The following is a 56,391-nucleotide window of genomic DNA, read 5'->3' as shown; positions in this document are numbered from 1 at the left end:
CGAAGTGGGAGGCGAGCCGGGGCCTGGACCCGTTCAGCTACGGCTACAACCGGGCCACCCCCGACGACAAGTACATGAGCACCGAAGAGGTCGTGCACACGCTGGTCGACATCGTCAGCAAGAACGGCAACTTCCTCCTCGACATTGGGCCGCGGGCCGACGGCACCATCCCCGAGATCATGCAGCGCCGGCTGCGCGAGACGGGGCAGTGGCTGAAGACCAACGGCGAGGCGGTCTACGGATCCACGTACTGGGCGCGGATGCCGCAGCTCGGCGCCGATCTGCGGTTCACCGTCCGGCCGGGGCGGGCCTTCTACATCCACTCGCTGGCCAGGCCGGGGGCCACGCTCACCGTCGAGGCGCCGGTGCCGGTCCGGGCCGGGGACCGGATCACGATGCTCGGCCACGGGCGGCCGCTCACCTGGCGCACCGGCGGCAGCGGCCTCGTCATCGACGTACCGCCCGCCGCGCGGGCCGCGGGCAGCCACGCCTGGGTGTTCAAGGTGGAGTGGCTTCGATGAGCGGTTGAGAGCCGGTGTGTCAACCCCGTCTGGACCCCGTCCGTTTGCGGGACGCGTGCGGCTGCGGCACACAATGAGGGAGCAACTCGGGGCGTACAGGTGGGAGATCCACGTGCCCTCGACCCTGCGCAGATTCGCTGCTGCCGCCGCCGTGCTGTCCGTCGGCGCCTTCGCCGCCGGATGCGGTGGCGGCGCCAGCGGCGCCGACAGTCAGCAGGACCTCAACCTCCAGCCGATCGCGGCAGCCGGACCGGACCCGTTCACCCAGTCCACGGCCGAGTCGACGGCGACCCCCACGCCGTCCGCGCCGCCGGGCGCGCCGAGCTCGGGCGTCCAGTCGACGCGTACAGTCTCCGGCGCCGCGCCGGGCCTTTACGGCGGTACGCAGTCGGTCGCCAGCTGCGACGTGGCGAAGCAGATCCGCTTCCTCGGCGGCGACCCGGCCAAGGGGCGCGCCTTCGCCGATGCCGCGGGGATCGACCCGGGCTCCATCCCGGGCTTCCTGCGCGGTCTGACCCCGGTCGTGCTGCGCGTCGACACCCGGGTCACCAACCACGGCTTCCGCGACGGCGCGGCCACCAGTTTCCAGTCGGTCCTGGAAGCGGGCACCGCCGTGCTGGTCGACGACCACGGTGCGCCGCGTGTGCGGTGCGCCTGCGGAAACCCGCTGAACGCGCCCAACGCCCACCAGGGCAGCTGGAACAACAAGGGCAGGCCGTGGCCCGGTTACCGGCCCGACCGGGTCGTGTTCATCCGGCCCACCACGGTGGTCATCAACAGCCTGGTGATCGTGAACATCACCAACAACACCTGGATCGAGCGGCAGACCGGCGACGACGGGCAGCGCGACCGACGGCGCCCCGACATCACCATCGACCCGAACAAGCCGCCGGTCACCGAGTCGCCGTCACCGAGCCCGAGCACCTCGCCGTCCGGCAGCACCTCGCCGTCCGGCAGTACCTCGCCGTCCAGCAGCACTTCGCCGCCGTCGCCGAGCCCCTCGTGCCCGACCCCGGCGCCGGCCGTCACGGTCGCCGAGACGCCTTCGGCACCGGTCCACTCCGGGCCGCCGGTGGCGCTGCCGAGTCCGGCTGCACCGCCCCCGAGCGGCTGCCCCTCGGCGACCAAAACGGTGACGGAGTCGCCGTCCGCGCCGGTGCCGGGCCCGTCGACGCCGTCACCCGCGACGTCCTCAGCCGCGACGTCCTCGCCCGCGACGCCGTCGACCCAGACCCCGTCGGTACCGTCCGACAACGGCGGGACCAGCGCGCAGCCCTCGCCGCCGACGGAGATCCCGACGACCCCGACGAACCTGCCGAGCGGGCCGGACTCCAGCGTCTTCGAGCCCTCACCGGATTCGGAGGACGTCTGAGGCCGGGAAGATCACCGAGAGCCCCACCGCACGGCGCGGTGGGGCTCTCGGTGATCTCCGGACGGCTGTCACCGCCCCCGCATGCGAGCACTCCGGGCTGCGCCTAGCGTGGCCCCATGAACGCGGGTGCAGGGGGCGCAGGGGCAGCACAGGCGTGCCGGTGCGGCGACCTCGACGCCGGTGCGGAATGCCGCTTCCTTCACTCGTACGGCCGAGACCTGCGGATGGGCAGTTTCGACTGGGACCTGGTAACCGGCCAGCTGCACATGGACGAGCCCGGGCTCGACGTGTTCGACCTGCGCCCCGACGAGTACGACAACAAGGCCGACACGCTGGCGGCCCGGGTGCCGCCCGCCGAGGCCGCCCGGCTCGACGCCCTCGTCTCGCTGGCCCTGAAGAACGGCAGCGTCAACTACGGCGTGTACTTCCGCATCCGCCGCCGCGACGGCAGCCTGCGCTGGACCCACACCCAGGGCTTCGTGCGCCGCGACGACACCGGCCGCCCGCTGCGCATCATCGGCATCGTCCGCGACGCCACCCAGGAGCTCGCCGAGTCCACCGCACGGGTCGGCCTGGATGACGAACGGCGCCGCACGACCAGCGTCGTGGAGGCCACCACCGCGGCCCTAGCGCACGCCAGGACCGTCAAGGACGTCATCGACGTCATGAAGGACTCGCGGGGCCCCGAGTACCTCGGCGCCACCAGCCTCGTGATGGGGCTCCTGGAGGCGGGCCGCATCCATCTGATCGCCGAGGGACCCGAGGGCAGTTTCGTGCCGGGCACCCGGTGGACCCGGGTGGACGAGCAGTACCCGATGAGCGAGGTGGTCCGGACCCTCGCGCCCCGCTTCATCGAATCGGCCCAGGACTTCGCCGAGTCCTATCCCGGCCTGTGGGCGAACATCAGCGGTCTCGGCATCACCTCCGCCGCCTACCTGCCGCTGATCGCCCAGGCCCGCCCCATCGGCGCGCTCGGCCTGCTCTACAGCGACAAGTCCGGATTCACCAGCGACGAGCGCAACCTCCTTGTGGCGCTGGGCAGTTCGATCGCCCAGTCCCTCCAGCGCGCCATGCTGTACGAACAGGAGCACGACCTCGCCGAGGGGCTCCAGCAGGCGATGCTGCCGCGCCGGATCCCGGAGGTGCCCGGCGCCCAGCTCGCGGTCCGCTACCGCTCGGCGCGGTTCGGCCGGGACATCGGCGGCGACTGGTACGACGTGATCCCGCTGCCCGGCGGCCGGGTCGGCGCGGCCATCGGTGACGTACAGGGACACGACACGCACGCCGCCGCCGTGATGGGGCAGCTGCGCATCGTGCTGCGCGCGTACGCCGCCGAGGGGCACTCGCCGGCCACCGTGATGGCGCGGGCCTCGGTCTTCCTGCACGAACTGGACACCGACCGGTTCGCCACGTGCACCTATGCGGAGGCCGACCTGAGCACCGGCGTGGTGCAGATGGTGCGGGCCGGGCACGTGGACCCGCTGGTGCGCTTCCAGGACGGCAGCTGCCACAGGCTGCCGGTGGAGGGCGGGCTTCCGCTCGGGCTCTCGGCCGAGTTCGGGCGGCTCGAATACCCCGTGTCGACCGTCGAACTCGACCCGGGTCAGACCCTGTTGCTCTACACCGACGGACTCGTGGAGCAGCCCGGGGCCGACCTCGACGACGGGATGCGGCTCCTCGCCTCGCTGGTCCGCTCGGGCCCCGAGGACCTGGAGCAGCTCGCCGACCGGCTCTGCGACGTGACGGACGAGCGGGGCGGCGACGACGACGTGGCACTGCTGCTCCTGCGCCGAGACGCGATGGAAGCACCGCGGAGCGGCGGCAGGCTCCGTCAGCACGTCGCGCAGAACGACCCGGAGGCGCTGAGCTCGTCGCGGCACATGATCCGCGCGGCGGTCCGCGCCTGGGGCGCCCGGGAGCGGTCCGACGAGATCGAGCTCGCCGCGGACGAGCTCATCACCAACGCCCTGATGCACACCGACGGTGGGGCGATCGTCACCGTACGGGTGCTCTCCGGGCCCGAACGCCGGCTGCGCGTCGAGGTGGAGGACCGCTCCAGTGCCCTGCCGCGCCGCCGCGACGCGGGCGAATCCGGGGTGTCCGGGCGCGGTCTGATGCTGGTGGACCGGCTCGCCGACGTCTGGGGCGTGGAGCCGCGCGGCGGCGGCAAGTGCGTGTGGTGCGAGTTCGTCGTGCCGGAGCGCGGCACCCGCTGACCACCTCAGTGCAGCCAGCCTTGCACTTGAACAGCGGTTGATCGAAAGTTGATCAATACCTGTCGGTAACTATACGTAACTCTGCATTACTTGACCGTAACCGTGCACCGGGGTTTGACTGCTCACTCTGTACGGGCGCCGCCGTCGCCGCCCGACCGGCACCGAGCGACATGAGGACCTCCTTGAGCAGTGAGCTGCTGGCACCTCTTGACCTGGCGTTCTGGCACCTGGAATCGGCGGAGCACCCCATGCATCTGGGTGCCCTGGCGCATTTCGACGCACGGCCCGGCAGCAGCGGCGAGCGGATCCTCGAACTCCTCGCGGAGCGCGCCGCGGCCATCGGGCGCCTGCGGATGTGCGTACGCGGCGTCTGGCTGCCCGTCGGCGGCGCGGCCTGGGTCGCCGACAAGGACTTCGACGTACGCCGCCACGTGCGCGGGGTCCGGCTGCCCGCCGGGGACTTTCATGCCGAAGTCGCCCGCGTCGCGGGGGAGTTGATGGAAGATCCGCTGGAGCGCGGACTGCCGCCCTGGCGGATGTACGTGCTGACCGGCGAGGACGACGGCGCCTTCGCCGTCCTGGTGAAGCTGCACCACGCGCTCGCCGACGGGATGCGTGCCGTCGCCATCGGCGCGGGCATCCTCGACCAGCTCGCCGAGCCGCGCGCCCGGCGCCGCCGCCCCGTGCCGCCGCGCTCCTGGCTGCCGGGCCCCCGCCAGGTCGCCGGATTCGCCCGCGACCGGGTCGGCGACCTCACCCGGGCCGTGGGCATCGGCGCCTCCGTGATGCGGGCCAGCCGCCTGGAACTCGGCGCGGGCTCCGCGCTCGCCGCCGACTCCAGCGGCACCCGCCGCCTCGCCACCGCCGTACTCGACCACGAAGACGTCCAGCGCGTGCGCCGGGCCGCGGGCGGCACCGCCAACGACGTGCTGCTCGCGGTCGTCGCGGGCGGGCTCCGCCGCTGGCTCCTGGAGCGCGGATCGGGCATCCCGGGCGCCGAACCGCGCGCCCTGGTCCCCGTCTCGCGCCGCCGCCCGGGCGCCCCGCCTGGCTCCGGCAACAAGCTCTCCGCCTACCTGCTCGGCCTCCCGGTCGCCGAGCCCGACCCGCTGGCCCGGCTCGCCCGCGTGCGCACCGCCATGGACCGCAACAAGGCCGCCGGACCCGGCCGGGGAGCGGGCGCCGTCGCCCTGCTCGCCGACCAACTCCCGCCGCTGGCCCACCGGTTCGGCGCACCGCTCGCCGGGAACGCGGCCCGCATCCTCTTCGATCTGCTCGTCACCAGTGTGCCGCTGCCCCGCTCCCAGCTCTCGCTCGGCGGCTGCCCGCTGCGCGAGATCTACCCGATGGCCCCGCTCGCCCGGGGCCAGTCCCTGGCGATCGCCCTGTCCCCGTACGGCGGCCGGGTCCACATAGGCCTGGTGGCCGACGGCAAGGCGGTGCCCGACGTGGACCGCCTCGCCGCCTGCTTCGGGCAGGAGCTCGCGGCACTCCGCGCGGCCACCGCGGCTCGCTGAGCCCGCGCGGCCGGGGCACCCTGGGAGGTATGCCGGAACTGCCCGAAGTCGAGGCCCTGCGGGACTTCCTGGCCGACCAGCTGGTCGGCCAGGAAATCGCGAGCGCCCAGCCCGTCGCGATCAGCGTCCTCAAGACGTACGACCCGCCGTACACCGCGCTGGCCGGGCGCACCGTCACCGGTGTGGCCCGGCACGGCAAGTTCCTCGACATCGACGCCGACGGGCTGCACCTGTGTGTCCACCTCGCCCGCGCGGGCTGGCTGCGCTGGCACGACACCCTGCCCACCGCCCCGCCGAAACCCGGCAAGGGCCCGCTCGCCCTGCGCATCGCGCTGACCGGCGGCGCGGGCTTCGACCTCACCGAGGCGGGCACCCGCAAGAGCCTCGCCGCCCACCTCGTCCACGATCCGTTGGAGGTCCCGGGCATCGCCCGGCTCGGCCCCGACCCGCTGGCCCCCGGCTTCGGCCGCGACGACCTCGCCGCGCTGCTCGCCGGAGAGCGCCGCCGGCTCAAGGGCGCGCTGCGCGACCAGTCCCTGATCGCCGGCATCGGCAACGCGTACAGCGACGAAATCCTGCACGCCGCCCGCATGTCACCGTTCAAACCGGTCGCCCATCTCACCGAAGAGGAGATCACCGTGCTGTACGAGGCGCTGCGCACCACCCTCACCGACGCGGTGGAGCGTTCCCGGGGCCTCGCCGCGGGCCGCCTCAAGGCCGAGAAGAAGAGCGGGCTGCGCGTGCACGGCAGGACCGGCCTGCCCTGTCCGGTCTGCGGCGACACGGTGCGCGAGGTGTCCTTCGCCGACAGCTCCCTCCAGTACTGCGCCACCTGCCAGACGGGCGGCAAGACCCTGGCGGACCGGCGCCTGTCGAAACTGCTCAAGTAGCCGCCGCTCACCCGGCCGGGCCGATCGTCGCGAGCCGGGCCCCGCCTGCCGTACGCACCTCGAACCGCGCGATGGCGTGCTGCGCCAGCGCCGCCGCGCCCCGCATCCGCACCGGCTGCCCGCCCCGGTCCGCCCAGGTCGCCACCGTTTGCTCCGTGCCGTCCCGGCCCACCGCGACCAGCGTGCACGAGGCCAACGGCGCGCCTGAGAGCCGGAGTTCCACATCGGTGCCCCACTCCTTCGGCGCCGTGACCAGGGACGCAGTCACCCCCGGCGCATGCGAGACCACCTGCCACGGCGGGGCCGCGGGCGCCAGGGCGACGCCGATCCCGCCGGCCATCAGCACCGCCGCCGCGGCCACCAGGGCGAGCCGCGCCGCGCGACCGCGCCGGCGCCGCCTCGCCACCGCCGCCAGCATCCGGTGCAGCAGCTCCGGCGACACCGGTCCGGGCTGCGCCACCCCGCCCGCCGTGTACGCGGCGAGCAGCGCCGTCACGCTGCCGAACTCGGCGAGCAGCCGTCTGCAGCGGGCGCACCCCGCCAGATGCTCCTCGAACCGGAAGGCGTCGGCGGCGCCGAGCACGCCGAGGGCGTAGGCCCCGACGTCCTGGTGGATCTGCGGCGAACTCATGCCGACAGGTACGGAGGAACCGGCCCGAACACTCAAGACACACCGGCACCGCCCCGCCTAAACTCCGGCCTCATGCTGCGCGTACTCGCGGTCGACGACGAAGCCCCCGCCCTGGAAGAACTCCTCTACCTCCTGCGCTCCGACCCCCGGATCCGCTCCGCCGAAGGCGCCACCGGCGCCACCGACGCGCTGCGGCTGATCGGCGCCGCCCTGGACGCGGGAGAAGATGGCGAGCAGGGCGTCGACGTGGTCTTCCTCGACATCCACATGGCCGGGCTCACCGGGCTCGACATCGCCCGGCTGCTCGCCGGGTTCGCCCGCCCGCCGCTGATCGTCTTCGTCACCGCCCACGAGGGCTTCGCCGTCCAGGCCTTCGACCTCAAAGCCGTCGACTACGTGCTCAAACCCGTACGCGGAGAGCGGCTGGCCGAAGCGGTGCGCCGCGTCGCCGAGTTGACCGGGGACCGCGCAGCGACCGTCCAGGAACCCGACCAGATACCCGTCGAACTGGGCGGTGTCACCCGCTTCCTGGCCGTCGGCGACATCGCGTACGCCGAGGCGCAGGGCGATTACGCCCGGCTGCACACCGCCCACGGCAGTCACCTCGTACGGGTCCCGCTGTCCACCCTGGAGGAGCGCTGGCGCAGCCGCGGCTTCGTCCGCATCCACCGCAGCCATCTCGTCGCGCTCGACCGCATCGACGAACTCCGCCTGGACGCGGGCAGCATGACCGTGCAGATCGGCGACGCCGAACTCCCGGTCAGCCGACGCCACGCCCGCACGGTCCGCGACCGGCTGCTGCGGCGCACCAGGCCCTGACCTGCCCTTCCCCGAGCCGTGCTGCGCTGCGTACACTCCGCGCCATGTCCGCAGAGCAGGCAGCGCGGCGCGAGCGGGTCACGGGGGAGCCGAGGAGGGTCCGCCCGCTGCCCCGTCCCCGTGCCCAGTCCGAGATCGACGAGCAGACCGCGCTCGGCGGCGCCTACGTACGCTCCCTGATGCGCGGTCAACTGCGCGCCGGGCTCACCGGGTTCGCCGTGCTCGCCCTCACCGTCGCCACCCTGCCGCTCGCCTTCCGCGCCCTGCACGACGACGCTGTCACCTGGTTCGTGCTCGGCTTCGCCGTCTATCCGCCGCTCGGCCTGATCGCCTGGTGGTACGTGCGCGCCGCCGAGCGCAACGAACGGGACTTCGCCCGCCTGGTCGCCGACCGCCCGGCGGAAGGCCGCCGGGACCGGTGAGCCAGACGTACGCCGTGGCGGCGGTGACCGCCGTCGTCCTCGCGACCGTCCTCGTCGGCGGGTTCGGCCTGCGCATATCCCGCACCACCTCCGACTTCTACGTCGCCTCGCGCACGGTGGGACCCGGCCTCAACGCGGCTGCCATCAGCGGCGAATACCTCTCCGCCGCCTCCTTCCTCGGCATCGCGGGCCTCGTCCTGGTCCAGGGCCCGGACATGCTCTGGTACCCCGTCGGCTACACCGCCGGGTACCTCGTGCTGCTGCTCTTCGTCGCGGCCCCGCTGCGCCGCTCGGGCGCGTACACGCTGCCCGACTTCGCCGAGGGGCGGCTCGACTCAAGGGCCGTGCGCCGTCTGGTGAGCGTGTTCGTGATCGGCGCGGGCTGGCTGTACCTGGTGCCCCAACTCCAGGGCGCCGGGCTGACGTTGAAGATCCTGACCGGGGCGCCCGGCTGGCTCGGACCGGTGCTCGTCGCGGGCGTCGTGGTCCTGGCGGTCGCCGCGGGCGGCATGCGCTCCATCACCTTCGTCCAGGCCTTCCAGTACTGGCTGAAACTGACCGCGCTGCTCATCCCGGTGTTCTTCCTGGCGCTCGCCTGGCAGGGCGACGGCGGACCGCGCCCCGTCTACGACGAACCGGCCGCCCTGCGCCACCAGCAGACCGTGCGCTTCGCCGACGCGCTGAGCCTGCGCCTGGCACACCCCCTCGCCGTCCGTGCGAACGGCACCGTCGACGGCCGCCGCCACGACGGGGAACCGCTGACGCTCCCGGCGGGCGAGCACCGCATCGAGGCCGGCACCCGGCTGGACCTCACCGCCGGCACCCGCGTCCCCGGCAGCGCCGCCCGCACCGAGCACCCGCTGTACGCCACGTACGGGCTCATCGTGGCGACCTTCCTCGGCACCATGGGACTGCCCCACGTCGTCGTCCGCTTCTACACCAGCCCCGGCGGCCGCGAAGCCCGCCGCGCCACCGTCGTCGTCCTCGCCCTGATCGGCGCGTTCTATCTGCTGCCGCCCGTCTACGGCGCACTGGGACGCCTGTACGCCCCCGAACTCGCCCTCACCGGCGACGCCGACGCGGCCGTCCTGCTCCTGCCCGAGCGGATGATCGGCGGGCTCGGCGGCGATCTGCTCGGCGCGCTGGTCGCTGGCGGCGCCTTCGCCGCGTTCCTGTCCACCGCCTCCGGGCTCACCATGGCGGTCGCCGGAGTCCTCACCCAGGACGTGCTCCCGTCCCGCGGCGTACGCCACTTCCGCCTCGCGACCCCGCTCGCCATCTCCGTACCGCTGCTCGGCGCGCTGCTCGTCAGCGGGGTGCCGGTGGCCGACGCCGTCGGGATGGCGTTCGCGGTGTCCGCCTCCTCGTTCTGCCCGCTGCTCGTGCTCGGCATCTGGTGGCGGGGCCTGACCCCGCCGGGCGCGGCCGCCGGGCTGCTCCTCGGCGGCGGCTCGGCGCTGCTCGCCGTCGCCGCCACCGTGCTCGGCGCGGCCCCGCCCGGACTCCTGCACGCGCTGCTCGCCTGGCCCGCCGTCTGGTCGGTGCCCGTCGGCTTCCTCGCCATGATCGGGGTGTCGCTCGCCACCCCGGGCCGGATCCCGCCCGGCACCAACGCAGCCCTGACCCGCTTCCACCTGCCCGAGGCGCTGGCCCGCGCGGGAGAGGTCCGGCGATGACCCTGGCCGCGCTGCTCTTCCTCGGCCCGCTGCTCGCCGCCGCGGGATTCCTGCTCGGGCGGCACACCGCGCGCACCCGCCGTACCAGCGATGTCGGAACACCCGTCGAGCACGCCACGTTCGAGACCCTGCACACCGCATCGCTGGCCGCGCCCCCGCTGCGGGCCGGCCTCACCGGCGAGGCCGCCCGCAAATCGGCCCGCCGGCTCCGCTCGCTGCTCGGCACCGACGCGCTCTGCCTCACCGACCGCGAGACCATCCTGACCTGGGACGGGGCGGGGGAGCAGCACCACGGAGCGCAGGTGATGGAGCAGGTGCGGGCGCTGCTCGACACCGGACGCGCCAAGGCGTTCGCGCTGTCCTGCGAGGATCTGGACTGCCCGCTGCGCTGGGCGGTGGCCGTCCCGCTGACCGTGGACCACCGGGTGCTCGGCACCCTGGTCGCCTACGCGCCCCGCGAGTCGGCGGTGCTCGCGCGGGCGGCGGGCGAGGTCGGCCGCTGGGTCTCCGTACAGCTGGAGCTCGCCGAACTCGACCGCTCCCGCACCCGGTTGATCGAAGCCGAGATCAAGGCCCTGCGCGCCCAGATCTCCCCGCACTTCATCTTCAACTCGCTGGCCGCCATCGCCTCGTTCGTACGGACCGATCCGGAGCGGGCCCGCGAACTCCTCCTGGAATTCGCCGACTTCACCCGCTACTCGTTCCGCAGGCACGGCGACTTCACCACGCTCGCCGACGAACTCCACTCCATCGACCAGTACTTGGCACTCGTGCGGGCCCGCTTCGGCGACCGGCTCTCCGTCACCCTCCAAGTGGCGCCCGAAGTCCTCCCGGTCGCCCTGCCGTTCCTCTGCCTCCAGCCGCTCGTGGAGAACGCCGTCAAGCACGGCCTCGAAGGCGCGGTCGTCCTTCCCCAAGCTCTCAACTTCTCCCCCAGCCTTCGGCCGGGAGGGGCCCCCAGAGCAGGGGATACCCCACTCCGCATCACCATCAGCGCGCTGGACGCGGGCAACGAGGCCGAGGTCGTCATCGAGGACGACGGCGCCGGCATGGACCCGGAGCGGCTGCGCCGCATCCTGCGCGGCGACGGCGGACCCTCGGCCGGCATCGGCCTGCTCAACGTCGACGAGCGGCTGCGCCAGGTCTACGGCGACGCGTACGGCCTGGTCATCGAGACCGGTGTGGGCGCGGGCATGAAGGTGACGGCCCGCATACCCAAATATCGTGCGGGTGTGCACAGCTGACGTGACGTCAGAAGAGGTGGATCGCCAAGTGGCCCAGCGGCAGGCCCAGTTCCCAAGCCGGTGTCCACACCCGGGGCTCGTCCTCCTTGCCCTCGTGCGGATCGACCCCGCCCGGCACCACCGCGTCCAGATCCGCCGCGAGCAGCTCGGTCTCCTCCAGCCACCGCCAGGCGGCCCGCGCCATCGCCAGATCGGGCCCCGGCTCCTCGTCACGGACCAGCCGCCGCAGCCTTGAGCAGACCCAACGCCGCCACGGCCGCCCGGCCGCGGTGAGCGAACTCCACTCCTCCAGCCGGGCCACCACCCGGGCCCCGCCCACCGCCCCGTCGGACAGGAAGATCGTCAGGGCCAGCGCATTGCGCCCCGCCCGGAATTCCAGCGTCGTCGGCGGCATCAGATCGCCGGTACGCAATAACTCGTCGGCGATGTACTCCGCGTACATCCATGCCATCGGCACCACCAGCTCGCCACCACTGGTCCCGCTACTTCCCTCCGGACGCATCCTGTTTCGCCTCTTTCATCGACCGTCCCGGCGCTCCCGGGGAGCTCCAGGGAGCATTGAACCGGGGGCGCGTGCCCGCCGTGGCCAGAAGGGCAGGATCCGTCACAAGACACGAGGTGCTCATGCATGTGCGGCAGCTGCTCGGCGGGTACGTACTCGGTGCTCTCGCGCCCGGTGAGGACCGCACTGTCGCCGCGCATCTGCGCCGCTGCGCCGGCTGCCGGGCCGCCTACCTGGAGGTCGCGGACACGCCTTCGCTGCTCGCCCTGCTCACCGAGGCGGACCTGACGCCGCCCGAGCAGAGTCCTTCGGGGCCTGAGGAAGAATAGCCGGGCAGCACCCGGGCGAGTGCGCGCAGGGCGTAGTACGAACGGGACTTGACGGTCCCCGGCGCGATGCCGAGCGCCTCGGCAGCCTCGCTCACGCTCAGCCCGCGGAAGTACAACTGCACGAGAACCGCGCGGTGTTGGGGGCTGAGCGTCTTCACGGCCTCGCGGACATCGAGCGCCGCCGCGGAGCGCTCGGTGTGGTCGCCGGGCTCCGCCGTGGTGAGCAGCACCTCGTCGCCGACCTCGGCGGGCCGGGCGAGCCGGCCCCGGCGCGCGTCGATCGCGAGCCGCCGCGCGACCGTGAACAGCCAGGGCCGCATCGAACGGTACGGCGCCTCGAACGCCTCGGGATGCTGCCAGGCCCGCACCAGCGTCTCCTGCACGAGGTCCTCGGCCCGCTGCCGGTCCCCGTAGGTCAGCCCGAGCAGGAAGCGCAGCAGCGCGGGACCGTGCGCGCGCTGGAGTTCGGCCAGATCCCGCTCCGGGGCGTACCGCCGTGTGTCCGCGACTGCCGTGCTCACCGTGAACGCCCTTTCCCCAGATGCCGTCGACCGCAGTCCGTATCCGAGCGCATCCGGGCGGAGGAGGACAGATCGTGCGCCGCACGGTGCGACGAGCGGTCGAAGCGAGCGGCGAGTGGTGCGGCGAGCGGTCCGCGGACGGGGCCGCGCGCGTGACGGAGTACGTCCGTTCCAGCGGTCTTCGGGCATATGAACGGCTTGTCGGCTTGACCGGGCGGCACTCGGGGAGTGGATTTCGGACGGACGACCGTCCGCACCCGATCAACGGAGCCCGAGGCCGATGCAGCAGCCGACCCAGCGCGCGAAAGCCGGGGCGGTGGCCGTCGCGGCCCTGCTGCTCGCGGCCACAGCAGCATGCGGCGACGGGCACCGGCCCTCGGCCGGGCCCCCGCACCGCCAGGACCTCTTCCGGCGGCCCCCGTCCGCCGGGTCCGCCTCCGCCCGGCGCCCGTTCACCCTGGTCGCCACCGGCGACGTACTCCCGCACGACTCGACCATCGAGCACGCCAACTCCGATGCGGACGGCGGTGGTTACGACTTCGCGCCGATGCTCGCCGGAGTCAAGCCGATCATCTCCGGGGCCGATCTGGCGATCTGTCACATGGAGACCGTGTACGGACCGGACGAGGGCCCCTTCACCGGCTACCCGGACTTCACGTCCCCGCCGCAGGTGGCGGCCGCGCTGAAGGACGCCGGATACGCCTCCTGCTCGACGGCCTCCAACCACACCCTGGACGACGGCGCCGACGGCATCGCCCGCACCCTGAAGGCCTTCGACAAGGCGGGCCTCAAACACGCCGGGTCGGGGCGCACCGCCCAGGAGTCGGCGCGGCCCGCGCGGCTCGCGGCGGGGGGAGCGAGGGTCGCACAGCTCGCGTACACCTACGACACCAACGGCCATCCGATGCCGGACGGGCAGCCGTGGGCGGTCCACCTCATCGACCAGAAGAAGATCATCGCGGATGCGCGGGCGGTCCGGGCCGCGGGCGCCGACGTCGTGGTCGTCAGCCTCCACTGGGGCACGGAGTGGCAGACCGAGCCCGACGAGCAGCAGCTGGCCCTCGGCAAGGCGCTCACCGCGTCGAAGACGGGCGGCCGCCCCGACATCGACCTGATCCTGGGCACCCACGCGCACATCCCGCAGGCGTACGAGAAGGTCAACGGGACCTGGATCGTCTACGGGGAGGGCGACCAGATCGCGGGGGAGATGTTCAACGAGACGGGTGCGCGCGACGACCGCGGCAACATGAGCTCGATCGCCCGCTTCACCTTCGCGCCGCCGGTCCGGCGCGGCGCGCGGTGGGAGGTCACCAAGGCGGAGTTCATCCCGCAGTGGATCGACGTGGACCACGGCCGTGTGATGAGCCTGCCCGAGGCGCTCGCGAAGTCACCCGGCCGGGAGGACTACCGCGCGGCGCAGGAGCACATCCGCGAGGCGGTGCTGAGTCGCGGCGCGGCGAAGGACGGTCTGACGATGTCCCGCTGAGCGCTCCGCGGGAAGTGGCGTTCGTCGGCTGCGGGCTGGCCGTGGCTGGTCGCGCAGTTCCCCGCGCCCCTTCAGGGCGCGGTACTGCACCGGGCTTCCACAAGACCGCTTAGCGCCAGAGCCCGGCGCTAAGCCGCTACGGAACCACCGTGACTGGCCAGCGGCCCGCCTTCACCAGGCGGACGGCCACCGAGCCGATGATGCGGTGGCCGGCCGACTCCGAGGCGCCCACCACCACCGCGTCCGCCGTGAGTTCGTCCGCCGCGGTCACCAGTCCGGCGTAGGGGTCGCCCCGGAAGGTGTGGAACTCCCAGCGGACGTCCCAGATGCCCCGGACCCGCTCCGCCGCCGCCCTGATCTCGGCGACCAGGCCCTCGGCGATCTCCCCGGTGGTGTCGGCGACCGGCGCGCCGAACGTGGCCCCCGCCGACATCACGGGCTGCACGTACACGATGGCGAGCAGGGCGTTCTGCCGCCGGGCCAGACCACTGGCGTACGCCGCCGCCCGGAGCGAGGACTCCGAGCCGTCGACGCCGACGACGATCACCTTCGGACCGTCGGTACCGCGTTCGAAGCGCTGGGACTGGTGGTGGGGCTGGGGCTGCTGCTCTGTCACGCAGTGAGGCTAACCGGCAGGGTGCCCCATCCGACAGGCGCCCCGGCGCGGGTCTCCCTAGAGTGCTGAGCATGACTGTCAGCGAGGCGGTGCCGATACCGTCCCGGACCGGCTTTCTGGGGCGGGTGCCCGAAGCGTTCGCGATGTACTTCGGTGCGCTCGGGCTGTTCTGCGCAGTCATCGCGCTCATCCCGCCGCTGCGCCGGGTGCTCTACCCGATCGCCTGGTTCCTCGACCGGGTCACGGTGCCGGTCAGCGGCAACCTCGCGTACGCCGTCTTCCTGCTGCTGCTCGCCGCCGCGATCGGCGCCCGCAAGAAGGTCGCCTGGTGGCTGGTCGTCTGCTATCTGGGCCTGCTCTTCCTGCTCGACGCCCTGCTGATCGTCGTCGCCGAGTGGATGTGGATCCCCAACGGGGTGTTCTGCGGGGCCGCGCTGGTGGTGCTGATCCTGGCCCGCGGGCAGTTCTACGCGGAGACCCGGCGAGGAGCCTTCCGCCGGGCGGTGGGTGTTCTCTTCCTCGGGCTCGCGGCCGGCGTGCTCGTCGGCTGGGGACTCGTCGAGCTCTTCCCCGGCACCCTGCCGCGCGGCCAGCGCCTGCTGTGGGCCACCAACCGCGTCTTCGGCGGCCTGGTCTCCAGCGGCCAGTTCAACGGGAAGCCGCCCCGGCCCCTCTACTTCTTCCTCGGCCTGTTCGGCGCGATCGCCCTGCTGAACGCCGCCACCACCCTCTTCCGCTCGCAGCGGATGGAGGCCGCCCTGCACGGCGACGAGGAACCGCGCATCCGCGCGCTGCTCGGCGCGTACGGCCGCCAGGACTCGCTGGGCTACTTCGCCACCCGCCGCGACAAGGCGGTGGTGTTCTCGCCCAGCGGCAAGGCCGCCGTGACCTACCGGGTCGAGATGGGCGTGGCGCTCGCCAGCGGTGATCCGGTCGGCGACCCCGGGGGCTGGGGCCCGGCCATCGAAGCCTGGCTCGACGTCGCCCGGCAGTACGCCTGGGCGCCCGCCGTGATGGGCGCGTCCGAGGAGGCGGCCACCGTCTACGCCCGGCACGGCCTCGGCGCCATCCAGCTCGGCGACGAGGCGATCCTGCCCATCGCCAAGTTCGACCTGGACGGACGCGACATGCGCGTCACCCGGCAGGCCGTCCACCGGGTCGCGCGGACCGGCGCGACCACCCGCATCCGCCGCCACTCGGCGCTCACCGACGAGGAGATGCAGCAGATCATCGACCGCGCCGACGCCTGGCGCGACACCGAGACCGAACGCGGTTTCTCGATGGCCCTGGACCGGCTCGGCGACCCGGCCGACGGCAACTGCCTGCTCGTGGAGGCCTTCGACGCCGACGGCACACTGATCGCGCTGCTCTCCTTCGTGCCGTGGGGCCCGGACGGCATCTCGCTGGACCTGATGCGGCGCGACCGCACCGCGCCCAACGGCGTCATGGAGTTCATGGTCGCCGAACTCTGCACGCACGCACCGAAGTTGGGGGTGCACCGGATCTCGCTCAACTTCGCGGTGTTCCGCTCGGCCTTCGAGGAGGGCGCGCGGATCGGCGCGGGACCGGTGCTCCGGCTGTGGCGCAGACTGCTGCTGTTCTTCTCCCGGTGGTGGCAGCTCGAAGCGCTCTACCGCTCCAACGTCAAGTACCAGCCGCAGTGGTATCCCCGCTTCCTCTGCTACGGCGACGCCGGTTCGCTCGCCCGGGTCGGGCTTGCGTCCGGCATCGCCGAGGGCTTCGTCTCCGTGCCGAGCCTGCGCAAGCTCTGGGGCAAGGGCCGGCCGGGCGGCGTCAGCAAGCCCGTCACCACCGCGGGGCTGCCCTCCATCGAGGCCCTCGGGCTCGCGGGCCCCGGAGCCGCTCAGCTGACGGAACGTCAACTCCCGGAGCAGGTGCGGGTACGCCACCGCAAGCTGGACCGGCTGCGCGCGGACGGCACCGACCCCTACCCCGTCGTCGTCCCGGCCCGCACCCACACCCTCGCGCGGCTCAAGGCCGCCGGTGCGGGCGAGAGCGCCACCGTGGCCGGCCGCGTCATGGCCGTACGCGACTTCGGCGGCGTCGTCTTCGCGGTACTGCGCGACTGGTCCGGCGACCTGCAACTGGTCCTCACCCGCGACGGATCGGGCGCCGCCGTGCTCGACCGGTTCACCCACGACGTCGACCTCGGCGACCAGATCACCGCCACCGGCACGACCGGCACCAGCGACAAGGGCGAGCTCTCGCTGTTCGCCACCGGCTGGCAGCTCACCGCCAAGTGCCTGCGCCCGCTGCCCGACAAGCGGCGCGGCCTCGCCGACCCCGAGGCCCGGGTGCGCCGCCGCTACCTCGACCTGGTGGCGAGCCCGCAGGCCCGCGACGTCGTACGGGCCCGGTCGACGGCCGTCCAGGCGCTGCGCCAGGGCCTCCTGGACCGGGGCTATCTGGAGGTCGAGACGCCGATGCTCCAGCAGATCCACGGCGGCGCCAACGCCCGCCCCTTCACCACCCACATCAACGCCTACGACCTGGACCTGTATCTGCGCATCGCGCCCGAGCTGTACCTGAAGCGGCTGTGCGTCGGCGGCGTGGAGAAGGTTTTCGAGATGGGTCGCACCTTCCGCAACGAGGGCATCTCCTACAAGCACAACCCCGAGTTCACGATGCTGGAGGCCTACCAGGCGTACGCCGACTACGACGTGATGCTCGACCTCACCCGCGAACTGATCCAGGGCGCGGCCACCGCCGCCTTCGGCTCCCCCCTCGCCCGCAAGGCGGGACCCGACGGCAAGGTCGTCGAGTACGACATCTCCGGGCCCTGGCCGGTCAAGACGCTGTACGGGGCGGTGTCCGAGGTGCTCGGCGAGGAGATCGACGCCGACACCGACGAGCGGACGCTGCGCCGGCTCTGCGACCGGGCCGGGGTCCCGCACGCCCCGGACCACTCCCGCGGCGAGGTGGTGCTCGAAATGTACGAGCGGCTGGTCGAGGAGCAGACGCGGCTGCCCACCTTCTACAAGGACTTCCCCACCGAGGTGTCCCCGCTGACCCGGCAGCACCGCACCGACCCGCGACTCGCCGAACGCTGGGACCTGGTGGCCTTCGGCACCGAACTGGGCACCGCCTACTCGGAGTTGACCGATCCGGTCGAGCAGCGGCGCAGGCTCACCGCGCAGTCGCTGCTCGCGGCGGGCGGCGACCAGGAGGCGATGGAACTCGACGAGGACTTCCTCGACGCGCTCGAATACGCCATGCCGCCGACCGGCGGTCTCGGCCTCGGTGTGGACCGGCTCGTCATGTTCCTCACCGGTCTCACCATCCGCGAGACCCTGCCCTTCCCGCTGGTCCGCCGCACCTGAGAGCCGGTGTCCGAACCCCGCTCCGCCCGGTGACTCCATTCGTGCCGGTGTGGTGGCGGTGTTGACGTTTCGCGAACCCCGGAACGACCCGGGCGCCCTAATCTTCCGACATGACGAACAAAAGCCGCATGTCATGAAAAGGGATCAGATGGTCCCTGGTCGGCGGACGTTGCTGCGCCTCGCCGCCTGCGTCGGAGCCGCCGCCGCGGTACGGATGCTCACCGCCGAGGACACCGTCGCCCCCCAGGCCCCGCGGGCGGCCGCGCCGGCCGCCGGTCCCGCCGCCGGGCCCCGGGCCCCCGCGCCCCGGCTGCGGGCGAGCGCGTACCGCCTGGAACCCATGACCGCCTACACCCCGCCCCGCTACCACACCGCGCTGCCGCCCGTACGGGTCAGACCCTTTCTGAGCATGCCCCAGCTGGGCCACCGCTCGATGGTGCTCACCTTCGACGACGGGCCTGACCCGCGCTACACCCCGGGCATCCTGAAGACGCTGCGCGACCACGACGTGCGCGCGATGTTCTTCGTCTGCGGCGAGATGGCGACCGACAACCGGGACCTGCTGCGCGAGATGCAGGACGACGGACACGTCGTGGGCAACCACACCTGGACCCATCCGCAGCTCAACAAGACCGCCCCCGCACTGATCCGCTCCGAGATCGGCCGCACCAGCGAGGTCATCGAGCAGGTACTCGGCGAGCCGCCGCAGTGGTTCAGGGCGCCGTACGGGGCCTGGAACCGCAACGTGTTCGAGATCGAGGCCGAGATGGGCATGGAGCCGCTCGCCTGGACCGTCGACACCCTCGACTGGACCACGCCCGGCACCCCTACCATCATCCGCCGGGTCCTGGACGGCGCCGCCCCCGGCGTCGTGGTGCTCTCGCACGACGCGGGCGGCGACCGTTCGCAGAGCGTCACCGCCCTGCGCAGCTACCTTCCCCAACTCCTTTCCGAGGGCTACGAGTTGAAGGTGCCGCCGCGGCGCAGATGAGCGGGCCGGCGGCTACTTCACCGCGATCAGGCGGGCGAAGGTCACCACGTTCCCCTCGTACCCCCGCGTCCTGGAGAAGCCGCCGCCGCACGTGATCACCCGGAGCTCCGGGTGCCCGGTGTCGCCGTACACCCGGGCACCCGGGAAGGTGGCCTTCTCGAACACCTCGACGCCGTACACCTCGAAGACGGCGGTGCGGTTGTCGAAGCGGGCCACCTCGATGTGGTCGCCCTTCTGGAGCTGGCCGAGCCGGTAGAAGACCGCGGGGCCCGTCGCGTTGTCGACGTGGCCGACGATCACGGACGTGCCGCGCTGGCCGGGGGCGACGCCGTTCTGGTACCAGCCCGCGAGGTTCGGGTCCTGCGGCGGGGGAGCCTGGACCCAGCCCTGGGCGTCCGTGCCGACGTCCAGGACGGGCGCGTCCACCTTGATCGCGTCGATCCGGACGCGGGCGGCGGGCGCGTACGGCAGTGGCTCGACCGCGGCGATCGGCGACGTCGAGGACGCCGTGCTCGACCGGCTGTTCAGCGCCGCCGCGGAGGCGGGCTGCGGCGGGCCCATCGTGACATCCGCGCCGTTGCGCATCAGCGCGAGGCCGGTGAGCATCACCAGGGCCAGGACTCCCCACGGGGAGCGCCTTCGACGCTCCACGCCGCTCTCTTCCTGCGCCATGTCTCTCCGTATCTCCTTCGCCGTCCGCCCGCAGCGCCTGCGAGCACCGTAAGGGCGCGGCGCCGGGTCGGCGATCGGACAGCGGCGAACGGGTGGCGGTCCACCGGCCCTGACCCATCCGGGTAATGCGGTGGCAAAACCGATCTGACGGTCTGTGACCTGCGAGTCCGTCAGATTCCGCGGCCGTACGGGGGACGGACGGGTTCACCAGGGTGGATCAGTGCCGAAATGCGGCTTGTATGAGTGGCAGTGAGGGTTCGTCATGGGAGGCGTACTCGTCGATCATCCCGGAGCACGGCTTTGGGGCGTCCTCCCATGGAGGTTCAGCCATGCGTGTTTCACGCGCTCTCACGGTGGCGCTGGCCGCCGGCGCCGCGGTCGGGCTCGCCGCCCCCCTGGCCGCCGCGACCAACGGCCCGACCAATGTCGACGTCGACCCCTCGGAGGTCCACCAGGGCGCCACGCTGAGGATCAGTGCCAGGGGCTGCGGCCACGGCGGCAGAGTCACCTCGAACGCCTTCGAGGAGGTCCACCTCTCGGCGGGCGACAGCAACTTCGCGACCGCCAGGGTCCACGACCACACGACCCCGGGAAACTACAACCTGGCCGTCAAGTGCAACGACAACGACCGGGTGGCGACCCGCAGCTTCAGAGTCCTCGAAGGCCGGGGTGCCGAGGGCGGGCTCGGTGGCGCGGCCGGTCCGAGCGACACGGAAATGGTGGTCGGCGGCGCCCTCGTCGGTACGGCCGCGATCGGCGGCGCGGTGTTCGTGGCCCGCCGCCGGCGCGCAGACGTAGGGGTCTGACCGGACGAACCTCCCGGAGCGGCCCCAACGGCCCGTCGCCCCCGAGTCCTGGCCAGCACTTCGGGGGCGACGGGTGCGGGGTGCATCAGTGGCTGGCCTGTGCAGCATCCCGAACAACCTGGCACGCCCGGGCGACGAACGTCACCCCCCCCCGCGGAGCGCTCAGTACTGCCGCCGGGTCGAGCGGCGGCGACGCAGGTAGAGCAGCGCACCGCAGCCGGCCGCCGCGACCAGTGCGGCACCCACCGCGAAATCAACATCGTCCACGCTGCCCATGCTGCCGCCGAGGCCGCCGCGCACCCCGCGCGGAGCGGTGGTGGGGGTGAGGGGCCGCAGGGTGGAGCTGATGGTCGGCTGCGAGCCGCCGGTGATCGCCAGCTGCGCGGTGCCGCGCTCGCTGCCGCAGGTGAAAATCACGGTGTACGCGGCGCCTGGTCTGGCAGCGGAGTCGACCGTGGCGTTTCTCGAACTGTCCCGGGGGACGGTGACGGTGTTGAAGGCACCGGAGGACACGGTGGCGTCGCTCGCACAGCCCGTGACGTTCAGCGTGACCTGACCGCCGGGGGCGATCGTCGAGGGGGTCACGCTGAAGGCGAACGACGTGATGTTGCTTGCGTTGGCGCTGCCGTCGGCCGCCGTGGCGACGGGCGCGGCGAGCGAGAGGGCGGCAGCGCCGAGCAGGGCTGCGGATGCGATGGGTATCGCGCCCATGGTCAATCCTCCGGTCCCCGAGGGGCAGCTGCGGACCGATTCCACAGATACGGGTGAATGCACCTCGATGACCGAAACGCTAGGAGCGGGCGCGGCGTGTCGCGATCGGTGTCCGGCGAATGGGGCATCCGGGTCCCCCGCCCGGCCGAGCGGGCCCGCCCCGCCCGCACCGGCCGGGCGAGGCGTCAGCCGATGCCCGGGAACAGGTCGAGGAACGGTGCCGCCGTCGCCGAGATGCCCCGGCCGAAGGGGGCGTCGAAGTCCCAGATGAGGAAGAGCAGGAAGGCGATCAGGGCGCTGAAGAGCCCGGCGAGCAGCAACTCCCGCCAGGTGCGCCTGATCTGGAGGGTGAAGATCATCCCGACCGTGACGAGGGCCCCGACGATCAGCCCGAACCAGACGACCCCCGGCATGGTGGCCGCCGCGCCCTCCGCCCGCCCGGTGCGCGCGTCGTCCACGGCGCCCACCTGGTCGATCAGCGGCTGGTAGGCCTGGGTCTCGAAGTCGTTCTGCGGGTGATAGTCCGTCACATCGCGGCGGATCTTCTCCAGTTTCTGGCCGCTCTCGGCGGTGAGCTCGCCGTGCTCGGCCATGTGGCTCCACTCGGTGTGCACCACGTAGGAGGCGTACGCCTCGACGTCGGCCCGGGTCCGGTCGCGCACCTCCGCCGGGTACACCTGGACCCGCCGGTCGATCTCGTGCAGCGCCTGGGCCTCCTGCCGCACGTCCCCCTGGGCGGCGCCGCGGCCCTCCCAGACGCCCGCGATGGCGAGGCCAAGGACGATGGCGTACACCACGCCGACCATCATCGTCATGTACTCGATGACGTCCGGGGTGTCGGAGGGATCGTCGTCCGGGGCGAGCCTTCGGTTGCTGAACAGGGTGATGGTGAGCACGACCGCGCATGCGGCGGCCATGGCGATGGCCAGGACGAGCCAGTCGGACAAGGGGACCTCTCAGAGGAATCGGGCTCAGCGGGAGCGGGAGCCGGAGCGGGTGTGCAGCAGAGCCGCGCCGAGCACGGCGGGCGCGGTGAGGAGCAGCGTGAGGGTGACGGGGGACAGCCGCGGCGCGGCCTTCTTGCGCGGCGGCATCCGGTACTCGCGCAGCGCGACCCGGCGGGCGGGCGGCGGCGCGGGGTGCGCCGACGGCACGGGCGGCGCGGGTGGGGGCGGCGCCACAGGGGGCGCGGGTGGCACGGGTGGCGGCGCGGGCCGGTGCACCGCGGGCGGCGGTGCCGGACGCGGCGCCGGTCGGGGCGGCGGGGTGGGCCGGGGAGCGGGCTTCGATGGCGGCCCGGGCGGCGGTGCCGGCGGGCGCGGGGGCGTCGGGGTGGGCGGCGGTGGGGTGGGCTGCGGCGTCGGACACAGCGCGTGGCCCGCGCCCGCGACCGCCCAGTTCGAACCGCGCCCGTCGTCCTGCGAGACGGAGGCGTACGCGCAGGCGTCGGCCAGTGCGGCGGGTGCCGGGGCGGCCAGCAGCAGCGTGAAGGCCGAAGCGGCGAGCAGCCGTCCGGCGAGGTGTCGTCCTTGCACGGGGCGATCATCGTTCCGTCGGACCGTCACCACGGGGGGCGTCGAGCCGATTCGCCTGAAGGGGGGAGATACCCCCGCTCCGCGGTCGGCACGTTGACCAACTGTTCGGGGCGGTCCGGAAAATTCCTCCGCCCGCGTTGAACACACCATCGCCCGCCGCCCGTACTTAGGGCCATGAACCGGCGCTACCGGCGCCCCAACAGCCGTACCGACAACGGGAGTTGACATGAATACCTGGCGCAGCGCATCGCTCGCGGCAGCGGCGGCAGCAGTACTGGCACTGACCGCGACGGCCTGCGGCCAGGACAAGGCGAGCGGCTCCGGCACCGGTCAGTCGGTCGGCAACGCGAGCCCCGCCCAGCAGCCCGCCGGCAGCGGCTACGGGTCGAGCGGCGGCTACGGGCAGGCGGGCGGCGCCGAGTCCGCCGCCAAGCAGGCCGGGCAACTGGCCGTCACCGACAGCAAGGAGCTCGGCAAGGTCGTCACCGACAGCGCCGGGTTCACGCTCTACCGCTTCGACAAGGACACCGCGAGTCCGCCCCAGTCGAATTGCTCGGGCGACTGCGCGAAGGCCTGGCCGGCGGTGCCCGCCGACGGTGTCAGCGCGGCCGCGGGCGCCGACCCCTCGCTGCTCGGCTCGGTCACCCGCGCCGACGGCACCAAGCAGCTCACCATCGGCGGCTGGCCGATGTACCGCTACGCCAAGGACACCAATCCCGGCGACACCAACGGCCAGGGCGTGGGCGGCACTTGGCACGCTGCCGCGCCCGACGGCAAGAAGGCCGCTGCCGCCGCCCCGGCGCAGTCCCTGCCGGGCCTGTCCGTCCGCACGGACCCCAAGCTCGGCGACGTCATCGTCGACGCGCGGGGCATGACCGTCTACCGGTTCAAGAAGGACTCGGCCTGGCCCATGAAGTCCGCCTGCACCGGCGCCTGTCTGCAGAAGTGGCCGGTGGTCGCCCCGGTCGACAAGAACAACACCAAGGGCATCGCCCTCAAGGGCTTCGTCACCTTCGACCGGCCCGACGGCGTCAAGCAGCAGTCGATCACCTGCTGGCCCGTCTACACGTTCTCCGGTGACACCAAGCCCGGCGACACCAATGGCCAGGGCGTGGGCGGTACGTGGTACGCCGTGTCCCCCGAGGGAAAGCTCATCGGCGCACCCAAGTAACCCACGGCCCAACCCAGTCGGCCCGCCACCGCGACCCCCCGCGCGGTGGCGGGCCGCTGCGCGCGCCGCCGGCCGGCTCGATTGCGTACCCGCGCTCGTATGCCCGTACGATGCGGCGCACATGCCCTGGGCGTGTGACCAAATAGCGGACGGCCAATTTCCGTTTTTACTCGCCCTCCCGGCGGACGATCAGTAGCCTCAGGCGCGAACATGGTCATGGTCATGGCCGTGCTGCGGCGACTTGTTGGAGACATTGATGGAGCGTCCAGCCTGGGCCCCCCAGGGCATCGACATCTCGATGCCGAGCGTGTCCCGCATCTACGACTACTACCTGGGCGGTTCGCACAATTTCGAGGTCGACCGGGAAGCGGCCCGCGAAGCCATGCGGCACATGCCGGGACTTCCCAAGATCATGCAGGCGAACCGGGCCTTCATGCGCCGCGCCGTGCGCTTCGCCGTGGACGAGGGCATCACGCAGTTCCTGGACATCGGCTCCGGAATCCCGACCTTCGGAAACGTCCACGAAGTCGCCCAGCGGGCCAGCCCCGAAGCCCGCGTGCTGTACGTCGACCACGACCAGGTGGCCGTCGCCCACAGCCGCGCCGTCCTCGAAGGCAACGAGCGAGCCGCGATCGCCGCAGCCGACCTGCGCAAGCCCCAGAGCATCCTGAACGCCCCCGAGACGGCCCAACTCCTCGACCTGTCAAGGCCGGTGGCGCTGCTCCTGGTCGCCGTGCTGCACTTCGTCGAGGACGAGGACGACCCGTACGCCGCGGTGGCCGCGCTGCGCGACGCGCTCGCCCCCGGCAGCCTCCTCGTCCTCACCCACGCCTCCTACGAAGGCATCCCGCTCAGCGAGGAAGAGGCCGTCGGCACGGTGGACGTCTACCGCAACATCAAGAACCCCCTGGTCATGCGCTCGCACGAGGAGATCGCCGGGTTCTTCGAGGGGTACGCCATGGTCGAGCCCGGACTGGTCTCGATGCCGCTGTGGCGGCCGGAGAACGCGCCCGACCAGGAAGATCCGTACGCCTTCTCGGGCTTTGCCGGTGTGGGGCGCAAGGCGTGAGCATCCCGCCCCAGGCGCAGGGCCCGGCCACCGAGCCGGACAGCCCCGAGGACAGACTCAGACGGTTCGCGACGATCTGGAGCCGGGCGATCTTCCCGGTGACGGCGACCTCGCTGACCCGCCCCGAGTTCGAGCAGCACCTCGTGCCGCTGGCCCGCCGGCTCATCCACGCCCTGCACGCGCGGCACTTCGACCCGGCACCCGCCCACGAGGCCGGCGCCGCACTGGTCGCCGTGCACTGCACCGACCCGGACGCCCTCAGCCGCACCCTCGGCGTGGTCGACTCCTACCTCGTCCTGTACTGCGGCGCGGGCGACGAACTGGCTGCCGACGAGGCGCGGGCCCGCTGCGCCCGGCTCCAGCACGCGCTCGCGGCCGGCTTCGCGGCGGCCCTGCGCGAACGCACCCTGGTCGAGCAGGAGGCCATCGCCCGCTCCGCGATGTCGGCCCGCAGCGCCGCCCTCGAAGCCCTGCACGCCACCGAGACCCGGTTCCGCGCGGTCTTCGAGGGCGCCGCGATCGGCATCGGCATCGCGGACCTGGCGGGCCGGGTCCTGGAGGTCAACGAGACCCTCACCCGGATGTTCGGCGGCATCGAGGGCCAGATCCGCAGCCGCAACGTCAGCGAGTGGGTGCACCCCGAGGACGCCCCGCAGGTCTGGCGGCTGTACGAGGAGCTGGTACGCGGCGAACGCGACCACTACCGGGTCGAGAAGCCCTACTACCGCGGCGACGGCACCGTCCTGTGGACCAACCTCACCGTCTCGCTGCTGCGCGACGCCGAGGGCCGCCCGCAGTACCAGCTCGCACTGATGGAGGACACCACCGAACGCCGGCTGCTCAACCTGCGGCTGCGCTACGAGGCCACCCACGACGCGCTCACCGGACTGCCCAACCGCACCCTGTTCTTCGAGCGCCTGGAGAAGGCGCTCGCACCGGGCGACGGCAAGCGGTTCGGGCTCTGCTACCTCGACCTCGACGGCTTCAAGGCGGTCAACGACAGCCTCGGCCACTCGGCCGGCGACCGGCTCCTGGTGGAGGTCGCCGACCGGTTGCAGACCTGTGCGACCGGCCCCGGCGAGATGGTGGCCCGGCTCGGCGGCGACGAGTTCGTGGCGCTCACCACGGGACCCGACACCGAATACGAGGCCGACGAACTCGCCTCCCGCATACTGAACACCCTCGCCACCCCGATCCGCATCGAGGGCCGCGAGCTGACCGTGCGCGGCTCGATCGGCGTCGTCGAGGGACCGGCGGGCGAGCGCAGCCCCGCCGAGGTGCTGCGCAGCGCCGACATCACGATGTACCGGGCCAAGTCGGCGGGCGGCAACCGTTTCGAGTGGGCCGACGCCGAGGCCGACGCCCGCGCGATCACCCGGCACGGGCTCACCAACGCGCTGCCCGCCGCCCTGGAGCGCGGCGAGTTCTTCATCGAGTACCAGCCGCTCGTGCACCTCGGCGACGGCAGTGTGCACGGCGCCGAGGCCCTGGTGCGCTGGTCGCATCCGCAGCACGGGGTGCTCGGGCCTGACCGGTTCATCCCGCTGGCCGAGCACACCGGGCTCATCGTGCCGCTGGGCCGCTGGGTGATGCAGGAGTCCGTACGCCAGGCCAGGGCCTGGCAGGAGGCCCACCCCGGCGCCACCGACGGCGGCCCGCTGCGCATCAACGTGAACCTGTCGCCGACCCAGCTGCACCACCCCGGTCTGGTCGCCGACACGGTGGAGATGCTGGAGCGCACGGGGCTGGTCCCCGGCGCGCTCTGCCTGGAGGTCACCGAGTCCGCACTCATCGGCGCCGACGACGACCTCCTGAAGCCGCTGCGCCAGCTCGCCGAGATGGGCGTCGACATAGCGCTGGACGACTTCGGTACGGGCTACTCCAACCTCGCCAACCTCCGCCGCCTCCCGGTGAGCGTGCTCAAGCTGGACCGGTCCTTCACCCAGTCCATGCAGCAGCTGCCCGCCGACCCCGTGGACATCAAGATCGTCGAGGGGATCGTGTCCCTCGCGCACAGCCTGTCGCTCGCGGTGACGGTGGAGGGCGTGGAGACGGGAGCCCAGGCCGAGCAGCTGAAGGAGCTGGGCTGCGATACGGCTCAGGGCTGGTATTACGCCAGGCCGGGTGCCCCGGACCAGATCCACAGCTTGGCGCTGGTCGACGCGGTGTAAGGCCGTAAAAAGCCAGCCCCTCCGGCGATTGAGGAGCGGGGGTGTGGGGGCAGAGCCCCCGCCCACCCCGGGTGAGGAACGGTCAGCGGGTGGAGCGCTGCCCCGTACCGATACTCAGCAGCACTCGCTGCAACTCCCGTGCCGCGCGCGGCGGGTCGACGTCGCTCCGGTGGGCCAGGGCGATCGTGCGGCGCAGGCCCGGGCGGGCCAGCGGGGTCACCCGCAGGTCGCCGGCCCGCGCCGCCACCATGCTCGGCACCACGGCCACGCCGAGACCGGCCCGTACGAAACCGAGCACCGCGTCCATCTCGCCGCCCTCCACGGTGAACGCGGGCTCGAAGCCCTCGGCGCGGCAGGCGGCCACCGTCAGCTCCCGCAGGTCGTAGCCGTGCCGGAACATCACGAGCGGCGCTTCCCGCAGATCGGCGATCCGCACCCAGGACCCGGCGCCGGGCGGCGCTTCGGCGGGGGAGGAGACGACCACCAGGTCCTCCTGGAGCAGCTCGATCGTGGTGAGGGCGGGGGAGGCGGCCGGGAGCGGCAGCACGATGAGGGCCAAGTCCAGTGCACCGCGCGCCAGTTCACGTACCAGATCGTGGGAGCCGCCCTCCTCGATGAGGAGCTGGATCCCGGGATGCCGGTCGTGGAAGGCGCGGAGCACGTCCGGGAGCAGACCGGTGCACAGGCTCGGGGTCGCGCCGAGCCGGACCCGGCCGCGGCGCAGCTGGGCCAGCTCCTGGACCTCGATGCGCGCGGTGTCCGCGTCCGCCAGGATGCGCCGGGCCAGCGGGAGCAGCGCCTCGCCCGCGTCGGTGAGCGCGATGTTGCCGCGGGCGCGGCTGAACAGCTCGGCGCCCAGCTCGTTCTCCAGCGCCTTGATCTGCTGGGAGAGCGAGGGCTGCGAGACATGGACGCGCTCGGCGGCCCGGGTGAAGTGCCGGGTCTCGGCGACCGCCACGAAATAGAGGAGCTGCTGGAACTGCATGCATCTACGATAGGCCATCACTATGAAGATGAGCCGAACCATGTCTTGGACCTCTCGGGTCCTTCGCCCCTAGCGTCTATGACATGGCTCTGGCAACGCGGACGGACAAACGGCCGTCCATGACGCGCACACTCTGGGACTCGACCGTCGGCAAGAAGACGGTCATGGCCGTGAGTGGTCTGATCATGCTGCTCTACCTGGTCGTTCACATGATGGGCAACCTGAAGATCTTTTTCGGGGCGGGCCAGTTCAACGCGTACGCGCACTGGCTGCGGACCATCGGCGAGCCCTTCCTGCACTACGAGTGGGCCCTGTGGCTCATCCGCGTGGTGCTCGTCGCCGCCGTCGTCGGACACGCGGTCTGCGCCTACCAGCTCAGCCGGCGCGACATGAGGGCGCGGCCGAGCAGTTACGTCCACCAGCGGGCCCGCGCCAGTTACGCGACCCGCACGATGCGCTGGGGCGGCATCATCCTCGCCCTCTTCATCGTCTGGCACATCCTCGACCTGACGACCGGCACCGTGCACTCCGGCTTCCGGCCCGGGCACCCCTACCAGAACGTCCTGGACACCTTCTCGACCTGGTACGGGAACGTCATCTACCTCGTGGCGATGGCCGCGCTCGGCCTGCACGTCCGGCACGGCTTCTGGAGCGCCGCCCAGACCCTCGGCGTGGGCAGCGCGACGCGTGAGCGGGTCCTCAAGTTCCTCGCCAACGCACTGGCTCTGGTGCTGTTCGCCGGATTCATCTCCGTACCCGTCGCCGTCATGACCAAAGTGGTGAGCTGAGCATGACCTCGTACACCGAATACTCCGTGGGCCCTGCGGTGGCCGACGCCAAGGCCCCGCAGGGGCCCATCGCCGAGCGCTGGGACACCCGGCGCTTCGAGGCGAAGCTGGTCAATCCGGCCAACCGCCGCAAGCACACCGTGATCGTCGTCGGGACCGGGCTCGCGGGCGGCTCGGCGGGCGCGACGCTGGCCGAACAGGGCTACCACGTCGTCCAGTTCTGCTTCCAGGACTCGCCCCGCCGCGCCCACTCGATCGCCGCGCAGGGCGGCATCAACGCCGCGAAGAACTACCGCAACGACGGCGACTCCGTCCACCGCCTCTTCTACGACACCGTCAAAGGCGGCGACTTCCGCGCCCGCGAGTCCAACGTCCGCCGCCTCGCGCAGATCTCCGTCGAAATCATCGACCAGTGCGTGGCGCAGGGCGTGCCGTTCGCCCGCGAGTACGGCGGACTGCTCGACACCCGCTCCTTCGGCGGCGTCCAGGTCTCCCGTACGTTCTACGCCCGCGGCCAGACCGGCCAGCAGCTGCTGCTCGGCGCCTACCAGGCGCTTTCGCGCCAAATCGCCGCGGGGAACGTCGAGTTGCACGCCCGCACGGAGATGCTGGACCTGATCGTCGTGGACGGGAAGGCGCGCGGCATCGTCGCCCGCGATCTCGTCACCGGGAAGATCGACACGTACTTCGCGGACGCGGTGGTCCTGGCGAGCGGCGGCTACGGCAACGTCTTCTACCTGTCGACCAACGCCATGAACTCCAACGCCACGGCCATCTGGCGGGCGCACCGCCGGGGCGCGTACTTCGCCAACCCCTGCTTCACCCAGATCCACCCCACCTGCATCCCGCGGACCGGTGAGCACCAGTCCAAGCTCACCCTGATGAGCGAGTCGCTGCGCAACGACGGCCGCATCTGGGTCCCCAGGGCCAAGGGCGACCAACGGCCCGCGCACGAGATCCCCGAGGACGAGCGCGACTACTACCTGGAGCGCATCTACCCGGCCTTCGGCAACCTGGTCCCGCGCGACATCGCCTCGCGCGCCGCCAAGAACGTGTGTGACGAAGGACGCGGGGTCGGTCCCGGCGGGCAGGGCGTCTACCTCGACTTCGCGGACGCCATCGCCCGGATGAGCCGCGCCAAGGTCGAGGAGAAGTACGGCAACCTCTTCGACATGTACGCGCGGATCACCGCCGAGAACCCGTACGAGACACCGATGCGGATCTACCCCGCCGTGCACTACACCATGGGCGGACTGTGGGTCGACTACGACCTCCAGACCACCATCCCCGGCCTGTTCGCGATCGGCGAGGCCAACTTCTCCGACCACGGCGCCAACCGGCTCGGCGCCTCCGCGCTGATGCAGGGCCTCGCCGACGGCTACTTCGTCCTGCCGTCCACCATCAACGACTACCTGGCACGCAACCCCCACCAGGAGTCAATGACCGCCGGGCACCCGGCAGTTGCCGAAGCGGTGGCCGAAACAGAGGACCGCCTGAACCTGCTCCTCTCCGTCGACGGCGACCGCACCCCCGACTCCTTCCACCGCGAGATCGGCGAACTCATGTGGGAGTACTGCGGGATGGCCCGCACCGAGGAGGGCCTGCGCAAGGCGCTCGACCGGATCCCGCAGATCCGCGAGGAGTTCTGGCGCCGGATCAAGGTGCCCGGCACCGGGGAGGAGTTCAACCAGTCCCTGGAGAAGGCCAACCGCATCGTCGACTACCTGGAGCTCGCTGAGCTGATGTGTCTTGACGCGCTGCACCGCGCCGAGTCCTGCGGCGGGCACTTCCGCGAGGAGTCCCAGACCCCGGACGGCGAGGCGGCCCGCCGCGACGAGGAGTTCTCGTACGTGGCCGCCTGGGAATTCGCGGCCACCGGCGAGGCCCCCGTCCTGCACAAGGAAGACCTTGTCTTCGAGTACGTCCACCCCACCCAGCGGAGCTACGCATGAAGCTCACCCTGCGCGTCTGGCGCCAGAAGAACGCCAACTCGCCCGGCGCCATGGCGACTTACGACGTCGACGGCATCTCCACCGACATGTCGTTCCTCGAAATGCTCGACACGCTCAACGAGGAACTCATCCTCAAGGGCGAGGAGCCGGTCGCCTTCGACCACGACTGCCGCGAGGGCATCTGCGGCGCGTGCTCGCTCGTCATCAACGGCGACGCCCACGGCCCCGAGCGCACCACCACCTGCCAGCTCCACATGCGGTCCTTCAGCGACGGCGACACCATCGACGTCGAGCCGTGGCGCGCCTCGGCGTTCCCGGTGGTCAAGGACCTGGTCGTGGACCGCTCGGCGTTCGACCGGATCATCCAGGCCGGCGGCTACATCAGCGTGCCGACCGGCGCCGCCCCCGAGGCGCATGCCACACCGGTGCCGAAGCCGGACGCCGACTTCGCCTTCGAGCACGCCGAGTGCATCGGCTGCGGCGCGTGCGTGGCGGCCTGCCCCAACGGCTCGGCGATGCTGTTCACTTCGGCGAAGATCAACCACCTGAACGTGCTGCCGCAGGGCGCGCCCGAGCGCGAGACGCGGGTGCTCGACATGGTCGGGCAGATGGACGACGAGGGCTTCGGCGGCTGCACGCTGACGGGGGAGTGTGCGACGGCCTGCCCCAAGGGCATTCCGCTGCCGTCGATCGCGGCCATGAACAAGGAGTGGCTGCGGGCGGCGAGGAAGGCGAAGAAGGTCGGCCGCTGAGGTACGGCCTCCGTACGCGGTGAATGCGCCCCCGGCGAATCCGGGGGCGCTTCACCTTGCCCAACTGGCCTGCTGCGTCAGCTGGTTACGGTGATCTGCTGCGCCGGATCGGTCGTGTCGGTGACGTTGTACGTGGCCGAGAAGGTGGCGCTCTGGTCGCCCGTCGGGCAGAGGAAGCCGCCGGTCACCGTGGCGGCCACGGGTGCGTTGGTGATGGCCAGCGAGGAGGGCGCGCCGTTGGTCCAGGTGCCGGAGACGGTGGTGGGTCCGGTCGGCGACGCGGTGATCGTGCAGCTGGCCAGGCCGCTGGTCTGGAGGACGAACCCGCCCTGGGGCATGGTCAGTCCGGCCGCGACGGGCGCGCCGTTCTGGGCCGAGATGCTCCAGGAGCCGTTGTCGGCGTTGGTACTGGCGGTCACGCTCACCCCGCCGATGCTGGTCGAACAGTCGCTGAACGTGGGCGGGTTGATGGGCGCGGACACCGGGCCCGCGTCGTTGTGGTTGCCGGGGTCGGCCGGGACCTGGTTGTTGGCGCTGGTGTCGGGGACGGACGCCGAGACATTGCAGGTCATGGTGGTGGACCCGGCCGTGAAGGTGGCCTGGCCGGTGAGCTGGGCGGCGAAGGAGTGGCCGGCCGGTGTCACGGTGGTCGAGTCGGCCGCGGGGAGGGCGCTCGCGCCCGCCGTACTGCCGAGCACGAGGGCCGCGGCCGCGGCCGGAGCGAGTATCGCGAGCATGCGTGAGCTGCGGATTGCCATGGGGGGACTCCTCGGTCGAACGGATTCGATGGTGTGGGGATGCGAGGAGGAACTGAGGTGACTTGAGAGTAAGTCCGGGGCGGAGGGGCGAAAAGGAGACTCCTCGCCAGTAATTTGACGGAGCATCAGCTTGCCGGTGAATCCAGTCGTGCTACAGATCGTCAGCAAGGGGCCGCAGGGGGTTGGCGGCGGGCCGAGGGCGGAACTGCCTCGGTGGGGTCGCGCAGCGGGCGGACCGTGATGTCGCCCTTGGCACCGCCGGTGACGGTCGCGGCCTCGGCGTAGTCACGGGCCGCCTGCTTCAGCGCGTCCGCCGCCACCCGGGCTGCCGCCGCGGCGCCTCCGTGGCCGGTGCGGAAGAGCGTCCGGGTGATCTGGCTGCCGGTGACGGGAAGCGACGTCACCGTAGCCTGCTCCAGCTGGGCCGCGAAATACGCGGGCATGACCGCGGCGCCGACCTGCCCGGCCAGCAGCGCCTCAACGGCGCCCATGTGGTCGGCCAGATGCTCGATGGACGGCACGACCGACTGGACGCTCGCGAACCGGGCGAAGGCGCGACCTCGGGCCGAGTGCGCGGGCGCGCTGATCCATGGGCGGCCGGACAGTTCGGCGGCGCCGGTCGGCACGTCCCAGGTGGCCGGGACGACCACGCGGTAGGAGTCCTCGCTGAGCACCCGGGCCCGGACGGAGGGCGGCAGCGGCACCGCGGTGTCCCGGTCGTCGATGACGACCAGCACGTCCAACTCGCCCAGCCGCAACTGTCGCAGGCCGTCCGGCAGCCCGGCCTCCACGAATCTCGGCTCGACCCGGGGGTGCGACCCGGCGAGCAGCCGCAGCACCCGGACCGCGAGCCGGGCCAGCACCCACGATGTCGCCCCGATCGCCACCGGCCCCTGCACGACCTGATCGCTCACGGGGCCCAACTGCTGTACTGCGAGGGCGAGTTCCCTGCCGATGCGGTCCCCGGTGGCGGCGAGCAGCCGGCCGGCCGCCGTGAGTTCCAGTCGTGGACCCGAACGGTCGACCAGCGGCAGGCCGACTTCCCTTTCCAGGCTTGCCAGTTGCTGGGAGACGGCCGAGCGCGTGTGACCGAGCACCCGCGCCGCCGGAGCGAGGCCGCCGCTCCGCGCTATCGCGTTCAGCACGAGGAGCCGCCTGGGGTCGAGGTCCATGCGCGCCGCCCTCCTCGGGGTCGGGGGAATCGTGCCACGGACTGTACCGACGTACCGCCAGTTCTCCTGTCGAGGGGGGTTAAGCACCGCTGTGCGACGGGACTGCCTCGCGGCCGTGCGGCTGCCAGACTTGCCCGTATCCCGAGGGCTTCGGCCGGCACCCGCCCTGGCGCCGCCATGCCCGAAGCCCGGCGATTCCCGTCCTGTCCCGTCCACGAGGAGGCCGTACGTGGCCAGTTACGTCCCCCAGCGCGCCCGAGCTTCGTCCGCCCCACGGCCCGGCCGGTCCACTGCCGCGCTGACCGTGGTCTGCATCCTGCTGGGGCTGCCCCTGATGTCGGCCTGCGGCCCTTCCAGTACGCAGGGGGCAACCACTCAGGGCCCGACCACTCAGGGCCCGACCACTCAGGGCGTCGCCACGCAGGGTGGTGCCACCGGCTCGGCCGCGACCGGGGGCGCGTCCGGGGGCAGGGCGTCGGACGGTGGCGCCGGGGGCGCCTCGTGGGTGCTCAGTGCCCCGCAGGTCGCGGCCGGCTATCCGCAAGGTCAGCCGCCGGCGGACATGGTGCGGAGGTTCAACGCCGACACCCGGAAGAACGCCGCGCGTCTCGGCGTGTCCGGCACACCGGTACGCGCCTCCTACGACGACCGCGCGGACGGCGCGTGGATCTTCTACACCGGGGTCACCGGCAGCGGCTTCGACCCCGGCCGACTGCACGACATCCTCTACCGGCTCCCGGCGGTCGACGACGACGGCGCCGGTGACCGCAGCACCACCAGCGCCATCGACGCCCAACCCGGCCCGCACGGCGGCCGGGCGATCTGCAACACCGTCCTGGTCCGGTCCGGCGTGCTCACCACTGCGGTCTCCACGTGCTCCTGGTTCACCCCGACCACCGCCGCGGGCATCACCCTCATCTCCAAAGCCGACGGCACCAGCACCAAGCTCGGTTTCACCGCCGCCGACGTCGCCCCGATCATGCGGGCGATCCGCGCCGAGGTGGAGAGCCCCCGCCGCACCTGATCGCCCGCACGCCCCCTAGCTGACGGAGAGGTCGTCGCCGTACACCGCGCCCTGTCCGTACCAGCCGTGCAGATAGACGGTCACGGTGCCCGAGGCGCCGGTCGTGAACGGCACCGTCAGCTTGGACCAGCCGGTCGAGCTGGTCCAGGTGCTGCCCGTCGCGCCGCCCCGCACGCCGAGGTAGGCGTAGCTGCCCTGCACCCAACCGCTCAGCGTGTACTGGGTGTTGGGGGCCAGGGTCAGCGTCTGGGCGCACTCGCCCGTCTGCGCGGAGGTCGGCGCGGTCCGCACGGCGTACGAGCCGCCGTGCACCGGAGCCGACACCACCGCGGCGCCGCTCTCGCAGGTCCACGGCGCGAGTGAACCGCTCTCGAAACCGCCGTTGACCAGTGCGCCGGTGCCGCCGCCGGGGCCCGGCACGGTGAGCGTGAAGGTCGTGGAGCGGGCGAGCGTCCCGGCCGTTCCCGTCACGGTGATCGGGTACGTTCCGGGCGTGGCCGACGGCGAGGCGGCGACGGTGAGTTGGGCCGAGCCGCCCGCGGTGACGGAGGCCGGGCTGAGCGTGGCGGTCACCCCGGCGGGCGCGCCGGTCGCCGTCAGCGCCAGCGTCTTCGCGCTGCCGGAGGTCACCGCCGTACTCACGGTCGCCGTGGCGGACCCGCCGGGCGCGACCGACGCCGAGCCGGGTGCGACGGCCACCGAGAAGTCGTCCTGGACCGGCCCGCCGCCCCCGGTGAACGGCTCGAAAGCGTGGCTGAAGTACCACGGGTCCTGGGCGATGCCGGAGCAGGTGTCCTGGCCGCCGGTGCCGGGGCAGCCGCCGTTGTCGCGCTGGAGGGCCCAGAAGGAGAGGGTGTTGATGCCCTTGGCGGTGGCCCAGTCGTAGACGGCGGTCGCGTCGGCGGTAGTGAAGGTCTCGGCCGCGCCGTAGTCGTCGATGCCGGGCATCTCGGTGACACCGACCGTGCCCCACAGCTGGGCGGACGTCCTGCCGGGGTAGAGGGAGGCCAGCTGGTTGTAGAGCCCGGTGGCGGCGGACTGGGTGTCGTTCGCCATGTTGTGCGTGGCGCCGTCGTAATAGTCGAACGTCATGATGTTGACGACATCGACCTTCGCGCCGTACGTGACCGCGCTCTGGAGCACCGCGAGACCGCTGGCGGCGAGTCCGCTCGTGGTGGTGGGCAGGGTGTAGGAGAACTGCACCGACCGGCCGTTGGCCGCCGCCCAGTCCTGCACCTTCTTGATCGCCTGGTTGCGGCGGTCGATGCCCGCCTGGTTGGTCAGCGAGTTGTCCTCGATGTCCATGTCGAGCCGCGACAGGTCGTAGGTCGTGATGACCTTCTCGTACGCCGCCGCGATCGAGTCCACATCGGTGCAGCTGTCCGCGATCTCGGTGCCGCCGTTGTCGGCCGCGTACCCGCCGAACGACGGGATGACGTCGCCGCCGCGCGAGCGGATGGTGGTGATGTCGCCGCCGAACACGGATGACGAGATCGGCCGGCTCGTCGAGCCGTTCCAGTACGGCGTGCAGGAGCCCTTGGTGTCGGCCTGCACGAACGCCATCGTGAGGTACTTGGCGCCGGACTTCTGCGCCAGGTCGGCGGGGCTGTCGGAGGAGTACGCCTCGAAGTACGGCGCGAAGACATGGGCGGGGAGGGGAGTGGCGGCGTGCGCGGCGCCACCGGCCCCGATGACGAGGCCGGCTGACGCGGCGACTGTGCTGAGCGTGGCGAGCAGGGCGCGGACGGATCTCGGGCGTCTCATCGGGGCTCCCAGCGAGGTGGGTGAGAGTACGGACGCCCCATGATTGGTCTGGACCAACGACCGGTCAAGGGTCTAGGCCAATTCATTCCGCGCTGTTTGCCCAGGGGGTCAACTGGTCTGCGGCAAAGGCGAGTCGGGGTCTGACGACCGGTTCAGATCCCGGCCAGCGCCTTCGCGAGATAGGGCGCCGTACGGCCCGCCCCGGCGTCGGCGACCTCGGCCGGCGGCCCCGCCGCCACGATGCGGCCGCCCTCGTCGCCGCCGCCCGGACCGAGGTCCAGCATCCAGTCGGCGCCCGCGACCACCGTCATGTCGTGCTCCACGACGACCACCGAATGGCCCGCGTCGACCAGGCCGTGCAACTGGCGCAGCAGGATCTCGACGTCGGCCGGATGGAGCCCCGTCGTCGGCTCGTCAAGGACGTACAGCGTGTGGTCGCGGCGCACCCGCTGGAGCTCGGTGGCCAGCTTGATCCGCTGCGCCTCGCCGCCCGACAGCTCGGTGGCGGGCTGGCCAAGACGCAGATAGCCGAGCCCGACGTCGAGCAGCGCGCCGAGGCTGCGGGCGGCGGACGGGGTGTCCGCGAAGACATCGGCCGCCGCCTCCACCGTCAGATCGAGGACCTCCGCGATGGTGCGCCCCCGCAGGGTGACTTCGAGCGTTTCGGGGTTGTAGCGCGCACCGTGGCAGTCTGGGCAGGGCGTGTACGTACTCGGCAGGAACAGCAGCTCCACCGACACGAACCCCTCGCCCTGGCAGGTCTCGCACCGCCCGCCCGCCACATTGAAGGAGAACCGCCCCGCCTGGTAACCGCGCGCCTTCGCCTCGGCCGTGGCGGTGAAGAGCTTACGTACGACGTCGAAGAGCCCGGTGTACGTGGCCAGATTGGAGCGGGGTGTGCGGCCGATCGGTCTCTGATCCACCCTCACCAGCCGTCCCACGCCCGGGAGTTCATCGGTCAGCGCATCGACCAGGGTGGACTTGCCGGAGCCCGAGACGCCGGTCACGGCTGTGAACACGCCGAGCGGGAACGCCGCGTCGACGCCGCGCAGATTGTGCCGGGTGATCCCGGTCAGCTCCAGCCGGCCGCGCGGCTCGCGGACCGTGCGGCGCGGCGCGGGGGAGCGGTCGAACAGGAAACGGCGCGTCGCCGACTCCTCGACGCGCGCGAGCTCGGCCGGAGGACCGCTGTGCAGCACCCGGCCGCCGCGCTCGCCCGCCAGCGGACCCACGTCGACCAGCCAGTCCGCGTTGCGCACCACATCCAGATGGTGCTCCACCACGAACACCGAATTGCCCGCCGCCTTCAGCCGGTCGAGCACGGTGAGCAGCGCCTCGGTGTCGGCGGGGTGCAGACCCGCCGACGGCTCGTCCAGGACGTACACCACACCGAAGAGCCCGGAGCGCAGCTGGGTGGCGAGCCGCAGGCGCTGGAGTTCGCCCGCCGAGAGGGTGGGGGCCGAGCGGTCCAGGCTCAGATAGCCGAGGCCGAGTTCGAGTACGGGGCCGATGCGCGCGAGCAGGTCGATGATGAGGGCATCGGCGCTCGCGCCGCCGCCCGCGGTGGGCAGCAGCTCCGCGAGCGCGCTGAGCGGCAGGGCCGCGAGCTCGGCGACCGTCCGGTCCGCGAAGGTGACGGCGAGCGCCTCGGGACGCAGCCGGCGCCCGCCGCAGGCCGGGCAGTCGGCGGCGGTCAGGAACCGTTCCGCCTTGGCCCGCAGCGACGGGCTCCTGCTCTCCGCGAACGTCTTCAGCACATAGCGGTGGGCGCTGAAATACGTTCCCTGGTAAGGGCGTTGGATGCGACCCGCCTCGCGCACCGGATGCACGGTCACCACCGGCTGCTCGTCGGTGAACAGGATCCACTCGCGGTCCCTGCGGTCGAGCTCGCGCCAGGGGCGGTCCACGTCGTACCCGAGGGTGTCGAGCACATCGCGGAGGTTCTTGCCCTGCCAGGCGCCCGGCCAGGCGGCGATGGCACCCTCGCGGATGGACAGCGAGGGATCGGGGACCAGCAGGTCCTCGCTGGTGCGGTGGATGCGGCCGAGGCCGTGGCACTCGGGGCAGGCGCCGGCGGCCGTGTTGGGCGAGAAGGCGTCCGAGTCGAGACGTTCCGCGCCCGGCGGGTAGCTGCCGGCCCGCGAGAACAGCATCCGCAGCGAGTTGGACAGCGTGGTCACCGTGCCGACCGACGAGCGCGAGGAGGGCGCCGAGCGGCGCTGCTCCAGGGAGACGGCGGGCGGCAGCCCCGAGATCTCGCCGACCTTCGGCGCGCCCACCTGGTGGATCAGCCGGCGGGCGTACGGCGCGACCGACTCGAAGTAACGCCGCTGCGCCTCGGCGTAGATCGTGCCGAACGCGAGCGAGGACTTCCCCGACCCGGAGACGCCGGTGAACACCGCGAGACAGTCGCGCGGAATGTCGACATCGACCCCGCGCAGATTGTTCTCGCGGGCGCCGCGGACACGGACGAACGGGTCAGGGGGGCTTTGCATACCGGAATTCTATGGTCGTGTCCCGATCGCCGGTCAGCGGGCCACGGGGCCGGTCAGCCGGCGGGGCGGCCGGTCAGGCCCGCGAGGCGGGCGAGCCGCCGGTAGGAGTCGAGCAGGGCGGCCCGGTCGTACGTGCTCGTCGTGACGAGGAACTCATCGGCGCCGCTGCGCGCGAGGAGCTTCTCCAGGGCATCGGCCACCTCCTCCTCGGTGCCGTGCACCTGACCGCGCAGGGCCTCCTCGAACAGGGCCCGTTCGCGCCCGGTCATCGCAGGCGGCAGGATCCCCTCCGCCGGGGACAACGGCGGGAACTCTCCGTGCGTGCGCGAGTACGCCGTCGCCCAGGCCTCCGGAAGCAGGATCTCGCGGGCCGCGTCGGTGGTGTCGGCGACGGCGACGGTGCCGGAGACCACGACGTACGGGTGCTCCGACTGGGCGGAGGGGCGGAAGGCGTCGCGGTAGTCGTCGATGGCGCGCAGCATCGCGTCCTCGCCGCGCACGTTCGCGATGACGAGCGGGAGCCCGGCCGCGGCGGCGACCTCGGCGCCCTTCCCGGTGGCCAGCACGAACGCGGGCACGCCCAGACCCTCGGCGGGGCGGGCGTGGACATGAGGGTGCGCGGTCTGGGTCCCGTCGAAGTAGCCGAGCAGTTCGGCGAGTTGGGCCGCGAAGTCGTCGGCGTCCTTCTTGTCGCGGCCCAGCGCCTTGCGTATCGCGTCGGTGAACCCCACCGAACGCCCGAGTCCCATGTCGATGCGTCCCGGGAAGAGTGACTCCAGAACCCCGAACTGCTCGGCCACGACCAGAGGTTGGTGATTGGGCAGCATCACGCCGCCGGTGCCGACCCGGATGCCGGTGGTGGCCGCCGCCACGGCTGCGGCCAGGACGGCGGGGGCGGAACCCGCGACGCCGGGCACCGCGTGGTGCTCGGACACCCAGAAGCGGTGGTAGCCGAGCCGCTCGGCCTCCCGGGCCAGCGCCACGGTGTCCCGCAGTGCCTGCGGTCCGCTGTGCCCGGCGCGGATGCGCGAGCGGTCGAGGACGGAGAAACGGGTGGTCGCGATCACTGAGCTCACACAGGGTTCAACACCTGCGCCGCGCCAGGATTCCCGAGGGGCCCGCCCTCGCCGGGATTGCCGAGGGGGCACGCCCGCGCCGGGATTCGCGAGGGGGCGGCGGCCGTGACGATGCTCTGGCCCGCGTCCGGGGTCCCACCCGATTCCGGCCCGCCGGACGCCCCTACCCTGGAGGCGTGATCGACAACAGCAGGCCCCTGGCCGTGTTCGACCTGGACGGCACCCTCGCGGACAGCGCCCACCGCCAGCACTTCCTCGAACGCAAGCCGCGCGACTGGGACGCGTTCTTCGACGCGGCCCCCACCGACCCGCCGCTGGCCGAGGGCGTGCGGCTGTGCCTGAAGGCCGCGCAGGAGTGCGAGGTCGTCTATCTCACCGGGCGGCCCGAACGGTGCCGCGAGGACACCGTGGCCTGGCTCGCCGGGCAGGGGCTTCCGGCCGGCCGGATCCACATGCGGCGCAACGACGACCGGCGGCCCGCCCGCACCACCAAGCTGGAGGTCCTGCGCGGTCTCGGCCGCGGCCGCGAGGTCCGCATGCTGGTGGACGACGACGAGCTGGTGTGTGACGCCGCCGAACAGGCCGGTTTCCGTGTCGTACGGGCACGGTGGACCGGTGCGTCCGAGGCGCTGAAGGACGCGCAGGAACGCGAGGGCCGCACCTGAGGCGCGCCCATGACGCTCGTGCGGCGCGGTTGAGCCTGAAGCTGATGTAGAGGGTCAGACTTCGGCGGTCAGGTCACTGCGCTCAGGCCAGTGCGGTCGGGCCTCCACAGTCAGGCCTCCGCGTCGTCGTCCAGCCGGAAGCCGACCTTCATGCCGACCTGGTAGTGCTCGATCACGCCGTTCTCGATGTGGCCGCGAACCTGCGTCACCTCGAACCAGTCCAGGTTGCGGAGGGTCTCGGCGGCGCGGGCGACGCCGTTGCGGATGGCCTGGTCCACCCCCTCGTGGGAGGTGCCGACGATCTCGGTGACGCGGTAGGTGTGCTGGGACATGGAGGTGCTCCCCTCTCGTCGCGTTACTCCACGGTGCCCCACCCGGCGGCACTCCGCGAGACGTCGGCCGGTGGGCCGTGAGGGAGCCCCGGGGCTTTGTCTGGGACGAGGGCGGGGAGCTCGCCCAGGAGGACACCGGTGACTGGAAGGGCACGGCCATCCAGAAGGCCAACCCCCAGCTGGCCGACGAGCTGGGCTACTTCCCGATTCCGGGCCGCACCGACGCCAAGCCGGGCGCGGTTTCGCGACACGGCGAGGCCGACGAGGTGAGCCGGGATTGGGTCACGGGACGGCGGATGTCAGGATGGGGCCCATGCAGAACGTTTATTTCGACATCACCATTGACGGCAAGGACGCCGGCCGCATCGTCTTCCGGCTCTTCGACGACGTCGTCCCGGAGACCGCGCGCAACTTCCGCGAGCTCGCCACCGGCCAGAACGGCTACGGCTACGCCGGTTCCTCCTTCCACCGCGTCATCCCGGAGTTCATGCTCCAGGGCGGCGACTTCACCCACGGCAACGGCACCGGCGGCAAGAGCATCTTCGGTGCCACCTTCGCCGACGAGAACTTCTCCCTCAAGCACGACCGGCCGTTCCTGCTGTCGATGGCCAACCGCGGCCCGAACACCAACGGCTCCCAGTTCTTCGTGACGACCGTCGTCACCCCCTGGCTGGACGGCAAGCACGTCGTCTTCGGCGAGGTCGTCGAGGGCGAGGACCTCGTGCAGCAGATCGAGGCGCTCGGCACCCGCAGCGGCGCCCCGCGCGCCGACGTCGTCATCAGCGCGAGCGGCACCGTCGCCTGACGCCCCACCTGCACAAACGACGCTGCCCTCCCCGGACCTCCCGGCGAGGGCAGCTCCGTTTCACGCCACGGGTCCGGGGCATTCGGTGGTGCGGCCGCGCTCCGTTGATCACTATGGGGATGTTGACGGACGCCGGTCAGGGCACGCGGGCAGTGACGGCCCGGTTCTCAGGTCCCCGTCTCAGGTCCCAGGGAAAGGACGCACACCGTGGCACGACCGAGGATTCTCGTCGTAGGCGCCGGATTCGCCGGGGTCGAATGCGTACGACGCCTGGAAGGCCGGCTGATACCGGGAGAGGCGGAGATCTCGCTGGTCACCCCCTTCTCCTACCAGCTGTATCTGCCCCTGCTGCCGCAGGTCGCGGCCGGGGTGCTGACCCCGCAGTCGGTGGCCGTCTCCCTGCGGCGCAGCGCCAGGCACCGCACCCGGATCATTCCCGGTGGTGCCATCGGGGTGGACCCCAAGGCGAAGATCTGCGTCATTCGCAAGATCACCGGAGAGACACTCGACCAGCCGTACGACCACATCGTCCTGGCCCCCGGCAGTGTGACCCGCACCTTCGACATCCCGGGACTGCTCGACCACGCCCGCGGCATGAAGACCCTCGCGGAGGCCGCGTACATCCGTGACCACGTCATCGCCCAGCTCGACCTGGCCGACGCGAGCGACGACGCGCAGGAGCGGGAATCCCGGCTGCGGTTCGTGGTCGTGGGCGGCGGCTACGCCGGCACCGAGACCGCCGCGTGCCTCCAGCGGCTGACCCAGAACGCGGTCAAGAAGTATCCGCGCCTGGACCCGCGGCAGATCAAGTGGCACCTCATCGACATCGCCCCCAAGCTCATGCCCGAACTGGGCGACAAGCTCGGCAAGGCCGCCCTGGAGATCCTGCAGGGGCGCGGCATCGAGGTGTCGCTCGGGGTGTCCGTCGCCGAGGCCGGGGCCGACAAGGTGACCTTCACCGACGGCCGCGTGCTGCCCTGCCGCACCCTGATCTGGACGGCGGGCGTCGCCGCCAGCCCCCTCGTCGGCACACTGGACGCCCAGACCGAACGCGGCCGGCTCCTGGTCACCCCCGAAATGACCGTGCCGGACCTGGACGGGGTGTTCGCCCTCGGCGACGCCGCGGCCGTGCCCGACCTCGCCAAGGGCGACGGCGCCTTCTGCCCGCCGACCGCCCAGCACGCCATGCGGCAGGGCCCGAAGGCCGCCGACAACATCGTGGCCGCGCTGCGTCACCAGCCCCTGCGGCCCTACGAACACAAGGACCTGGGGCTCGTGGTCGACCTCGGCGGCCGCGACGCCGTCTCCAAGCCGCTCGGCATCGAACTGCGCGGTCTGCCCGCCCAGGCCGTGGCGCGCGGCTACCACTGGTCGGCCCTGCGCACCAACGTCGCCAAGACCCGGGTCCTCACCAACTGGATGCTGAACGCGGTCGCCGGTGACGATTTCGTCCGCACCGGATTCCAGGCCCAGAAGCCCGGCACGTTGCGGGACTTCGAGTACACCGACGCCTATCTGACCCCGGATCAGGTCCGGGCCCACACGGCCTCACTGACCGTACGAGGCTGACCCGGGCGGCTCCCCGGTCCTCGCGCGGCGGCGGTCCTCGCGCGCGAGCCGGCGTCCCCCGGCCGCGTACCACTGGGCCGCGACGGCCGCCGCGAGGGCGATCTCGACGAGGTCGCCGCCGTAGTACATCAACTCGGCGGCGGCCGCGAGATCGGCCGGGGCGTAGCGGGTGCCGGGCGGGCCGCTCGTGTACAGGGTCCTGGCGAGGACGGCGTGCGCGCCGCCCGCAGCGACCAGGGCGGCCGCCCGCGGCACCACCCCGTGGCGGCGCCGCAGCGGATCCAGCCCGCAGACCGCGGCCGAGAACAGCAGCCCGGCCGCGAACACATGGGCATGGACCAGGGCCGCCGGCCAGGGCCGCGCGTGTGCGGCCGCGAACAGCGGGCCCCGGTACAGCAGCCAGAGCCCGCCCAGGTCGAGCAGCGCGGCCACCGGCGGGAGCACGAGCACCCCGGCCGGCCGCGAGCGCACCGCGGCCAGCAGCGGGCGCCGGGGTCCCGGTGGCAGCGACCGCAGGGCGAGCGTGAGCGGGCGGGCCAGTACGAGCAGCAGCGGGGCCGCCATCCCGGTGGCCAGGTGCCGGGCCATATGTGCCGTGAACGGACCGCCGGGCAGCGGGACGAGGGCCGCCGCCACCAGAGCGGCCGCGCCCGCACCGAAGGACAGGTCCCGTACGGCGGGCCAGCGGTCCCCGCGGCGGCGGAGCCGGGCCGCGGCGAGCAGGTACCCCGCCGCGCCGCACAGCGCGAGCCCGGCGGCGAGGAGCGCGGCCCCGCCCGGCTGCCCGCCGCCGTGGTCATGGTGCGACCCCACTGCGACGGAGACCGTCAACTGGACGTCCGCTGGCGGCGGTTGGGGCGCCCGGCCGCACGCAGCAGCAGGACTCCGGCCGCGAGGAAGAGCACCGCGAGGACGTTCCACGTCAGGTCGTACGGGGTGAGATCGACGTGGTACCTGATCTGGTGCAGCTTCATCAGCTTGTGCTGGACCGTGCCGTCGTACAGCTGGAACGCCCCGGTGCCGGTCAGGATGCCCCCGGCCAGCGCGCGCCCCGCCAGGGCCGCCCGGCGGCGCAGATCGGCGACCATGACCAGACCGATGACGACGGCGAACCAGCCGAAGGCGTGGAAGAGCCCGTCGGACACCAGACCGATGTCCGGCGTCGAGCGGTCGTAGAAGTGGTGCCAGTGCAGCAGTTGGTGGAAGACGGTCTCGTCGACGAAGGCGGCGATGCCCACGCCGATCAGCACCCCGGACCAGGCCGAACGGGCGCGTGCCGGACGGCCCTGCGGCGGCTGGGGTGTGGTCCGGGAAGCGGATGGAGTCACCATCGGCGGCACGTCCTCGGTAGGAGTCTGCGGATCGTCCGACGCGGAACACGACACCCCGTCCGGCTGCCCGCCGTTGGCCCGGGCAAGCGTCGGGATCCGGCCTTCCTGCCCCGTACGGCGGCGCCTCCCGGGGCGTCCGGGAATCCCCGAGGGGAAGATGGGGAGAGCCACCGGCGTTGTTCGTGCGTCGGCCGAAGCCGGGCCGGCCCGGAGCTTCACTGACGAAGGGACCCATCCATGCCTCTTGACGGCGAGTACGAGCCGAGCCCGACCCCGTGGGTGCGTGAGCAGGTCGAACTCATCGAGAAGTCCGGCGGGAAGGAGGGGATGACACTGCGCGGCATGTCCGTGATCCTGCTGACGACGCGGGGCGCCAAGAGCGGCAAGCTGCGCAAGTCCCCCCTCATGCGCGTCGAGCACGACGGCACCTACGCGGCGGTGGCCTCGCTCGGCGGCGCGCCCAAGAACCCCGTCTGGTACTACAACGTCGTCGCCGACCCCCGGGTGGAGCTCCAGGACGGCACCGTACGCCAGGACATGACGGCTCGTGAGGTGACGGGCGAGGAGAAGGCGCGGTGGTGGGAGCGGGCCGTCGCGGCGTTCCCCGACTACGCGGACTACCAGCAGAAGACGGAGCGCGAGATCCCCGTCTTCGTCCTGGAGCCGGTGCCGCAAGGCCACTGACCGCCCCTCGTGCGGGCCGCGCGGCGCTCGTGCCGCGCGGCCCGCACGGAGGTTCAGTCCGCGGTCGCGAGCGAGAGCGCGAACCGTCCGGCCGCATCCGTCCACCAGTGCGAAGGCACGAACCCGGCGGCCGTCAGCTCGGCCCGCACACCTTCCTCGCGGAACTTCGCCGACACCTCGGTGCGCAGTTCCTCGCCCGCCTCGAAGGGGACCACCAGATCCAGTTCGGGAATCTTCACGGTCACCGCGCGGCGGGCCCGCAGCCGCATCTCGATCCACTCCTCCTCGCGGTTCCACAGCGCCACATGCGTGAAGTCGTCGGGGTCGAAGTCGGCGCCGAGTTCGCGGTCGATGACGCTGAGCACGTTCTTGTTGAAGGCCGCCGTCACCCCCGACGCGTCGTCGTACGCCCGCACCAGGACGGACTCCTCCTTCACCAGGTCGGTGCCGATCAGGAGCGAGTCACCGGGATCCATCAACTTCCGTACGGAGATGAGGAATTCGGACCGCTCGGCGGGCAGCAGATTGCCGATCGTGCCGCCGAGGAACGCCACGAGCCGGGGACCGGGCGTCGCGGGCAGTTCCAGGCCGTGCGTGAAGTCGGCGATCAGCGCGTGCACGGAGAGACCGGGACGGTCGGCGAGCAGCCCCTCGGCCGCCCCGGTCAGCGCGCTCTCGCTCACGTCCACCGGGATGTACGTCAGCGGCGCGGGCAGCGCGTCCAGGAGCAGCCGGGTCTTCTCCGAGGAACCGGAGCCCAGCTCGACCAGGGTGTGCGCGCCGGTCGCGGCGGCTATCTCGGCGGAGCGGTCGGTGAGGATCTCGCGCTCGGCCCGGGTCGGGTAGTACTCGGGCAGCCGGGTGATCTCCTCGAACAGCTCACTGCCGCGGGCGTCGTAGAACCACTTGGGCGGCAGCGACTTGGCGGCGCCGCTCAGTCCGCGCAGCACATCGGCGCGCAGCGCGGCCCCGGTGGCGTCCTCGGGCAGGGTACGGGTCAGTTGGAACGGGCGCACTACTGGGGCTCCTTGAGGGGGGTGAGCAGGACTTCGGCGGGGGTGGCGGTGAGCAGGGTGCGGTCGGGCACCTCGCGCCAGTGCGGATCCTCGTCGTACGGTTCGGAGGCGACGACGGCGGAGCGGCCGGGCGTGTGCAGATACCAGAGGCTGTCGCCCCAGGCGGTCGCGGTGATCGTCTCGCCGTCGGTGAGCAGCAGGTTCAGGCGCGAGCCGGGCGCCGCCGCGGCCAGCTCGGTGACCGTGTCGGCCATCGCCTGGCCCGCCGCGTCGCCACTGGTCAGCCGGTGCAGCACCAGCGCCCAGACGAACGCGGCGTCGCAGCGGGCCACCAGGCGGAGCAGGGCCTCGGCGGGCAGCCCGGCGGCGAGCCCCGCCACGCTGTCCGGCCAGCCCCGCACCGCGCCGTTGTGGCTGAACAGCCAGTGCCCGGCGGCGAACGGCGCGGCCGCGGCCTCACCGTCCGCGCCCGCTTCGGTGGCGTCCCTGACCGCGGCGAGCAGCGCGTGGCTGCGCACCACCCGGGTCAGGTCGGCGAAGTTCGGATCGCTCCAGATGGGCGCCGCGCGCCGGTAGCGGGCCGGCACCGGATCGCCGTCCGCGTACCAGCCCACGCCGAAACCGTCGGCATTGACCGTGCCGCTGCGCTGCCGGCGCGGCTCCCAGGACTGCCGGTACAGCCCGTGCGGCACCCGCACGAGAAGGTCGGCAAGCGTCAACACGGGTCCCGTGTACGCGATATGACGGCACATCAGTCCGCGTCCCTTGCCGTACGGAAGCCTGCGAAGATCTGGCGCCGGACCGGCAGGTCCCAGTTGCGGAAGGTCCCCCGGCAGGCCACCTCGTCCACCGAGAACGCGCCACCGCGCAGCACCTTGTGCCCGGGTCCGAAGAAGACCTCCGAGTATTCGCGGTAGGGGAAGGCGACGAAGCCGGGGTGGGGCAGGAAGTCGCTCGACGTCCACTCCCACACATCGCCGATCAACTGCCGTATGCCCAGCGGCGATTGGCCCTCCGGGTACGCTCCGGCGGGCGCGGGGCGCAGATGCCGCTGGCCGAGGTTGGCGTGGGCCGGGGTGGGGTCGGCGTCGCCCCAGGGGTAGCGGCGCGAGCGGCCAGAGACCGGGTCGTGGCGCGCCGCCTTCTCCCATTCCACCTCGGACGGCAGCCGCCGCCCCGCCCAGCGGGCGTACGCGTCGGCCTCGTACCAGCTGACGTGCAGCACGGGCTGGTCGGACGGCACCGGCTCGGTCACCCCGAACCGCCTGCGCAGCCACTGGCCGCCCTCGCGCCACCAGAACAGCGGTGCGCTCAGCTCGTGTTCGCGGACCATGGCCCAGCCTTCGGGCTCCCACCAGCGGGCATCCAGGTAGCCGCCGTCCTCGATGAAGCAGAGGTACGCCCCGCACGTCACCGGGGTGGTATCGAGGTGGAAGGCGGGCACGATGCGGTGGTGCGCGGGGCGCTCGTTGTCCAGCGCCCACGGCTCGGTGGAGGTGCCCATGGTGAACGGCCCGCCGGGGACGAGGACTTCGGCGGGCAGTCCCTCGGTGCTGCCGGGCGGCGGCTCGGGCGCGGTGAGCGCGGCCGGGCCGCTGCGCAGTTGATGGGTGATCAGCATGGTCTCGTCGTGCTGCTGTTCATGCTGGGCGATCATCCCGAAGGCGAACCCGGCATCGGTCAGCGGCCCGCCGCCGAGCGGCGTGTGCTCCAGGACGTCCAGTGCCCGGCCCCGCACATCGGCGGCGTACCGGCGGGCCTCGGCGGGGGCGAGCAGCGGCAGGGCGGGGCGCGCCGCGCGCGGATGCTCGAAGGCGTCGTACAGCGAGTCGATCTCGGGCCGGATCGCGTCCTGCCCGGCGACGGCACGCAGCAGCCACTGCTCCTCCTGGTTGCCGATGTGCGCCAGGTCCCACACGAGGGGGGACATCAACGGCGAGTGCTGCGCGGTCAGTTCGCGGTCGTCGACGCTGGAGGTGAGCACGCCGGTGCGGGCGCGGGCGGCGATGAGCGCTGCCAGGGCGCGTTCCCTGAGCAGCTCCGGGTCGGTCATATGAGGATGTCCTTCGGTGGGACGGGCGGGGGTGTGTCGTCGGCCGGACATCGGCCCCGTACGACATAGCGGTCGGTGAAGGCGGCGACCCGGTCCTGGAGCTCCGGGGCGGCGCCGAGCCGGGGGAGCGCGTCGAGCGCCGCCGCGAAGCACACGGCGGCCACCTCGCGCAGCTCCGGGTCGGCGAGCCCGTCACGGGCCGCCGCCCGCCAGAGCGGATTGCGTGGCGCTGGCCGCGAACCGGTGCGTTCCGCAAGGGGTTTGACGGTCCGGTAGGCGGCCTCGGCCGCCTGCGGGTCGTCGAAGAGTGCGCTGGTCACGGCGAGCGGCACGGTCCACCCGTCGTCGCCGGGCTGGGCGTCGATCATCCGCAGTTCCAGATGCCCGCGCGGCCGCACGGGCGGGAACAGGGTGGTCAGGTGGTAGTCGAGATCGGCGCGGGTGGGCGGGCGCGGTGCCCCGGTGCGCAGCCACTGCCGGAAGGTGAGTCCCGGCGGTGCCGACCACGGCCCCTCGTCGGCCCGTACGCACATGACCGGGGCGTCCAGGACGTGTGCGGCCCAGGCGTCGCGCGGCGGCGCGTCGAGCGGCGGGGCCAGCGCGCACACCGGGTCGAGGTCGCTCCAGTTCGCCTGCCGCGTCGAACGCCAGCCGGTGGACCTGTCCTTGCTGACAGGCGAGTTGGCGAACGCGGCGACCAGGACGGCACCCAGCAGGTGCGCCATCAGCCAGCGCCGCCCGTAGCCGAGCGGGCCGGGCTCCTCGTACCCGGCGTCGATGCAGACCTGGACGGAGGCCGTGGAGCACATCATGGCGCGGCCGGCCGGTCCCGTACGGTCGAGATGGGCTTCCATGGCGTCGTAGCGGGCCTCGTGCAGCATGCGGCGGGGTGGATGCCAGGGGTCCTGGCCGAGGCCGACGAGGGTGAGGCCGCGCTGCCTCAGAGCGGCGCGGACGGCCGCCAGATCGGCGGAGACGGTGGAGACGCACTCCGTGAGCGATGCGGCGGGCAGCGAGCTGAGCTCAAGCTGGCCGCCGGGTTCGACGGTGAGCGCCGACCGCAGGGGCAGGGTGCGTAATGCGGTGTAGGCGGATTCCAGGCGGTCGTGCCGGACCGGGAGCCGGGGGTCGTCGAGATCGTGGACGAGCCACTCCAGCTCCACGCCGACGGCGCGTGGCGGACCCGTCTTGAAACAGATACATCGAAGCAGGTCATCGGCCTCTGCTTCGGTCAACTCACGTGCGGTCATGGACGGATGATCGCCTTCCTGCGGGTCGGTGGCACATGCCGTACCACCTAAGTCGTTCTCGTCGCATCGCACAAGAGCGCCCGCCCGGACGGGATGTCCGGTGGGTCCGGGCCGGGGTTCGGCCCTGACCCACCGGACACCCCTCCAGCGACGCTCGGTGCCTCGCTCAGTGGTTCAGCGGCCGCGAGTGCCGGCCCGCGACCTCGTCGATTTCGACGTGCGCCTTCTGCAGCAACTGGGAAGCGAGACCCATGAGGGCCCGCGCACCCGCGATCTCTTCTCCGACCCGTAGCTGCTCGGGGTCGGAGGGGTGGCGCATGGCATAGCCGCGCCCTTTGATCTCGGAGCCGTCGGCGAGTCTGATCAGGGCAGCCGCACTGGTGCGGTGCCCCTGTTCGGAGAACTCCAGCTCCACATGCCATCCGACCAGCGTGGACATGGCACACCACCTCCAGGGGGCACCCCCCTCTGTTCCAGGGTGCCCCCCTTGTCCTTCGTACGCGAATCGTGGGCTCCGTACGCGGGTCCTGGCCGCCCTGTCAGTCGCCCGGGACCGTGGCCGTCGGGGTGTTCCAGCCGGAGACCCGCAGCCGGGGCGCCGAGCCGTGCAGATCGGCGGTGCGGTAGGTCGCGGTGAGGGTCGCCGACTCGCCGGGCCACAGGCTCACCTGGTTGTCCGACCACCGCACCGGCAGGACCGGGGCACCATGGGCGTCCACCACATGGACGTCGGTCAGCAGCGCCGGTGCCGCGCCCGAGCCCGTGTTCCGTACCGTGACCGTCGTCGTGGACGTGCCGTCCGCGCCCGTCGTGGTGGTTCCGGTCGCGGACACCGTCGCCCTCGGCATCGAGGCGAGGCCCTTGAGGTCGGCGTAGGACGTGGTCGGGGTGTGGTACCAGTCCGTGTGGGCGTAGTCCAGGACGTCGGGCTCGGTGGAGAGCCAGTACACGTTGCGGCTCACCTCCTTGCCGGTGCCGTCGGTGAGGACCAGCTTGGCCAGATAGGTGGTGGACAGGCCGCTCACCGACGCCGGGACGGTCAGCGCGGTGGTGCTCGCGCCGTTGCCGCCGACGCGGACGCCCGTCACCGTCCGGTCGTACTTCTGGGTGCCGTCCGCGGTGAAGAGGGTCACCCGGGCGGTGAGATCGGAGGCCGCGGCGGGCCGGGAGTTGACGACGGCCACCGCACGGTTGTCGTAGGAGTACTGGATGTGCAGCGGCTCGTTCGCCTTCTTCGCGCCGAAGTAGGCGCCGCCCTGATCGAGGTAGCGGTCCATCAACTGCCAGTGCAGGGAGGTCCATCCGCTGTTGAACATCCAGTGGACGACCCCGGTCGACGGCTTCGAGGGGTCCTTGGCGTTGCGGCCGTACGCCTCGTACTGGGCCCGTACGTTCTCGTACTGGGCCAACTGCGCCTTGCGCACGTAGTCGTCGAGGCCGGTCGGGGCGCCGTAGCGGCCGGCCAGCGCGTCGTCGTACAGCTTCAGGGTGGCGAATGTGGACGAGGGGGAGCGGTGGTACTGCTTCGCCGAGGGGTCCTTCCAGAGGGTGTCGAGCTCCGCCGGGGACAGCATGCGGCGCAGGGTGTCCAGGGTCGGGATGTCGGGGCCCGCGCTGGTCTCGGAGTTGAAGCCGGTGGCTCCGCCCTCCTGCTTGTTGTACCAGTAGGACGGCGGCACCCAGTCGTAGGGGCCCGTCATCTTCATGCCCGAACTGCCGGTGATCGGGGCGGAGTTGTCGGAGGCGGCGGCGACCACCGGCGTCGGCCAGTCGGCCGCCTTCAGCGCGTCCACGTAGTTCTCCTCGATCGTCTCGTCGGGGGCGACGTCGCTGCCGATCAGGAACGAGATCACGCTGGGGTGGTCGCGCAGCCGGGCCGCCTCGGCGGCCATGGAGGCCTTCGCCACCGGGTAGTCGGCCGAGGTCCACTCGTCGCCCGACTCGCCGTCGCCGTTGACCTGGCCCTCCCACTTGTCGCAGCACTCCCAGCCCGGCAGGGTCAGGATGCCGTAGCGGTCGGCCAGGTCGAAGAACTCGTCGGGTTCGATGTGCCCTTCGAGCCGGATGGTGTTGAGACCGAGGTCGAGCGCGTACCTGAGCCGGTCCTCGACGTAGCCGCGGTCCCAGCGCAGGTACTGGTCGGGGGACCAGCCGCCGCCCTTGATCAGCAGCGGGCGCCCGTTGACCGAGTACTGGCGTGCGCCGTCGGCATTGAGCGGTGCCCGCACATCGCGGATGCCGAACGACTCGTGCGCCGTGTCGGAGGCGCTGCCGGACACCGATGCGGTGAGGTCCAGGTCGTACAGCGGCTGCGCGCCCATCCCGGCGGGCCACCACACGCGCGGTGCGGCCAGCCGGAGTTGGGGGTAGGCGGCCGGGGTGAAGGTGACGGACTTCGTCTCGTGCGCCGCGAGCGTGACGTCCTGGCTGAACGCGAGCTGTCCGACGGTGCCGGAGACGGTCGCGGTGACCGGGGCCGCCGAATCGTTGCGGGCCCGCGCCTTCACGGTCAGGTCGGCGGACGACAGCGACGGCACCGCGAGGGCCGTCACCACGTGCGCGTCGCGCAGCGCGACCGGGCCGCCGCGTCTGACCGTCACATCGCGGACGATGCCCATGTTCCGGTCGGGCGGCGGCTGCAGCCAGTCGATCCAGCCCATCGTGAGGTTCTTGTTCGGATCGTTGGGCTGGATCCGGAACGCGACGGTATTGGTCCCCGCCTTCACCAGGCCGGTGACATCGAGCTCGTGCCGGGTGTAGGCACCGGTGACCGCCGCCTTGTCGGCGACCTGCCGGCCGTTGACGTACACGTCGGCGGCCGAGATCACCCCGCTGAAGTCCAGGTAGCTGCGGGAGGTGGTGTCGGCGACGGTGAAGTCCGAGCGGTACCACCAGGGGACCGCGAAGTCCGCCGTCGGGATCTTCTGCTGGTTGGCCGAGTAGAACGGGTTCGGGTACGTTCCGGCCGCGAGCAGTGCGGCGAGGACGGTGGAGCGAGGGCCGGCCGGGTACCAGCCGGTCACGGGATAGCCGGGGCTCGACACGGCGGCCGCGGAGTCTGAGACCTTGGCCGTCGACTGGATCGCGTATCCGGCGAGGGCGGTCGTGCTGCCCGGCGCCGAGGCGACGGCGGTCACCATGCCGGGTGCGGGAAGGGTGCGGGGCGTCGCCGACGAGGTGCCGGTGGTGAGGGCCAGGACCAGGCCGAGGGCCGCGACGGCGGCGGTCCTCCGGCGCTGGGCGGCAGGGCGGTGGAACACGGTGGTCTCCCAGGGGGCTGGTCGGGACATCCGCGCTTCGCTGGGGCGACTCGGCCGGGAGCAGCCCAAGTTAAGAAACCTTACTAACTTGTAAGGAAGCTAGAGGGGTGAGTGGGCCATGTCAATCACATGCCTGGGGAGTGGCGGGCCGTCGTCAGTGCGCCGAGCGCCGCTCGAAGGTCATGTCCCGCGCCGTGCCGAGCGCCGTGGCCACCGCGCCGAGCAGCACCGCGTCCTCGCCGAGCGAGCTCGGCGCCACCTTCGGGCGCAGCGGGGTGAGCGTCCGAAGCGTCTCCCGTACGGTGCGAAGCAGCAGATCCGCGCTGTGGCCCACTCCGCCGCCGAGGACCACGAGATCGGGATCGAGGACGGCCGCGACCACCGCGACGGTGTGCGCGAGGCGCTCGCCCTCCAGCTGAACCGCCTTGACCGCGGGGCGAGTTCCGGCCCGCGCCGCATCGAAGACGTCCTTCGCGGTGAGCGGGCCCGCCATGCCGAGCGAACGGGCGGCCTCGACCACCGCGTCGCCGGAGACCGCGTCCTCCAGGGTGTCCGGCTTATGGCGGCCGGGCCACGGCAGGAAGCCGATCTCGCCGGCGCCGCCGTGTGCCCCGGTGAAGAGCTGGCCCTCGCTGACCACGCCCATGCCGAGGCCGGTGCCGACCATGACGTACACGAAGAGCCTGCTGCCCGCGCCGACACCGAAGGCGTACTCGCCGAGCGCGGCGAGGTTCGCGTCGTTGTGCACCGCGAGCGGGATGCCGAGCCGCTCGCGCATCTGGTCGAACAGGCCCGGCCTGCCCCAGCCCGGAAGGTGCTGCGCATAGCGCACACGCCGCTTCTCGGCGTCGTACACACCGGGGGTGCCGACCACAGCCTGAGCTATCTTGTCCGCGTCCACGCCCGAACCCTTGATGAGTTGGTGCGCCCCGCTGACCACCAGGTCGGCCATGGTGGCCGAGGTGCGGGCGTGGTTGCGGACCTCGGCGCGGGCCACGACCGTGCCGTCGAGATCGGCGAGGGCGACCCGCAGCCAGGCCCGGCCGATGTCGATGCCGAGCGCGTAACCCGCGGTCGGATCGGGGGCGTAGAGCACGGCGGCGCGGCCCCGCTCGGGGGTCATGGTGCCCGCCTCGCGGACCAGGCCCGCGAGTTCCAGCGAGGCCAGCGCGCTCGACACGGTCGGCTTGGACAGACCCGTGTCCCGTGCGAGCTGGGCCCGCGACGCGGCACCCTCGGCGCGCAGCCGGCCGAGCAGCAGGCGCTCGTTGGAGCTGCGCTGCCGCTGCGGGTTCCAGGGCAGGTCGCCACCCTCGTCGCTGCTGGTCATCGCATCATTCTCACGCATCGGTCCGAGCTGCCCACCGACGACCCCTTGACGGTGAAAGTAAAGGTCCTTAACTTGCCCTTAACTTAAGCACGCCCACCGCCGAGGCGAATCCCTGCACTGGCGAATCGGCAGCAGCTCCCTTCCCCGTCATCAGCCCAGGGAGGACCCCAGTGTCCGGAACACCTCCGCCGGCCGGCGGTTTCGTCCGCCGGATCGGACTCTTCCAGGCCACCGCCATCAACATGAGCCAGATGTGCGGGATCGGCCCCTTCGTGACCATCCCGCTGATGGTCGCCGCGTTCGGCGGTCCGCAGGCCGTCATCGGCTTCGTCGCGGGCGCGATACTCGCGCTGGCCGACGGTCTGATCTGGGCCGAACTGGGCGCCTCGCTGCCCGGCTCCGGCGGCAGCTACGTCTATCTGCGCCAGGCCTTCCAGTACCGGACCGGCCGGCTGATGCCGTTCCTCTTCGTGTGGACGGCGATGCTCTTCATCCCGCTCGCCATGTCCACCGGCGTCGTCGGGTTCGTGCAGTACCTCGGCTACCTCGCCCCGGACCTCGGCGAGACCGCCGGCGACCTGATCGGGCTCGGCATCATCGCCCTCGTGGTCCTGCTGCTCTGGCGGGGGATCGAGAACATTGCCAGGATCACCGCCGTGATGTGGGTCGTGATGATGGCCTCGGTGGCCCTGGTGATCATCGCCGCCGCCACCGACTTCAGCCCGCACCTCGCCTTCGACTACCCTTCCGGCGCCTTCGAGTTGACGGGCAGTCAGTTCTGGATCGGCTTCGCGGCGGGCCTCACCATCGGCATCTACGACTACATGGGCTACAACACCACCGCCTACATGGGCGCCGAGATCAAGGACCCCGGGCGCACCCTGCCGCGCTCCATCATCTACTCCGTCTTCGGCATCATGGCGATCTATCTGCTGCTCCAGATCGGCACGCTCGGCGTGATCGACTATCACCGGATGCTGGACCCGAACGACATCGCCTCGTCCTCGGTCGCCTCCGCGGTCCTGGAGAAGGCCTGGGGCAAGGGCGCCGCCGACGTGGTGACCGTACTCATCCTGGTGACCGCGTTCGCCTCCGTCTTCACGGGGCTGCTCGGCGGCTCCCGGGTCCCGTACGACGCCGCCCGCGACAAGGTGTTCTTCCGCCCCTACGCCAAGCTGCACCCCCGGCATCGCTTCCCGATGCTGGGCCTGGCCACCATGGGCGTCGTCACCGCCATCGGCTTCATGATCGGCCGCCGCACCGATCTGACCACCCTCATCCAGCTGCTCACCACGGTGATGGTCATCGTCCAGGCGTTCGCCCAGATCCTCGCCGTGACGGTGCTGCGCAAGCGGCAGCCCGGTCTGCGCCGCCCGTACCGGATGTGGCTCTACCCGCTGCCGAGCGTGATCGCCCTGGTCGGCTGGCTGGTCATCTACGGCTACGCCGACAAGAACTCGCCCGGCCGCCACCCCATCGAATGGTCGCTGGCCTGGCTGGCACTGGGCTGCGCCGCCTACGTCGTGTGGGCGCGCTTCGAGAAGGTCTGGCCGTTCGGGCCGCGCGAGATCCGCGAGGAGTACCTGGAGGACTCGGCCGCCCTGCCCGCTTGAGGTGCGAACACACCGTCGGCCCCCGCCCGGATGTCGGGCGGGGGCCAACTCGTGTGCTACGGAGCCCACTTGCCGCCTCGCCCGGACTCCTCCGTGACCGGGATCGGCTTCGAGGGGGGGCGAAGGGACGGCCGGGGACTGCCCGTTGGGGCTCGGGCCGTTCTGGTTCATCGAGGCGAGCAGCTCGCTGGTTGGTCTGCGGGGATTGCGGGTGTACGGATCCGGTGCGGGCGGGGCGAGCGGCGCCGGTAATCCTGCTTACACGTGTCAGTTCTCGTGTAAACACTGTGTGGCATCGAATTCAGGCCATCCGCTGGACCCCGGGCTGGACGGGTCTGGAAAGATGCCGAACGCGATGAGCCAGACACCCAAGCAGCCTGCCGACCGCCCCGTACCGACCAGCGCCGATGTGGCCCGCCTGGCCGGGGTCTCCCGGGCGACCGTGAGTTACGTGCTCAACAACACCTCGGCCGTGCGGATCAGCGAAC

At 72.0% G+C, this 56,391-nt stretch carries 51 protein-coding genes (2 of these 51 running past the window's edge); 27 read left to right on the top strand and 24 right to left on the bottom strand.

Annotated features, from left to right (window positions below):
- From ACIBK6_RS16780 to ACIBK6_RS16760, 5 genes are all read left to right on the top strand, one after another.
- Positions 1-521, top strand: partial view of an alpha-L-fucosidase gene (locus ACIBK6_RS16780; RefSeq protein WP_399051989.1) — the final stretch only. Its footprint begins 1,834 nt before the window's first position; only the last 521 of its 2,355 coding nucleotides appear in the window; its start codon lies off the left edge, out of view; the stop codon is at positions 519-521.
- Positions 522-633: 112 nt separating this feature from the next.
- Positions 634-1,893, top strand: a complete 1,260-nt coding sequence (locus ACIBK6_RS16775) for a DUF6777 domain-containing protein (RefSeq protein ID WP_399051988.1) — start codon at positions 634-636, stop codon at positions 1,891-1,893.
- Between the two features lie 224 nt (positions 1,894-2,117).
- Positions 2,118-4,109, top strand: coding sequence for a SpoIIE family protein phosphatase (locus tag ACIBK6_RS16770; RefSeq protein ID WP_399052189.1), 1,992 nt, complete (start codon positions 2,118-2,120; stop codon positions 4,107-4,109).
- A gap of 182 nt (positions 4,110-4,291) precedes the next feature.
- Positions 4,292-5,626: a wax ester/triacylglycerol synthase family O-acyltransferase gene (locus tag ACIBK6_RS16765; RefSeq protein ID WP_399051987.1), complete on the top strand. Its 1,335-nt coding sequence runs from the start codon at positions 4,292-4,294 to the stop codon at positions 5,624-5,626.
- Positions 5,627-5,655: 29 nt separating this feature from the next.
- Positions 5,656-6,516, top strand: coding sequence for an Fpg/Nei family DNA glycosylase (locus tag ACIBK6_RS16760; RefSeq protein ID WP_399051986.1), 861 nt, complete (start codon positions 5,656-5,658; stop codon positions 6,514-6,516).
- Between the two features lie 7 nt (positions 6,517-6,523).
- Here the strand turns inward: ACIBK6_RS16760 and ACIBK6_RS16755 are convergent, their stop codons facing one another.
- On the bottom strand, positions 6,524-7,147 hold the full coding sequence (locus tag ACIBK6_RS16755; protein ID WP_399051985.1) for a zf-HC2 domain-containing protein: 624 nt from the start codon (positions 7,145-7,147) through the stop codon (positions 6,524-6,526).
- A gap of 72 nt (positions 7,148-7,219) precedes the next feature.
- Here ACIBK6_RS16755 and ACIBK6_RS16750 point away from each other — a divergent pair, with 72 nt between their 5' ends.
- Genes ACIBK6_RS16750 through ACIBK6_RS16735 form a run of 4 tightly spaced genes read left to right on the top strand, consistent with a single transcriptional unit; the run spans position 7,220 to position 11,308 of the window.
- Positions 7,220-7,966, top strand: coding sequence for a LytR/AlgR family response regulator transcription factor (locus ACIBK6_RS16750; protein WP_399051984.1), 747 nt, complete (start codon positions 7,220-7,222; stop codon positions 7,964-7,966).
- Between the two features lie 44 nt (positions 7,967-8,010).
- Positions 8,011-8,388: a hypothetical protein gene (locus ACIBK6_RS16745; RefSeq protein WP_399051983.1), complete on the top strand. Its 378-nt coding sequence runs from the start codon at positions 8,011-8,013 to the stop codon at positions 8,386-8,388.
- Positions 8,385-10,064, top strand: a complete 1,680-nt coding sequence (locus ACIBK6_RS16740) for a cation acetate symporter (RefSeq protein WP_399051982.1) — start codon at positions 8,385-8,387, stop codon at positions 10,062-10,064. Before ACIBK6_RS16745 ends, ACIBK6_RS16740 begins: the two co-directional genes overlap by 4 nt.
- Positions 10,061-11,308, top strand: a complete 1,248-nt coding sequence (locus ACIBK6_RS16735) for a sensor histidine kinase (RefSeq protein ID WP_399051981.1) — start codon at positions 10,061-10,063, stop codon at positions 11,306-11,308. The genes ACIBK6_RS16740 and ACIBK6_RS16735 overlap by 4 nt, the downstream gene beginning before the upstream one ends.
- A gap of 7 nt (positions 11,309-11,315) precedes the next feature.
- Here the strand turns inward: ACIBK6_RS16735 and ACIBK6_RS16730 are convergent, their stop codons facing one another.
- Entirely contained in the window at positions 11,316-11,810 is a 495-nt protein-coding gene (locus ACIBK6_RS16730) for a hypothetical protein (protein WP_399051980.1), read from the bottom strand.
- On the opposite strand from ACIBK6_RS16730, the gene ACIBK6_RS16725 reads away from it, so the two are divergent.
- Entirely contained in the window at positions 11,753-12,139 is a 387-nt protein-coding gene (locus ACIBK6_RS16725) for a zf-HC2 domain-containing protein (protein WP_399051979.1), read from the top strand. The two genes, ACIBK6_RS16730 and ACIBK6_RS16725, sit on opposite strands and share 58 nt — an antisense overlap.
- Here the strand turns inward: ACIBK6_RS16725 and ACIBK6_RS16720 are convergent.
- On the bottom strand, positions 12,040-12,660 hold the full coding sequence (locus tag ACIBK6_RS16720) for a sigma-70 family RNA polymerase sigma factor (RefSeq protein ID WP_399051978.1): 621 nt from the start codon (positions 12,658-12,660) through the stop codon (positions 12,040-12,042). The genes ACIBK6_RS16725 and ACIBK6_RS16720 overlap by 100 nt on opposite strands.
- 280 nt (positions 12,661-12,940) lie before the next feature.
- On the opposite strand from ACIBK6_RS16720, the gene ACIBK6_RS16715 reads away from it, so the two are divergent.
- Positions 12,941-14,146: a CapA family protein gene (locus ACIBK6_RS16715; protein WP_399051977.1), complete on the top strand. Its 1,206-nt coding sequence runs from the start codon at positions 12,941-12,943 to the stop codon at positions 14,144-14,146.
- Between the two features lie 136 nt (positions 14,147-14,282).
- Here ACIBK6_RS16715 and ACIBK6_RS16710 read toward each other — a convergent pair whose 3' ends face one another.
- On the bottom strand, positions 14,283-14,762 hold the full coding sequence (locus tag ACIBK6_RS16710; RefSeq protein WP_399051976.1) for a universal stress protein: 480 nt from the start codon (positions 14,760-14,762) through the stop codon (positions 14,283-14,285).
- A 71-nt stretch (positions 14,763-14,833) separates the two neighbouring features.
- On the opposite strand from ACIBK6_RS16710, the gene lysX reads away from it, so the two are divergent.
- Positions 14,834-18,103, top strand: a complete 3,270-nt coding sequence (gene lysX, locus ACIBK6_RS16705; RefSeq protein WP_399051975.1) for a bifunctional lysylphosphatidylglycerol synthetase/lysine--tRNA ligase LysX — start codon at positions 14,834-14,836, stop codon at positions 18,101-18,103.
- 133 nt (positions 18,104-18,236) lie between these two features.
- Positions 18,237-19,094 carry a polysaccharide deacetylase family protein gene (locus ACIBK6_RS16700; protein ID WP_399051974.1) on the top strand — a complete coding sequence of 286 codons (858 nt, stop codon included), beginning with the start codon at positions 18,237-18,239 and terminating at the stop codon, positions 19,092-19,094.
- Between the two features lie 12 nt (positions 19,095-19,106).
- Here ACIBK6_RS16700 and ACIBK6_RS16695 read toward each other — a convergent pair whose 3' ends face one another.
- Positions 19,107-19,766, bottom strand: a complete 660-nt coding sequence (locus tag ACIBK6_RS16695; RefSeq protein ID WP_399051973.1) for a class F sortase — start codon at positions 19,764-19,766, stop codon at positions 19,107-19,109.
- 329 nt (positions 19,767-20,095) lie between these two features.
- Here ACIBK6_RS16695 and ACIBK6_RS16690 point away from each other — a divergent pair, with 329 nt between their 5' ends.
- Positions 20,096-20,572 carry a hypothetical protein gene (locus ACIBK6_RS16690; RefSeq protein WP_399051972.1) on the top strand — a complete coding sequence of 159 codons (477 nt, stop codon included), beginning with the start codon at positions 20,096-20,098 and terminating at the stop codon, positions 20,570-20,572.
- 162 nt (positions 20,573-20,734) lie between these two features.
- Here ACIBK6_RS16690 and ACIBK6_RS16685 read toward each other — a convergent pair whose 3' ends face one another.
- The 3 genes from ACIBK6_RS16685 to ACIBK6_RS16675 form a co-directional block, all read right to left on the bottom strand.
- On the bottom strand, positions 20,735-21,283 hold the full coding sequence (locus tag ACIBK6_RS16685) for a hypothetical protein (RefSeq protein WP_399051971.1): 549 nt from the start codon (positions 21,281-21,283) through the stop codon (positions 20,735-20,737).
- Between the two features lie 185 nt (positions 21,284-21,468).
- Positions 21,469-22,230, bottom strand: coding sequence for a DUF4239 domain-containing protein (locus tag ACIBK6_RS16680; protein WP_399051970.1), 762 nt, complete (start codon positions 22,228-22,230; stop codon positions 21,469-21,471).
- Positions 22,231-22,254: 24 nt separating this feature from the next.
- Entirely contained in the window at positions 22,255-22,818 is a 564-nt protein-coding gene (locus ACIBK6_RS16675; protein WP_399051969.1) for a hypothetical protein, read from the bottom strand.
- Between the two features lie 226 nt (positions 22,819-23,044).
- On the opposite strand from ACIBK6_RS16675, the gene ACIBK6_RS16670 reads away from it, so the two are divergent.
- The 3 genes from ACIBK6_RS16670 (at position 23,045) to ACIBK6_RS16660 (ending at position 27,229) form a co-directional block, all read left to right on the top strand.
- Complete coding sequence (locus ACIBK6_RS16670) at positions 23,045-23,989, top strand: SCO0930 family lipoprotein (RefSeq protein ID WP_399051968.1); 945 nt, start codon at positions 23,045-23,047, stop codon at positions 23,987-23,989.
- 256 nt (positions 23,990-24,245) lie between these two features.
- Positions 24,246-25,058, top strand: a complete 813-nt coding sequence (locus tag ACIBK6_RS16665; protein ID WP_399051967.1) for an SAM-dependent methyltransferase — start codon at positions 24,246-24,248, stop codon at positions 25,056-25,058.
- The gene (locus tag ACIBK6_RS16660; protein ID WP_399051966.1) at positions 25,055-27,229 is read left to right on the top strand and encodes a putative bifunctional diguanylate cyclase/phosphodiesterase; all 2,175 of its coding nucleotides are present in this window, start codon (positions 25,055-25,057) and stop codon (positions 27,227-27,229) included. Before ACIBK6_RS16665 ends, ACIBK6_RS16660 begins: the two co-directional genes overlap by 4 nt.
- 82 nt (positions 27,230-27,311) lie before the next feature.
- Here the strand turns inward: ACIBK6_RS16660 and ACIBK6_RS16655 are convergent, their stop codons facing one another.
- Positions 27,312-28,214 carry a LysR family transcriptional regulator gene (locus ACIBK6_RS16655; RefSeq protein ID WP_399051965.1) on the bottom strand — a complete coding sequence of 301 codons (903 nt, stop codon included), beginning with the start codon at positions 28,212-28,214 and terminating at the stop codon, positions 27,312-27,314.
- Positions 28,215-28,297: 83 nt separating this feature from the next.
- On the opposite strand from ACIBK6_RS16655, the gene ACIBK6_RS16650 reads away from it, so the two are divergent.
- From ACIBK6_RS16650 to ACIBK6_RS16640, 3 genes are read left to right on the top strand one after another with little or no spacing between them, the layout of a single operon-like run.
- Positions 28,298-29,002: a succinate dehydrogenase cytochrome b subunit gene (locus tag ACIBK6_RS16650; protein ID WP_399051964.1), complete on the top strand. Its 705-nt coding sequence runs from the start codon at positions 28,298-28,300 to the stop codon at positions 29,000-29,002.
- Positions 29,003-29,004: 2 nt separating this feature from the next.
- Entirely contained in the window at positions 29,005-30,954 is a 1,950-nt protein-coding gene (locus ACIBK6_RS16645) for a fumarate reductase/succinate dehydrogenase flavoprotein subunit (protein WP_399051963.1), read from the top strand.
- Positions 30,951-31,706 (top strand): succinate dehydrogenase/fumarate reductase iron-sulfur subunit, encoded by a 756-nt coding sequence (locus ACIBK6_RS16640; protein WP_399051962.1) that lies wholly within the window; start codon positions 30,951-30,953, stop codon positions 31,704-31,706. The genes ACIBK6_RS16645 and ACIBK6_RS16640 overlap by 4 nt, the downstream gene beginning before the upstream one ends.
- A 77-nt stretch (positions 31,707-31,783) precedes the next feature.
- Here the strand turns inward: ACIBK6_RS16640 and ACIBK6_RS16635 are convergent, their stop codons facing one another.
- A complete protein-coding gene (locus ACIBK6_RS16635; protein ID WP_399051961.1) occupies positions 31,784-32,464 on the bottom strand; it encodes a hypothetical protein in 681 nt (226 codons plus the stop codon).
- Positions 32,465-32,625: 161 nt separating this feature from the next.
- A complete protein-coding gene (locus tag ACIBK6_RS16630; RefSeq protein ID WP_399051960.1) occupies positions 32,626-33,636 on the bottom strand; it encodes a LysR family transcriptional regulator in 1,011 nt (336 codons plus the stop codon).
- Between the two features lie 229 nt (positions 33,637-33,865).
- Here ACIBK6_RS16630 and ACIBK6_RS16625 point away from each other — a divergent pair, with 229 nt between their 5' ends.
- Positions 33,866-34,660, top strand: coding sequence for a hypothetical protein (locus tag ACIBK6_RS16625; RefSeq protein WP_399051959.1), 795 nt, complete (start codon positions 33,866-33,868; stop codon positions 34,658-34,660).
- A 15-nt stretch (positions 34,661-34,675) separates the two neighbouring features.
- On the opposite strand, the gene ACIBK6_RS16620 is transcribed toward ACIBK6_RS16625, so the two are convergent.
- From ACIBK6_RS16620 to ACIBK6_RS16610, 3 genes are all read right to left on the bottom strand, one after another.
- Positions 34,676-36,424, bottom strand: coding sequence for a carbohydrate binding domain-containing protein (locus tag ACIBK6_RS16620; protein WP_399051958.1), 1,749 nt, complete (start codon positions 36,422-36,424; stop codon positions 34,676-34,678).
- Positions 36,425-36,576: 152 nt separating this feature from the next.
- The gene (locus ACIBK6_RS16615) at positions 36,577-38,919 is read right to left on the bottom strand and encodes an ATP-binding cassette domain-containing protein (RefSeq protein ID WP_399051957.1); all 2,343 of its coding nucleotides are present in this window, start codon (positions 38,917-38,919) and stop codon (positions 36,577-36,579) included.
- A gap of 53 nt (positions 38,920-38,972) precedes the next feature.
- On the bottom strand, positions 38,973-39,995 hold the full coding sequence (locus ACIBK6_RS16610; protein ID WP_399051956.1) for an LLM class flavin-dependent oxidoreductase: 1,023 nt from the start codon (positions 39,993-39,995) through the stop codon (positions 38,973-38,975).
- Between the two features lie 176 nt (positions 39,996-40,171).
- Between ACIBK6_RS16610 and ACIBK6_RS16605 the strand changes: the two genes are divergently transcribed.
- On the top strand, positions 40,172-40,660 hold the full coding sequence (locus ACIBK6_RS16605; RefSeq protein ID WP_399051955.1) for a hypothetical protein: 489 nt from the start codon (positions 40,172-40,174) through the stop codon (positions 40,658-40,660).
- Between the two features lie 110 nt (positions 40,661-40,770).
- Here ACIBK6_RS16605 and ACIBK6_RS16600 read toward each other — a convergent pair whose 3' ends face one another.
- Positions 40,771-40,992, bottom strand: coding sequence for a dodecin (locus ACIBK6_RS16600; protein WP_399051954.1), 222 nt, complete (start codon positions 40,990-40,992; stop codon positions 40,771-40,773).
- A gap of 313 nt (positions 40,993-41,305) precedes the next feature.
- Here ACIBK6_RS16600 and ACIBK6_RS16595 point away from each other — a divergent pair, with 313 nt between their 5' ends.
- Together ACIBK6_RS16595 and ACIBK6_RS16590 are read left to right on the top strand one after the other, a co-directional pair.
- On the top strand, positions 41,306-41,797 hold the full coding sequence (locus ACIBK6_RS16595) for a peptidylprolyl isomerase (RefSeq protein WP_399051953.1): 492 nt from the start codon (positions 41,306-41,308) through the stop codon (positions 41,795-41,797).
- A 207-nt stretch (positions 41,798-42,004) separates the two neighbouring features.
- On the top strand, positions 42,005-43,366 hold the full coding sequence (locus tag ACIBK6_RS16590; protein WP_399051952.1) for an NAD(P)/FAD-dependent oxidoreductase: 1,362 nt from the start codon (positions 42,005-42,007) through the stop codon (positions 43,364-43,366).
- Here ACIBK6_RS16590 and ACIBK6_RS16585 read toward each other — a convergent pair.
- Both ACIBK6_RS16585 and ACIBK6_RS16580 read right to left on the bottom strand, forming a co-directional pair.
- Complete coding sequence (locus tag ACIBK6_RS16585) at positions 43,346-44,179, bottom strand: cytochrome c oxidase assembly protein (protein ID WP_399051951.1); 834 nt, start codon at positions 44,177-44,179, stop codon at positions 43,346-43,348. The genes ACIBK6_RS16590 and ACIBK6_RS16585 overlap by 21 nt on opposite strands.
- Positions 44,180-44,193: 14 nt before the next feature.
- Complete coding sequence (locus ACIBK6_RS16580; protein WP_399051950.1) at positions 44,194-44,697, bottom strand: DUF2243 domain-containing protein; 504 nt, start codon at positions 44,695-44,697, stop codon at positions 44,194-44,196.
- Positions 44,698-44,934: 237 nt separating this feature from the next.
- Here ACIBK6_RS16580 and ACIBK6_RS16575 point away from each other — a divergent pair, with 237 nt between their 5' ends.
- Positions 44,935-45,381 (top strand): nitroreductase family deazaflavin-dependent oxidoreductase, encoded by a 447-nt coding sequence (locus tag ACIBK6_RS16575; RefSeq protein WP_399051949.1) that lies wholly within the window; start codon positions 44,935-44,937, stop codon positions 45,379-45,381.
- Positions 45,382-45,434: 53 nt separating this feature from the next.
- Here the strand turns inward: ACIBK6_RS16575 and egtD are convergent, their stop codons facing one another.
- From egtD to ACIBK6_RS16540, 7 genes are all read right to left on the bottom strand, one after another.
- Positions 45,435-46,397: an L-histidine N(alpha)-methyltransferase gene (egtD, locus tag ACIBK6_RS16570; protein ID WP_399051948.1), complete on the bottom strand. Its 963-nt coding sequence runs from the start codon at positions 46,395-46,397 to the stop codon at positions 45,435-45,437.
- The gene (gene egtC / locus ACIBK6_RS16565) at positions 46,397-47,149 is read right to left on the bottom strand and encodes an ergothioneine biosynthesis protein EgtC (protein WP_399051947.1); all 753 of its coding nucleotides are present in this window, start codon (positions 47,147-47,149) and stop codon (positions 46,397-46,399) included. Before egtC ends, egtD begins: the two co-directional genes overlap by 1 nt.
- Complete coding sequence (gene egtB / locus ACIBK6_RS16560) at positions 47,149-48,450, bottom strand: ergothioneine biosynthesis protein EgtB (RefSeq protein WP_399051946.1); 1,302 nt, start codon at positions 48,448-48,450, stop codon at positions 47,149-47,151. Before egtB ends, egtC begins: the two co-directional genes overlap by 1 nt.
- A complete protein-coding gene (egtA, locus tag ACIBK6_RS16555) occupies positions 48,447-49,700 on the bottom strand; it encodes an ergothioneine biosynthesis glutamate--cysteine ligase EgtA (protein ID WP_399051945.1) in 1,254 nt (417 codons plus the stop codon). Before egtA ends, egtB begins: the two co-directional genes overlap by 4 nt.
- A gap of 166 nt (positions 49,701-49,866) precedes the next feature.
- Positions 49,867-50,139, bottom strand: coding sequence for a DUF1876 domain-containing protein (locus ACIBK6_RS16550; RefSeq protein WP_399051944.1), 273 nt, complete (start codon positions 50,137-50,139; stop codon positions 49,867-49,869).
- Positions 50,140-50,239: 100 nt separating this feature from the next.
- Positions 50,240-52,990 carry a glycosyl hydrolase 2 galactose-binding domain-containing protein gene (locus ACIBK6_RS16545; protein ID WP_399051943.1) on the bottom strand — a complete coding sequence of 917 codons (2,751 nt, stop codon included), beginning with the start codon at positions 52,988-52,990 and terminating at the stop codon, positions 50,240-50,242.
- 124 nt (positions 52,991-53,114) lie between these two features.
- On the bottom strand, positions 53,115-54,290 hold the full coding sequence (locus ACIBK6_RS16540) for an ROK family protein (RefSeq protein WP_399051942.1): 1,176 nt from the start codon (positions 54,288-54,290) through the stop codon (positions 53,115-53,117).
- A gap of 170 nt (positions 54,291-54,460) precedes the next feature.
- Here ACIBK6_RS16540 and ACIBK6_RS16535 point away from each other — a divergent pair, with 170 nt between their 5' ends.
- Both ACIBK6_RS16535 and ACIBK6_RS16530 read left to right on the top strand, forming a co-directional pair.
- The gene (locus ACIBK6_RS16535) at positions 54,461-55,903 is read left to right on the top strand and encodes an APC family permease (protein WP_399051941.1); all 1,443 of its coding nucleotides are present in this window, start codon (positions 54,461-54,463) and stop codon (positions 55,901-55,903) included.
- A 355-nt stretch (positions 55,904-56,258) separates the two neighbouring features.
- A protein-coding gene (locus ACIBK6_RS16530) for a LacI family DNA-binding transcriptional regulator (RefSeq protein ID WP_399051940.1) crosses the window boundary here: on the top strand, positions 56,259-56,391 show its 5' portion. The gene runs 890 nt beyond the window's last position; only the first 133 of its 1,023 coding nucleotides appear in the window; it begins with the start codon at positions 56,259-56,261; the stop codon falls past the right edge of the window.

It is taken from the genome of Streptomyces sp. NPDC050485, assembly GCF_044458185.1.
Classification (GTDB): domain Bacteria; phylum Actinomycetota; class Actinomycetes; order Streptomycetales; family Streptomycetaceae; genus Streptomyces.
This window is presented reverse-complemented; position numbering and strand designations above follow the sequence as displayed.

Coding starts and splice junctions, on each gene's coding strand:
- lysX (WP_399051975.1), top strand. CDS start 14,834: ATGACTGTCAGCGAGGCGGTGCCGATACCGTCCCGGACCGGCTTTCTG.
- ACIBK6_RS16730 (WP_399051980.1), bottom strand. CDS start 11,810: ATGCGTCCGGAGGGAAGTAGCGGGACCAGTGGTGGCGAGCTGGTGGTG.
- ACIBK6_RS16595 (WP_399051953.1), top strand. CDS start 41,306: ATGCAGAACGTTTATTTCGACATCACCATTGACGGCAAGGACGCCGGC.
- ACIBK6_RS16685 (WP_399051971.1), bottom strand. CDS start 21,283: ATGGGCGCGATACCCATCGCATCCGCAGCCCTGCTCGGCGCTGCCGCC.
- ACIBK6_RS16635 (WP_399051961.1), bottom strand. CDS start 32,464: ATGGCAATCCGCAGCTCACGCATGCTCGCGATACTCGCTCCGGCCGCG.
- ACIBK6_RS16615 (WP_399051957.1), bottom strand. CDS start 38,919: ATGCAAAGCCCCCCTGACCCGTTCGTCCGTGTCCGCGGCGCCCGCGAG.
- ACIBK6_RS16645 (WP_399051963.1), top strand. CDS start 29,005: ATGACCTCGTACACCGAATACTCCGTGGGCCCTGCGGTGGCCGACGCC.
- ACIBK6_RS16650 (WP_399051964.1), top strand. CDS start 28,298: ATGGCTCTGGCAACGCGGACGGACAAACGGCCGTCCATGACGCGCACA.
- ACIBK6_RS16545 (WP_399051943.1), bottom strand. CDS start 52,990: ATGTCCCGACCAGCCCCCTGGGAGACCACCGTGTTCCACCGCCCTGCC.
- egtB (WP_399051946.1), bottom strand. CDS start 48,450: ATGACCGACCCGGAGCTGCTCAGGGAACGCGCCCTGGCAGCGCTCATC.
- ACIBK6_RS16750 (WP_399051984.1), top strand. CDS start 7,220: ATGCTGCGCGTACTCGCGGTCGACGACGAAGCCCCCGCCCTGGAAGAA.
- ACIBK6_RS16700 (WP_399051974.1), top strand. CDS start 18,237: ATGAAAAGGGATCAGATGGTCCCTGGTCGGCGGACGTTGCTGCGCCTC.
- ACIBK6_RS16690 (WP_399051972.1), top strand. CDS start 20,096: ATGCGTGTTTCACGCGCTCTCACGGTGGCGCTGGCCGCCGGCGCCGCG.
- ACIBK6_RS16695 (WP_399051973.1), bottom strand. CDS start 19,766: ATGGCGCAGGAAGAGAGCGGCGTGGAGCGTCGAAGGCGCTCCCCGTGG.
- ACIBK6_RS16715 (WP_399051977.1), top strand. CDS start 12,941: ATGCAGCAGCCGACCCAGCGCGCGAAAGCCGGGGCGGTGGCCGTCGCG.
- ACIBK6_RS16630 (WP_399051960.1), bottom strand. CDS start 33,636: ATGGACCTCGACCCCAGGCGGCTCCTCGTGCTGAACGCGATAGCGCGG.
- ACIBK6_RS16620 (WP_399051958.1), bottom strand. CDS start 36,424: ATGAGACGCCCGAGATCCGTCCGCGCCCTGCTCGCCACGCTCAGCACA.
- ACIBK6_RS16745 (WP_399051983.1), top strand. CDS start 8,011: ATGTCCGCAGAGCAGGCAGCGCGGCGCGAGCGGGTCACGGGGGAGCCG.
- ACIBK6_RS16725 (WP_399051979.1), top strand. CDS start 11,753: ATGCCATCGGCACCACCAGCTCGCCACCACTGGTCCCGCTACTTCCCT.
- ACIBK6_RS16640 (WP_399051962.1), top strand. CDS start 30,951: ATGAAGCTCACCCTGCGCGTCTGGCGCCAGAAGAACGCCAACTCGCCC.
- egtC (WP_399051947.1), bottom strand. CDS start 47,149: ATGTGCCGTCATATCGCGTACACGGGACCCGTGTTGACGCTTGCCGAC.
- ACIBK6_RS16600 (WP_399051954.1), bottom strand. CDS start 40,992: ATGTCCCAGCACACCTACCGCGTCACCGAGATCGTCGGCACCTCCCAC.
- ACIBK6_RS16755 (WP_399051985.1), bottom strand. CDS start 7,147: ATGAGTTCGCCGCAGATCCACCAGGACGTCGGGGCCTACGCCCTCGGC.
- ACIBK6_RS16670 (WP_399051968.1), top strand. CDS start 23,045: ATGAATACCTGGCGCAGCGCATCGCTCGCGGCAGCGGCGGCAGCAGTA.
- ACIBK6_RS16575 (WP_399051949.1), top strand. CDS start 44,935: ATGCCTCTTGACGGCGAGTACGAGCCGAGCCCGACCCCGTGGGTGCGT.
- ACIBK6_RS16665 (WP_399051967.1), top strand. CDS start 24,246: ATGGAGCGTCCAGCCTGGGCCCCCCAGGGCATCGACATCTCGATGCCG.
- ACIBK6_RS16540 (WP_399051942.1), bottom strand. CDS start 54,290: ATGACCAGCAGCGACGAGGGTGGCGACCTGCCCTGGAACCCGCAGCGG.
- ACIBK6_RS16770 (WP_399052189.1), top strand. CDS start 2,118: ATGGGCAGTTTCGACTGGGACCTGGTAACCGGCCAGCTGCACATGGAC.
- ACIBK6_RS16735 (WP_399051981.1), top strand. CDS start 10,061: ATGACCCTGGCCGCGCTGCTCTTCCTCGGCCCGCTGCTCGCCGCCGCG.
- ACIBK6_RS16760 (WP_399051986.1), top strand. CDS start 5,656: ATGCCGGAACTGCCCGAAGTCGAGGCCCTGCGGGACTTCCTGGCCGAC.
- egtA (WP_399051945.1), bottom strand. CDS start 49,700: ATGACCGCACGTGAGTTGACCGAAGCAGAGGCCGATGACCTGCTTCGA.
- ACIBK6_RS16580 (WP_399051950.1), bottom strand. CDS start 44,697: ATGGTGACTCCATCCGCTTCCCGGACCACACCCCAGCCGCCGCAGGGC.
- ACIBK6_RS16655 (WP_399051965.1), bottom strand. CDS start 28,214: ATGCAGTTCCAGCAGCTCCTCTATTTCGTGGCGGTCGCCGAGACCCGG.
- ACIBK6_RS16550 (WP_399051944.1), bottom strand. CDS start 50,139: ATGTCCACGCTGGTCGGATGGCATGTGGAGCTGGAGTTCTCCGAACAG.